Genomic DNA, 56439 nt, shown 5'->3' on the forward strand with positions numbered 1-56439 from the left:
GCAGCATCTCAGGCGGATACTCCTGCATCTGATAGATCGGTCCGAGGCTGACTACCCAGTTGGTATCCGGGATTTTCATGTACATCATCACCGCGTTGCCGTCCGGCCCCAGGCTCAGCACGGTATCGAACTCATCCAGACGCCGGCGTTGGTCGACATCCAGATCGGTTTCGTTAAGGCGGGTGAGATTAAGCGGAAAGCCGAAACCCTTGTCTCGCCGCAGTCGCTGCAGCCAGGTTGGCATGTCACTTTCAGGGTGCCGCACCAGCTCGTCGGCAATCAGAAACAGGGTAGCGCGACCCAGTTGCTCGGAGATCTTCTCGATATCGGCGGTCAGCACCTGCTGCTGGCTGAGGTCCACCAGACTGTATACCCGGACCTCGGATGGCGCGCTGCTGAGCACCAGCACACGCCCCTGAATCAGCCGCGACCAACTGCTCGACTCCAGCCCCAGGTCGTCCAGCTGGCGCAACTCCAGGGGCACACCGATCAGCCGCATCCACACGGCCAGCGCTTTCTGCCGCTCGGCTTCGTCCATCGGCTCCAGGTTATCTGCCATGAGGCGGAAAGTGCCTGTCGCCATGCGCTCGCGGTAATCCTCTGCGCGCACATCGTTGATCATGCGGATGCTGACCAGCGCCAGCAGGGAGACGGCGACCAGTACCAGCAACATGCCGCCGTAGATGCGCAGAAAAATCGAGTTCACGGCTGATCCGGGCCGGGGCTGACGAACAGATAGCCTTTGCTGCGGACGGTCTTGATCAGTCGCGGAAGGTCCGGATCATCGCCGATCTTGGGGCGGATACGCGAAATACGCACATCGATGGAGCGGTCCTGACCGTCATACTCGATACCACGCAGAGCGATAAAGATCTCCTCACGGCTGAGAATCCGGCCAGCGTTACTGGCCAGCAACCAGAGCAGATCAAACTCGGCACCGGTCAGCTCGATCAACTCGCCGCGCAGCCACGCCTCACGACGGTCGTTATCAATGATCAGCTCACCAAACTCCAGACGCGTCGGCGCCTCGCTGGTTTCCGGCTCGCTGGTTCTGCGCAACAGCGCACGGATGCGCGCCAGCAGCACCTGCGGGCGGACCGGTTTGCTTACATAATCGTCGGCACCCAGCTCCAGGCCACGAATCTGGGCCTCGTCCTCGCTGCGTGCCGTCAGCATCAGGATCGGCCGCAGAAAACCTGCCGCACGGACCCGCTCGCAAATCGAGTGCCCGTCCTCGCCCGGCAGCATCAGGTCAAGCACGACCAGCGCCGGCTGGGTGTCGAGAATTCGCTGCACGGCAGCGCTGCCATCCGCCTCAACCGCAACCTGAAGCCCCTGAGCCTGCAAAAACTCGGCAATCAGACCCGCCAGCTTCTGGTCGTCCTCAACAATCAGGATGTAACCGCTGTCTGCCTCCACCCATGCCTCCCGCTCGCTGAACTACTCAAATCAGCCGGCGATTGTAGCACTCGCTTGCCTTCAGGCCACAGCCCCTGACCCAGAGCACTGGAAACAGCTTCTTCCAACGCTGACATCAACTTGAAAACAAGAAAAAGGTAAACACTAGATATAGTATTTTTTTCTTCAAGCCTGCAAACCCGCACCAGTTCTGATCTGCGCCAAGGTCAAGGCAATTATGCGATAAAATCGACAAACAATCGCCTTGCCACATCATCAAACACACACTATCTTGTGTCAAACGAATAGCAGACACCTAGATATTGATCAAATAGTCACCAGCTGTCACACGCTGTTATTGACTGTCTGCCGCTTGAACAGCACGCCCCGGGCTGGCCGAGCCAGCTTACGCAAACATCTACATATTGTGTTCACGACCAAACAAAGGAGCATGTCATGCAGGTCACCCCTTCCGCCGCTGGCACCACATCATCCGCCCTGCCGGCAGACAGCCAGCAGAATCCGGACCTGCAGCTCAGCGCGCCCGGCCAGCTGCGGGTGATCAAACGCAACGGCACACTGGTTCCCTACACCGACGACAAGATCCGCATTGCCATGACCAAAGCGTTTCTGGCGGTAGAAGGCAGCCAAGCCGCGGCTTCCTCGCGCATTCGCGAGACCGTCGACGAGCTGACCGATGTGATCAGCGCGATCTTCAAGCGCCGCCTGCCTTCCGGTGGCACCCTGCATATCGAAGAAATCCAGGATCAGGTCGAACTGGCGCTGATGCGCTCCGGCGAACAGAAGATCGCCCGCGCCTACGTGCTCTACCGCGAAGAACACGCCCGCCAGCGCCAGGCGCGCCAGAGCACCGGCGAGGCGCATCCGAGCATTCGCATCACCCTCCCTGACGGTAGCCGCGAACCGCTGGACCTGGGCCGCCTGCGCACCGTCATCGCCGAGGCGTGCGAGGGCCTGCCGGAAGTCGACGCCAAGCACATTGAACAGGAAACCCTGAAGAACCTGTACGACGGCGTGACCCAAATCGACGTCAACACCGCGCTGGTGATGACCTCCCGCACCCTGGTCGAGCGCGAGCCGAGCTACAGTCAGGTCACCGCCCGACTGCTGCTCGACAACCTGCGCGCCGAAGCGCTGAGCCACCTCGAGATCGCGCCCAGTGCCACGCACGGCGAGATGGCTGAGCTGTACGCCAAAACCCTGCCTGCTTACGTCAAGGCTGGTATCGAGTACGAATTGCTCGACGCCAAGCTGGCCGACTACGATCTGGAGCAACTGGGCGCAGCGCTGGATCACAACCGCGACCAGCTGTTCGGCTACCTCGGCCTGCAGACCCTGTACGATCGCTACTTCCTGCACCGCGACGGCACCCGCATCGAACTGCCGCAGATCTTCTTCATGCGCGTCGCCATGGGCCTGGCCATCGAGGAGCCGCAGAAGAACGAGCGCGCCATCGAGTTCTACAACCTGCTGTCCAGCTTCGACTACATGGCCTCCACGCCGACCCTGTTCAACGCCGGCACCCTGCGCCCGCAGCTGTCGTCCTGCTATCTCACCACCGTGCCGGACGAGCTGTCCGGCATCTACAAGGCGATCCACGACAACGCCATGCTGTCCAAATTTGCCGGCGGCCTGGGCAACGACTGGACGCCAGTCCGCGCCATGGGCGCCTACATCAAGGGCACCAACGGCAAGAGCCAGGGCGTCGTGCCCTTCCTCAAAGTGGTAAACGACACCGCCGTTGCGGTGAACCAGGGCGGCAAGCGCAAGGGCGCGGTCTGCGGCTATCTGGAAACCTGGCACCTGGATATCGAGGAGTTCCTCGAGCTGCGCAAGAACACCGGTGACGACCGTCGCCGCACCCACGACATGAACACCGCCAACTGGATTCCGGACCTGTTCATGAAGCGCGTGTTCGAAGACGGCCAGTGGACCCTGTTCTCACCCTCCGACGTGCCGGACCTGCACGACCTGACCGGCAAGGCCTTCGAAGAGCGTTACGAGTACTACGAAGCGCTGACCGAGTACGGCAAGCTGAAACTGCACAAGAAAGTGCGTGCCGCCGACCTGTGGCGCAAGATGCTCAGCATGCTGTTCGAAACCGGCCACCCGTGGCTGACCTTCAAGGACGCCTGCAACCTGCGCAGCCCGCAGCAGCACGCCGGTGTAGTCCACAGCTCCAACCTGTGCACCGAGATCACCCTGAACACCAGCGTGGACGAAATCGCTGTCTGTAACCTGGGCTCGGTCAACCTGGTCAACCACATTGTTGACGGCAAGCTCGACACCGCCAAGCTGGAGCGCACCGTGCGCACTGCGGTACGCATGCTTGATAACGTCATCGACATCAACTACTACTCGGTACCGCAGGCCCGCAACTCCAACCTCAAGCACCGCCCGGTTGGTCTGGGTCTGATGGGCTTCCAGGATGCGCTCTACCTGCAGCACATCGCCTACGGCTCCAACGAGGCCGTCGCCTTTGCCGACCAGTCGATGGAAGCCATCAGCTACTTCGCCATCCAGGCCTCCTGTGATCTGGCCGACGAGCGCGGCAGCTACTCCAGCTTCGAAGGCTCGCTGTGGTCGCAAGGCATCCTGCCCTACGACTCGCTGGACATCCTCGCGGAGCAGCGCGGCGCCAAGTACATGGAAGTGGACCGCAGCGTCACCCTCGACTGGGAGCCGGTGCGCGAGCGGGTCAAGAAAGGCATTCGCAACTCCAACATCATGGCCATCGCGCCGACCGCGACCATCGCCAACATCACCGGCGTATCGCAGTCGATCGAGCCGACGTACCAGAACCTGTACGTGAAATCGAACCTGTCCGGCGAGTTCACCGTGATCAACCCCTATCTGGTGCGCGACCTCAAGGCACGCGGCATGTGGGACGCGGTCATGGTCAACGACCTCAAGTACTACGACGGATCGGTACAGCAGATCGACCGCATCCCGGACGACCTCAAGGCGCTGTACGCCACCGCGTTTGAAGTCGAAACCAAGTGGATCGTCGAAGCCGCCAGCCGCCGTCAGAAATGGATCGACCAGGCCCAGTCGCTGAACCTGTACATCTCTGGCGCCAGCGGCAAGAAGCTGGACGTGACCTACCGCATGGCCTGGTTCCGTGGTCTGAAAACCACCTACTACCTGCGTGCCCTGGCCGCCACCAGTACCGAGAAATCGACCGTCAACACCGGCAAGCTGAACGCCGTCGCCAGCGGCGCAGAGCCGGCGCTGAGTGCAGCACCCGCTGGCCCGGCGCCGGTGCCGAAGGCGTGTTCCATTGATGACCCGGACTGCGAGGCCTGCCAATAAGGCAGGCCCAGCGGCAAGCCTCAAGCTGCAAGCTACAAGCAGTCCGAGTAAGCGCCACCGTCATTGGCCAAAAACCGCTCCGAGCAAAAGAGCAGTCCCGCTCGGAGCGTTTAAAACACAGCGTGATTTCCATCCCTCGCGTCATTCCCGCGAAGGCGGGAATCCAGAAAAAAACCAAGCGCCGCGCCGAGTCCAAGGCTCACACCACTCGCCGCCGCCACACCAAACAACTTGCCGCTTGCAGCTTAAAGCTTGCGGCTGTCGACCAAAGGGAGACACACCATGCTCAGTTGGGACGATTTCGACAGCGAAGACACCACCATCGCACCCGCCACCAAGGCAGCCGCCAAACCGAGCGCACCGCTTACCGACAGCCCGGTAATGGAAAACATTGCCGAGGGTTCGGTAGAAGACGCGCGCCAGATCAGCGCGGACGACTCCGACGCCATCGCCCGCGCCAAGGCCGCGCTGGATGAGCTGGACATTCAGGAAGGTCTGGACGATCTGGAAGGCTCCGCCGCCCGCGTGCAGGTTGGCGACAAGCAGATGATCAACGCCCGCGCCGACCTCAACCAACTAGTGCCCTTCAAGTACGAATGGGCCTGGCAGAAGTACCTCGACGGTTGTGCCAACCACTGGATGCCGCAAGAGGTCAACATGACCGCCGACATCGCCCTGTGGAAGAGCGCAGACGGCCTGACCGAAGACGAGCGCCGCATCGTCAAGCGCAACCTCGGTTTCTTCTCCACCGCCGACAGTCTGGTCGCCAACAACCTGGTGCTGGCCGTGTACCGCCTGATTACCAACCCCGAGTGCCGCCAGTACATCCTGCGTCAGGCCTTCGAAGAGGCGATCCATACCCACGCCTACCAGTACTGCATCGAGTCACTGGGCATGGATGAAGGCGAGATCTTCAACATGTACCACGAGATCCCGAGCGTCGCGAAGAAGGCCTCATGGGGCCTCAAGTACACCCGCTCGATCTCCGACCCGACCTTCACCACCGGCACCGTCGAGACCGACAAGGAACTGCTGCGCAACCTGATCGCCTACTACTGCGTTCTGGAAGGCATCTTCTTCTACTGCGGCTTCACCCAGATCCTGTCCATGGGCCGCCGCAACAAGATGACCGGCACCGCCGAGCAGTTCCAGTACATCCTGCGCGACGAATCCATGCACCTGAACTTCGGCATCGACGTGATCAACCAGATCAAGATCGAAAACCCGCACCTGTGGGACGATGCCATGAAGGACGAAGCAACCCAGATGATTCTCCAGGGCGCGCAGCTGGAAATCGAATACGCCCGCGACACCATGCCCCGCGGCGTGCTCGGCATGAACGCCGCGATGATGGAGGACTACCTCAAGTTCATCGCCAACCGCCGCCTGACCCAGATCGGCCTGAAGGAACAGTACCCCGGCACCACCAACCCCTTCCCGTGGATGAGCGAGATCATGGATCTGAAGAAAGAGAAGAACTTCTTCGAAACCCGCGTGATCGAGTATCAGACTGGTGGGGCTTTGAGCTGGGATTGATTCTCAGACCAAAAGGCCCGGTATCGACCGGGCCAACACTAGAATCATGCCCCCACTTTTTGTTCCGCTAGCCAAACGGACCATGGCCCTCCCGCTTCTAGCTGTAACTCTAGTAGGTCGTAAGTCTTTAACATGTCCAGCAAACCGGAATGGCCGTACTTTTGGGGCGAAAATGATGGATCAGTGCGTTTAAGGTAGGCACCGAGAGGCCCCAAACCAACCTTCCCGTCAGAGGAATCACTCGCGAGCAGCCCAACAGCCTCCACAACAAAGCGGGGGCGGTGTTTAGTCGCAGGCCTGTTCAGATCTTTACTGGCCTCCCTAATTACAGCCTGCTTTGGCGGTTTGGACTTGCAAGCTGATTCTTTCGAGACGCTGCTCTTTTCTGCAGAGTCCAGAGACGTATCCTCGTCAGTCTCTCCTCGGGTCCACTCAAAAAACACATCGCTTGCATTACGAAGCGCCTCGGGAGTTTTCCCTTCACCAACAATGCAAACACGTGCTCCTCGCTCTCGAAGCTTTCTGCACAAGTACGCGAAATCGGAATCACTGGTTACCAAACAAAAAGTTTCGGCACGATGATCGAACATCGCCTCGAGCGCGTCCAAAGCTAAAGCGATGTCCGCGGTATTCTTTCCAGCCGCATACTGAAACTGAAGATGAGGAGTAAACGCCAGCCGCACTAGGGCTTCCTGCCAGCGATTCGCAAGAGTTGCGTGATTTCCATAGCCGCGGCGCAGAACGACGCGTCCAAACTGAGCAGCCATACGCAAGGCGTAAGACAAGATTTCCGGGGCAACATTATCGCAGTCGACTAGGGCCTGTTAACACAACCTCAGTCCGTCAACGATCAGGGCAAAATTAACGAAGCCGATGAACATGACATCGAGCTTTTCAAAGCGGGAGAAAATTCTGCGAAATCCTTTCAAGCGCCGAAACAGACGCTCTACCTCATTTCGGCGCTTATAGATTTCTCGGTCATATTCCCAGGGATTGATGCGAGTCCTCAGCGGAGGAACCACTGGGATAAAGCCCAGGTCCAGCGCAAGCTGACGGGTTTCGTTGCCCTCGTAAGCGCGATCCATCAGCAGATGCAGCGGTCTTCCTTGCTCGCCCAGCTTGCGAAGCAGGTCGCGACCTGCCGGTGCGTCGTGTGCCTGCCCGGGTGACAGGGAGAACGCTATGGCTGTTCGATCATTCGCGGCAACCAGATGAATCTTGGTGTTCCAACCGCCTCGGGATTTTCCAATAGCTTGAGGGCCGTTTTTTTTCGAGCGCCAGTGCCATCGGGATGCACCTTGATGCTGGTGCTATCCAGGGACACCGCCTCGATCTTGATCCGGACAATTTGGGATTGCTGCAACTGGGCGAACACCCGATCCAACACACCCGACCTCGACCAGCGGCTCATGCGGGTGTAGATGGTGTGCCAATTGCCAAAGCGCTTCGGCAAGCCGCGCCACTTGCAGCCATGCTCAGCGACATAGAGGATCGCGTTCAACACGTTCAGGTTGGACAGACTTACGTTGCCCCGCTGTCGCGGGAAGCAATGCTCAATGATCGAGAATTGTTCGGGGGTAATTTCCATGCGCGAAGTATCACACATGGAGAGACTTGAAGCTAATTAGCGTTAACAGGCCCTAGTACAGCGACCGATACATCAGCGCCACCGGAAGGCGCTTGAACTGTATTTAGATGATTACCGTTAGCCATAACATCCTTGTGAACACTAAAACTTCAACCGCCGTTTTCTAACCACGGTTCCAGTCCGAACGATGACATGGATCATTCGGAACCCATTGACCTCAGCGTTTTAAAGCTAACGTTACGTAGGTTAAAAGTCGACTCTCACGACTCAAAAGTCCCGGAGTGCCGCGCACATTTTTGATTTACGGACACACACCACCAGCGCATTCCCCGACTTCCCATCCCAAGCAGCAAGCCGCTGGTAGTCATGCTCCAGCACCTGCAGCTCGAAATACGGTTCCAACACCTCGATCAGCTCACTGAAGGTCACCGCCACCATCGGGTGCTCGTCTTTCCACAACTGGGTGCCACTGCCATCGGTCCGCTCGATGCGCAGACGCAAGCGCTGCTGCTCGCCCTCGCCTGCGTAATACCAGCCCGAGCTGAAACGAAACGCCGCCCCATCCTGATGGGCCGTGTGGGACACGAAGGAACTGTTATCGATTTGGCTTTTATCGACTACGTTGAAGCAGAACACCCCGCCATCGGCCAGCGCAGCATGAACGCTGGCGATGCACGCGCGCAGCCGCTCGATGCTGCCGCTGTAGTGGATGGAGTAGAGAAAGCAGGTAATCAGGTCGAGCGGCTGCGTGATGCTGAAACCGCACATATCCTGCTGCGAAAACGTCGCCTCAGGGCAGCGCTGCTGCGCGAGGTCGAGCATCGGCTGATTGATGTCCAACCCGCTGCTCTGAAAGCCCGCATCGAGAAAGTGGCGCACATGCGGGCCGGTGCCGCAGGCCAGATCCAGATGGCGTTTGCCGCCATTGCCAAACAACTGATGAATACGCTGAACACACTGGCCTTGCGCGTGGTAGTCAATGTCCGCACACATCAGGTCGTAGTAACCGGAAAGATCGGTGTAAATGGCGTTATGGGACATGGCGACCTGAAGCGTCAGTTGCGGTGGCGCATGATATATCGAAGCGGAAGAAAAACATCTGAAAATCGACCAACGTCACTGCCGGGTGGAGCGTCATCAGGCCGCACAGATGTCTTGATGCAGCGCACTGCGTCACTGGTTACACTACGCTCCTGCCTTAATACCCGCTCAAACTGCAAGGACACCCACACCATGACCCAAGACTCGCGCTTTGCTGCAATGCCTGATGCCAACGGCTATTTCGGCCCCTACGGCGGCCAGTTGGTTCCGCCGGAGTTGAAGCAGGCGATGGACGATATCAACAAGGCATACGAAGAGATCCGTCAGCGCGACGACTTTCAGCAGGAGCTGGCCAGCCTGTTTGCCGATTACGTCGGCCGCCCCAGCCCGATCTTTCACGCCAAACGCCTGTCGGACAAGCTTGGTGGCGCGCAGATTCATCTCAAGCGTGAAGACCTGAACCATACCGGCGCGCACAAGATCAATCACTGCCTGGGTGAAGCACTGCTGGCCAAGTTCATGGGCAAGAAGAAGGTGATCGCCGAGACCGGCGCCGGTCAGCACGGCGTGGCACTGGCCACCGCCTGTGCGCTGGTGGGTATTCCCTGCGAGATTCACATGGGTCAGGTGGATATCGAAAAGGAACACCCCAACGTCACCAAGATGCGCATTCTGGGATGCAAGCTGGTGCCGGTTACCCGCGGCGCAGCGACGCTGAAAGAAGCGGTGGACAGCGCCTTTGAGGAGTACCTGAAGAACCCGACGGACTATATCTACGCCATTGGTTCAGTGGTTGGCCCACACCCGTTCCCGAAAATGGTGCGCGACTTCCAGTCGATCATCGGTAACGAGTCACGCGAGCAATTCGTCGCCAAGTACAACCGTCTGCCTGATCACGTTGCTGCCTGCGTTGGGGGCGGCTCCAACGCCATGGGCATGTTTACCGCCTTCCTGAACGACGAGGCCGTGCACCTGGTCGGCGTAGAGCCGGCGGGTGAAGGTCTGGACAAGGTCGGCCGCCACGCCGCCACCATGTCGGTCGGCAAGCCTGGTGAACTGCACGGCATGGCCTGCTACGTGCTGGAAGACGAACAGGGCAATCCGTCTGCCGTGCACTCGATTGCTTCCGGTCTGGACTATCCGGGCGTTGGCCCGCAGCACAGCTACCTGAAGGACATCGGTCGCGTCGACTACCAATCCGCTACCGATCAGGAATGTCTGGATGCCTTTATGACCCTGTCACGTACCGAAGGCATCATTCCGGCGCTGGAAAGCGCTCACGCAGTGGCCTGGGCCATGCGCGAAGCACCAAACCTGCCGAAAGACAGCCACATCCTGGTCAACCTGTCCGGACGCGGTGACAAGGATGCCGACTACGTCGCGCAGAAGCTGGGGCTGTAAGCGCTGCTCGGTGGACACGCCTGCGGCTTTGTCCACCCTACCTGCGGCCCAATCGTAGGGCGGACTAAGCGAAGCGTGTCCGCCAGCAGGCTCGCGATTCCATCCGTGCCGCATCATGCACTTTCGGTGGACACGCCTGCGGCTTTGTCCACCCTACCTGCGGCCCAACCGCAGGGCGGACTCAGCGCAGCGTGTCCGCCATCGGTCCCGCAGCCAAACGCAGCCCGATTTCAAAGCGTGCAGACCCCGCCCGGCACCGCCATGACCCAATCCCTCACCGCCTGAATGACTGGGTCATGCTTGCGGCTTTCCGGGTAGACCAGATAAAACGCCTTGCCCTTGATCTCCGGCCCGAAGGGCTGCACCAGCCGACCAGCGGCCAGTTCGTCCTCGATCAATTCACGGCTCATCAAGGCCACACCCTGTGCGCCGACTGCAGCCGACACCGCGTGGGTCTCATCCGAAAACACCAGTCCGGCACTCACATCCAGGCCCGGCACCCTCGCCAGTTTCTGCCAGCCCGCCCAATCCACCGGCCCGGAGCCAGCCGAGGAACTGCGAAAGTGGATCAGCGGATGCCTTGGCAGCTCACTGACATCGCGCAATCCCAAAAGTGGGCTGCAAGCCGGGATGAAGGTGTTGTCGAGCAACTTCTCGGCCACCAGCCCCGGCCAGCGGCCATCGCCATAACGGATGGCGATATCGGCCGTAATACCATCCAGCGCCACAGCCTCATGGGATGCGTGGATACGCAGATCAATATCGGGATGGGTTTCACGCAGCATGCAAACCCAGGACAGCAGCCAGCGCGAAGCGATCACCGGCGTTGTGCTCAAGGTAATCGCCTGGCGCTGCGGGGTACTGCGCAGGCGCGCAACTGCTGCACCGATATTGTTGAACGCGTCTTCCAGCACATCCTTGAGCTCGCGCCCCTGTGCAGTCAGCTCAAGCTTGCGCGGCCTGCGTACAAATAGCGAAATACCAAGAGACTCCTCCAGCGAGCGAATCTGATGGCTGATCGCCGTTGCAGTTACCGACAACTCCTCTGCCGCCTGCTTGGCACTCTCGTGCCGGGCAGCCGCCTCGAACGCGCGAAGGGCAGCCAAGGGCGGTAATTTGCGCTGCGTCATAGATGAATCCTTTTCATCCATATATAAAAATATTCATCGTTTGTCGCACTGAAAAGGCGAACTTAGGATGAGTCTGCTGCCATTTTCAGATGAATTCAACTTCAGGAGACTTACCATGCCGCACATTCTTCAGCTCGACGTCAGCGCCCGCCCCGGCCTTGCCGGCAAGGACCTACACGGCTCGCACAGCCGCAATCTCAGCCAGCGCTTTGTCAGCCAGTGGCTGGCCCAGCGACCGGACGACACGGTCACCTACCGCGACATCGGCCAGAATCCGCCCGCCTTTATCAGCCACGACTGGATCGCGGCCAGCTTCACGCCTGAGGCACAACGTGAACCCTGGATGCATGACACCCTGGCTGAAAGTAACCAGCTTGCCGATGAACTGATCGCCGCCGACATCCTGGTCATCGGCGTTCCGCTTTACAACTTCGGCATGCCCGCAGCGCTGAAGGCCTGGATCGACCAGATTGTGCGTCCGGGCAAAACAGTCGATATCGATACCGGCAATCCGGAAACCCCCTATACAGCGCTACTGGCAGACCGCCCGCGCCATGCGGTGATCCTCACTGCCCGCGGCGGTATCGGCTTCGGCCCCGGGGGTGAACTGGAAACGCTAAATCACCTCGAGCCAGCCCTGATTACCGCCCTCAACTTTATCGGTATCAATCAGGTGCATCAGATTGCGATTGAGGGCCAGGAGATCGGCGGTGAGGTGCTGGCCAACTCGGTGGCGCTTGCGGAGCGCCAGATTGATGCGCTGGTGCACAAGCTGCACCGCACGCTCGCTGAGGCTCCGCTCGCTGAACCCGCATGAGCAACAACGGGGTGGCGCACGCCAAGCGCTGCGGCCACCCCGCGTTGGCTAGATGCCGACCTGCCGCCGCTGTCCTTCCTCTGCCCGCGCCACCTGCATCGCAGCAATGCCACTACGACGATTGGCTTCAGCGGCCAGCGCCCGCTCTTCATCTGTTGCATAGTCCCGGTCCCAGGCCAGCACCTTGGGTGTCATCAGGTGATGCCAAAGCGGCGGAATCATGGCGACCACGATGGTTGTGAGATACCCGCCGATCATCATTGGCGCATCCGGGAATGGGCGCAGGTCCTGATAAGGCACTTCACCCTGCGCATGGTGATGCGAGTGACGGGTTAGGTTAAACATCGCCCACGAACTGATACGACGATTGGTATTCCAGGAGTGACGTGGCTGCACCGGTGTCTGAGGATTACGCACCATGCCGTAGTGCTCCATGTAGTTGACGATTTCCAGCAGCGCCTTGCCCCATAGCGCACAGGCAACGAAGAACAGCGCCGCCTGCCAGCCCCCCATGCTGTAGGCCACCGCAACCAGCCAGAGACTCATCAGGTGCCCGCGGATGACCGCGTTGTGGATGCTGAACACACCCTCCCCCTTACGCACCAACCGACGCTTCTCGATCTTCCAGGCACTCAGGTTGCCCTTGATGGTCGATGCCAACACGTGGAAGTACACGTTACGCCCACGCGGCGCAGTCGCCGGATCCTCGGTTGTGGAAACGTAACGGTGGTGGCCGTAAACATGCTCGATGGAAAATACCGTGTCGAAACTGAACGCCAGCAGCCAGCGGCCGATCAGCATCGATACCGGGTCCCAGGTTCGATGGGTAAGCTCGTGCCCAGCGATAGTGCCGATGGTCCCGATCATCAAACCGGTCAGCAGCCAAGCCGAAACATGGTGCCCGACCGCGGTCTCGGCACGCGCCGCCAGCAGGTCATAGCCGGTCACCCCGCCTGACCATGCACCAAAGCCCAGGACATCGGTGGTACTGACACTCCAGACCGCTGCGAAAACAATAAACGCCAGCAATGGCAGCGCCATCCACAGTTGCACAGTGAGAATGAACGGGTAGCTGAACTGCGGCGTGCTGGTGTCATCCCCGCTGACGAGGTCGCCGAGGATATAAACCACGAGAACGGCCAGCAGCCCAAGGGTGATCCAGCCACCACCAGCGAGTATGGCCGTTGCCGCCAACAGGCCGATCGCGTGAAAGAGAAAGAACTTCAGATAATGCAGTGCGTTCATAGGGAGCCTCTGTTTGTTTTTATTCAAGTGGGTCACGCACTTACCTGCACCGGCGCAGGCAAGGTGGTAAAGCGATCAAAATGGATGTTTTCGCGGGGTACCGCAGCATTGCGCAGCACCGCCAAGGCGCTGTCGATCATCCCGGGCGGGCCGCACAAGTAGGCATGGGTACCGTTGCCTGCATGCTCGGCAATCAGCTCTGTGACCAAGCCGCGCACGCCCAGCCAGCCGGTGTTCTGAGCGGCGTCGGAGAGCACGGGAATGAAGTTAAAAGAAGCGCGCCACTGCTCCGCCAGGTTGCTGATCTGCTCCAATGCGTACAGATCACCTTCGGTACGCGCCCCAAACAGCAGCGTCACCGGCCGCATTGCGCCGTCTGCCAGAGCCTGTTCCAACAGTGCGAGAATCGGCGCCAAACCACTACCGCCAGCCACCAGCAACAACGGCGCCGCTGACTGCCGGAGGTAAAAGTCACCCGCAGGGCCAGCGAGCGTTACGCGTTCCCCCAACAGAGAACATTTGTCCACCGTGGATGTGAGCAGTCCACCTGACACCTTTCGAATGAAAAAAATAACCCTGGCATCTGCCTGCGGCCGAGTTGCGAAGGAGAAACTGCGGGCATGCTGCGGCAACACATCAAGCGTGAGATCGGCGTACTGACCTGCCTTGTAGGGCAGACTCTCGTCCAACTGGATGACCAACCGTGTGATGTCGTGCGTAAGCTTTTCCTGCTCGACTATTCGGCCCCGCACCTCATGCCTGCTGTGCGCAGGAGCGAGGTCCACTGCCACATCCACCTCTCCCTTGGGCACACTCTGACAGGCGAGGATGTAACCCGCATCCAGCTCCTCATCGCTGAGGATGTAACCGGTCTCGGTGAGTTCCTTCACCCGTCCTGCCAGCAACTGACACTTGCAGCTGGCGCAACCGCCAACGCGACAGCTGTGCGGAAAGTCGATACCGTGGCGCAAGGCGGCGTGCAGCAATGTCTCGCCGGGCTGCACTTCAACCGATTGGCCATTGATTCGCGCCAGCACTGAGGTCTTCTTGCGAAATAACGAAAACATGCGTTCTCCTTTGGATCATTCGAATCGGGAGCAACGTCATGCTATGGGCACAAGAACAGGGCCGGAGAGAGCAACAATTGACAATCAGGGGGTCATTAATTGACATTATTTCATTAAAAAAACCAGAACGCCGACGCACATACAGATGACTGATTTCCTGCTGCCCGTGCAGTACCTTCGCCAAATCGCCGAGCAACTGCGCGTCATGGGGCACAGACCCGAGCAGTGGCTAGCGCACTGCGGCGTCTCTGTCGACGAACTTGATGATCCCGGCTTCCAGCCCGACATCGCCCTGCTCTGCCAACTGGTCGAACACGCTCGCAGTCTGGCCGCTGAACCGGGATTCGGCCTGCTGCTGGGTGAGCGGCTGGTCGTGAGTACGCATGGTGTGCTCGGCTTTGCCGCATTGCAGGCAGCCACTTTGCGGCAGGTGATTGATCTACTGGAACGCTACCTGCCGGTGCGCACTACGTTGGTAAGTGTCAGCCTGGAATACGACCCAGAAGGTCAGAACGAGTCCCTGCACTTTGTCCCGGCATACCCACTGGGCACTGTCGAAAACACCGTGATTGAAGCCATCATGTTGGCGGTAAAAAACATCTTCGACGCCATCAGCCTCAATAACAGCGGCGTCAGCCAGGTCTGCCTGCCCTTTGCGCAGCCGAGCTACAGTCGACTCGCCCACACCCTGTTCCGCACCCCGGTAGAGTATGAGCGGAGCAAGGCCGCTTTCTGCTTTGCTCCCGCTGCGCTCGATGCACCGCTGCGCATGGCCGACCCTGACGCCTTTCGCGAAGCAGAGCTGATCTGCCAGCGCGAACTGGCCAAGCTGGGCGAGCACAGCAGCATTGGCACTCGCGTTCGCCGCCTGTTGCTGGAGCGACAGAGCAACTTCCCCAGCCTCGCTACCGCTGCACGTTTGCTTTACATCACACCCCGGACCTTACACCGTCACCTGAATGCCGAAGGCACGAGTTTCAAGCAGATCCTCAAAGAGGTACGCCACGCCCTCGCGCTGGAGTACTTGAAGAACAATCGATTGTCTGTGGAAGAGATCGCCTGGGCGCTGGGCTACAGCGACGTGGCCAACTTCCGCCGCGCGTTCCATCAATGGGAAGGCGTAGCGCCCTCAACCTACAGAACCCGTCATGGCAGCTCGGCCAGCTAATGCCCGCACTGTGACATTTGTCCACTCAGCCCCCTTTTCGCACCCGGGGTTGGTGCTGTTAGACTCCGGAAATCGACGATTGAATATCGAGCAACGGATGCAGTGGATTCCAGCCAGCCAACGTAAACCCAAGGTGCCTCAGCGCAGCCTGTGGCTCGGCCTGTTGCTGTTGCTCAGTTCACCCGCGATGGCTGACCTGCAGTGCGAGAAAACCCTGCGCTGGAATGACGATCCGCCGCTGAGCATGGAGCTGCCAGACGGCCGTGTCGGTGGTATTTACGTCGAGTTGAACGAGGCCGCACTGGAGCGGCTCGGCTGCAAAACAAGATTACGCAAGCTGCCCTGGGCGCGGGCCTTGAAGGAGCTGGAACTTGGCCGCCTCGATATTTTGCCCGGTGCCTTCCGCCGCCCCGAGCGCGAAGCGTATGCACACTTTTCCGGCACCGTGCTGCCGCCCTCACGCAACATCCTGTTCGCTCGCACCGACACCATCGAACGCTGGCCAATAACGCGACTGCCTGAGCTGGCCAAGCTGCCCTTTCGCCTAGGTGCGCAAATCGACGTCCAATACGGCCCGGATTATCAGGTATTGATGAGCGACCCGCAGTACGCCGATGGCGTGTTTATGGCCAACAACCGCTCCAGTTTGTGGAACATGATCGACAAGGGCCGTATCGACGGCGCGATCGCCGATGAGCACACCGGCGCCTGGGAGATTCAGCAGCTGGGCTTAGGCGACGCTATCACCGCGACGGATGTGGTTGTTTCCGATGACGCGGCGGAAGTCGCCTTCAGCAAACGCTCCAACGATCTGAACTTCGTCAGAGCCTACGCTAGGGCGCTGCAGGAGCTGGTGAGCGACGGCAGCTATCAGCGGATAGTCCGGCGTTATCTGCAGCACTGATACGCCTGCGCACGCTGCTCCCTATTCCGCATTACGACCCGATCACTTTCTCCGCCAACCCGCGCCGACGCGCGGACGCGTCGGCTGCAGCAGCGGATTACGCCCCTCGACAGCCTCGGTGGGCGCAGCATCGGCAGCCGCCTTGGCCCGCGCGGCGTGGAGCTTCTTGTAGCTGTCGATCAGGCGCAGGTGGCGGTCCAGCCCTTCCAGCTTCATGCTGGTCGGCGTCAAGCCGTAGAAGCGCACGCTGTCGTCGACCGAGCCGATCACCGCGTCCATCCGCTCGTTGCCGAACATGCGCCGGAAGTTGGGCTCAAAATCGGCCAGTTCAAGCTCCTCGTCCAGCAGCACTTCCAACACCACGTTGACCGCCTGATAGAACAGACCGCGCTCGACGGTGTTGTCGTTGAACTGCAGAAAGGCTTCGACCTGCTCCTTGGCGTCCTCGAAGCGTTCCAGCGCCAGATAGATCAGCAGTTTGAGTTCCAGGATGGTCAGCTGACCCCAGGTGGTGTTGTCATCGAACTCGATGCCGATCAGCGTCTTGATGTCGGTGTAGTCATCCAGCTCGCTTTCTTCCAGCCGCTCGACCAGACCCTGCAACTGCTCATCGTCGAGGCTGTGCAGGTTGAGAATGTCAGCGCGGAAATCCAGCGCCTTGTTGGTGTTGTCCCAGATCAGATCCTCAACCGGGTAGATCTCTGAGTAGTCCGGCACCAGAATCCGGCAGGCGTTGGCACCCAGATCGGTGTAGGTCGCCATATAGGCTTCCTTGCCGATGTCCTTGAGGATGCCGAACAGCGTATCGGCTTCCTGCTGGTTGGAATCCGCCCCTTGGCCGGAGAAGTCCCACTCGACAAAATCGTAGTCGGGTTTGGCGCTGAAGAAGCGCCAGGACACCACACCGCTGGAGTCGATAAAGTGCTCAACAAAGTTGTTCGGCTCGGTCACCGCCTGAGACTCGAAGGTCGGCTGCGGCAGGTCGTTCAACCCTTCAAAGCTGCGCCCCTGCAGCAGCTCGGTGAGGCTGCGCTCCAGTGCCACTTCGAGGCTCGGGTGCGCGCCAAAGGAGGCAAACACACCGCCAGTGCGCGGGTTCATCAGCGTCACGCACATGACCGGAAAGCGGCCGCCGAGCGAAGCGTCCTTCACCAGGACCGGGAAGCCCTGCTCTTCCAGCCCCTTGATGCCGGCAACAATGCCCGGATACTTCGCCAGCACAGAATCCGGCACATCCGGCAGCGCCAGCTCACCTTCCAGAATCTCGCGCTTGACCGCCCGCTCGAAGATCTCCGACAAACACTGCACCTGCGCCTCGGCCAGGGTATTGCCCGCGCTCATGCCGTTGCTGAGGAAAAGGTTTTCGATCAGATTGGAGGGAAAGTACACCTCCTTGCCGTCAGACTGCCGCACGAACGGCAGCGCGCAGATGCCACGCTCGGCGTTGCCGGAGTTGGTGTCGATCAGGTGCGAGCCGCGCAGTTCGCCTTCCGGGTTGTAGATCGCCAGACAATGGGAATCGAGCAGCCCCGTGGGCAGCGCATCATTGCGTCCGACCTTGAACCAGCGCTCGTTCGGATAGTGGACGAACTCGGCATTGGCGATGTCTTCGCCCCAGAACTGGTCGTTATAGAAGAAGTTGCAGTTCAGCCGCTCGATGAACTCGCCCAGAGCCGAGGCCAGCGCCGCCTCCTTGGTCGCGCCCTTGCCGTTGGTAAAGCACAGCGGCGACTGGGCGTCACGAATATGCAGCGACCAGACGTTGGGCACGATGTTGCGCCATGAGGCGATCTCGATCTTCATGCCCAGCCCGACGAGAATGCCGGACATGTTGGCGATGGTCTGTTCCAGCGGCAGGTCCTTGCCAAGAATCCGCGTGCCCTCGCCAACGGTCTGCACCGGCATCAGCAAAGACTGGGCGTCGGCGTCCAGGTTTTCGACCTCTTCGATGACAAAGTCCGGGCCGGTCTGCACTACCTTCTTGACCGTGCAGCGTTCAATTGAACGCAGAATGCCAAGGCGATCCTTCTCGGAAATATCGGCCGGCAGCTCGACCTGAATCTTGAAGATCTGCTTGTAGCGGTCTTCCGGATCAACGATGTTGTTCTGCGACAGGCGAATGTTGTCCGTCGGGATATTGCGGGTGTTGCAGTAGAGTTTGACGAAATACGCCGCGCACAGCGCCGACGACGCCAGAAAGTAATCAAACGGCCCCGGCGCGGAGCCATCGCCCTTGTAGCGGATCGGCTGGTCAGCCACCACCGTGAAGTCATCGAATTTGGCTTCAAGTCGGAGGTTGTCGAGAAAGTTGACCTTGATTTCCATGCGGGCACCGGCGTTTGAGGGGCGAATTGAACAGCCGGCCATTATCCGGCTTTTACCGCGAATGTCATGTCGCACTCGACGACGCAGCGGACCACTGGTCGCGCGGCCGGCTCCCAGACAAGCTCGCAGCCGGTCGCCAGAAGGCAGACCGAAAAAAACATCGGCGCACGGTAGCGAGCCGAGGCACTCTGCCACTATATTGAGCGGCATGAACCCAGCACCCCTGATTCCTCACGACAAGCTACTGGATTTGCTGCTGGATGTCGTTTGCGTCGTAGACAAGGAAGGACGCTTTTTATCCGTTAGCGCAGCCAGCGAACGGGTTTTCGGCTATTCGCCCGAAGAACTGATAGGCCGCACCACATTTGAGCTGATACATCCCGATGACCGGGAAGCCACCCGCCAGCTTGCCCGACAGATTACCGCAGGGAAGCCCTCGGCTGACCACGAAAACCGCTACATTCACAAGCAGGGCCATATCGTCCACATCATGTGGTCGACCCAGTGGTTCGAGGCCGAGCAGGTGCGTGTTGGCGTTGCCCGCGACATCACCAGGCGAAAACAGGCCGAGGCCAGACAGGCCGCCGTCTATGCGGTTTCGGCCGCGGTGCACTCGGCAGAAACATTGCCAATGCTCTACCAGCGCATGTACGACCTGATTAACCAGCACTTGCCGACCAGGGCGCTTACTGTTGCACTCTATGACGCCGAGGCAGATCAGCTGAGCTTCCCCTACCACGCCGGTGAAACCCTGCCGCCCCCCGCGCAGGGGCCGCTTGCAGCCCACCCGTCTCTGGCCCCAATGATACGCCCACAGCACTATGACACTCCGGCGAGCGCTCCAGATGCGCCCGAGAACCCGCTCTGCGTGCCGTTGCTGAACGACACGGCCCCTATCGGCGCCCTTATCGTCCACCACCAGTCTGCAAATAACGACTTCGACGAACGTGATACATCCTTTCTGCAATTCGTTGCCAGCCAGCTGGCGACCGCGATCAGCCGACACCAGGCCCACACCCGGCTTTCCTTTCTGGCGCAGCACGATCAACTGACCAGGCTACCCAACCGAGCCCTGCTGATGGACCGACTGCAAACTGGCCTGCAGCGAGCGGAGCGCAACAATGGACGACTGGCCGTGCTGTATCTGGATCTGGACAGTTTCAAACAGATCAATGACACCTACGGCCATACCGTTGGCGACCATCTGCTGCAACAGGTAGCCCACAGATTGCGCCAGAGCGTGCGCGAATCCGACAGCTGCGGCCGACTGGGCGGCGACGAGTTTGCAGTAGTACTCGACGGCATCAGACAGCAACTGGATGCTGCAACCGTCGCGGAGAAAATCCTCGGCAATCTGAGCGCACCCTTCCTGATTGAAGGCCATACCCTGACCTGCACACCGAGCGTCGGTATCGCCGTCTATCCCGAACACGGCGACAGCGAACGTCGACTGATGCACCGCGCCGACAACGCCATGTACGCAGCCAAACGCAGCGGTGGCGCGGGTTACGCCTTTTTCAGTGGAAACGAGCCATCCTGAAGCATCAGATCGGCTCGCACTGATCACGGGCTGTGCAGCGACGGCATCCCGTTAATGGCGATATCCGCGCCAACAATGACCACCAGCGGAATCGCAGCCAGCACAACGGCGCCATCTGCCAGCACCGCCAGCGGCGTAGCGGCAGTACGCATGGCCACCACACCCGGCGATAACGCCTCGGTGACAGTAATCGAATAGGAGTCATTCAGCGCCTGGGTGTGTATCGCCTCCGGCGCATCAAAGCCCTCAGCTGAATACCGCTTGCCGCTTACCTCCCCTTCATACGAGACCGTTCTGCCCTCAAGCTGATAGCCGGCTTCCAGCGCGGCAGCGCGCTGCACCTCGTTGGCCTCCGGTTTCAGCCACAAACGATAGCGCCCGGAAATGCGATTGAAATTATTCACCTTGAAGCCGCCAAACGTGGCGCGCACCTGAGGATAAAACCCGGACTCAAAGGTGCGCTGCAGCTCCTCCGGCATGGGGAACACGTAGTGATGCTCAACACCCAGTACAACAAACCATTCGCCATCGGCCGACACCATGACCTGGTTGATCGGCTCCACATAGCGTTTGCCATCGCTCTCGTATAACGCACTGGTCACACACCCGCTCAGCATCAACACACAACCGAGCATCAGCATTCTGCCCACCACCAAACGGCCTCCTTGCCTGATCCAGCTGCGCAGCAACAGCGCCACGCGGAGGCTGAGATATACCTCGTCAGGGGGCGATGCAGGCAGGTTTGAACGGCAGGTTGCGTGCGGGTTCACAGATGCTGGCTCACATACCAGGCGGGGAAACAGGGATAGTCGACAAGCAGGTGCAAACAAGCCTGAGCACGCCTTAAAGCGGTGTATTTCTCGCCACCATAAAGACTTCATCGGCCGAATACAGATCGCGGATCGTCGCCACTACCTCAGCGCCCAGGGCATCTCGATAAAGCTGCTGTGCATGGTTGTCGGCACGGGTGTTGACGATGATGTGCTTCAACCTCGAGCCCTGCTGCGCTAGCTCGGACTTGACCAGCGGCAATGACTGATCAATCAGCGCACGCCCAACCCCCTGCCCGTGCAGCGCAGGCAACACCGCAACCTGATCCAGCTCCAGCACCGCCTGATCGCGAAAGCCACTCTTCTGGGCCCAGAGAATGTAACCCACCACGACGCCCTGATCTTCGGCCAGATAACAGAAAAACGCGGATAGGCGTTCAGCGTTGCGCCGAGCCATTCGAGTGAACCTTTTTGGCGAACAAATGCCAGGCGATGGACTGCCGCAGCGCCAGGCAAATCGGCCGGCTGCATTGGGCGAATACGGTGTTTGGTGTGCATATCGAGTCACGTCCTGTGTGGTACCCATTGCCTTGATGATGCGTTGCCAGTTGCTTAGCTGGCAGTCCGGATCAGCTCGGCAACCGCCCTGTCTGCGTGAATCCGGGTAGTGTCATAAAGCGGCACCGCGGTATCAGCCTGCGTGACCAGCATGCTGATTTCGGTGCAGCCGAGAATCACCCCCTCTGCCCCGCTCGCAAACAACCCATCGATAATGCGCAGAAACTCGGCTTTTGACTCCGGAGTGATTGTGCCCAGGCACAGCTCCGCATAAATAACCGAATGCACGATGCGGCGGTCGTCCGCTGCGGGCACGATTACCTCGATGCCGAACTGCTCCTGCAACCGGCCCTTATAAAAGTCCTGCTCCATGGTGAACGCCGTGCCGAGCAGGCCGACCTTTTTCACCTGGTTGCTGACCAGCACCTCTGCGGTCGCATCGGCGATGTGCAGCAACGGGATGCCGATAGCACTCTGAATCTGCGGCGCTACCTTGTGCATGGTGTTGGTACAGATCAACAGATAATCAGCCCCGGCCCCTTCAATCTTCCGGGCTGCTTCAGACAGCACCCGCGCCGCACCCTCCCAGTCGCCCTCACGCTGCAACCGCTCGATTGGCTCGAAATCGACACTGAATAACACGATCCGGGCGGAATGCAGGCCACCCAGTTGCTGTTTGACACCCTCGTTGATCGCCTTGTAATAGCCGGACGTGCTTTCCCAGCTCATGCCACCCAGCAACCCGACAGTCTTCATATCACTCTCCCCTTCGCTGCCCGACAATCCGTCGATGATGACGCTGCGCCAGAATAACCAGCAGCAGCGGCGCCCCGACCACAACGCACCCCAGGTACAGGATCACACCCCATGCACCCGCTGCCGCCAGCAGCGAAAAATCCCATAACGCCACCGGCAAGCCGGCAGCATATTGCAACGCCCCGTTTATACCCGTCACCACCAACATACCCACCAGCAGCTGAAAGCCAGCGTAGATAAACGTGAAGTAACGCAGCCAGCCAAACCGCTCGGGCCACAGCAACAACCTGCACCAGCACGCAAACACGACAAGCGATGCCAGTAGCTTGATCAGCAGAAAGGCAAAGCCATATTGGTGCAGCACAACATCATGGACGGCAGAGACATGGGCCAGCAACGCAAAGGCTGCGGGCGCACGGTAAAAATCAATCACCTTGAACAACTCTGACAGCAGCGTAACAAGGAGAATCGCCAGAATGACTGACGGGATAACGCGTTTCAATTTGGTTGGTCCTGTTAGTAGCGGGTTAACGCGCAATTAAGGGGATGGAGGTACGCCAGTTCCCGCCATCCTTGCCTCCTGAACACGAGTGACCGCGATGTCGCTAGCATAACCAACCAGATCACTACATCCTCACAACTTCATTCATTTACGCGAGCAATGCCACCCAACTTCGTCAAGTAAATAATATTAGCTCCAGGTTACCAGCAGCTATGGCTGCCTGCCATTTATCTTCACTACCTCGTCACAAATCAGGTCTTGACAAAACGCGCATATACCACGCCCTCTTCCCCTTCAACAAAAGGATTCCCATCACGTAACGAGCGATATATATCATGATCATCTCGGACTGCGCATATACCCTGAGAAACCACACAAAATTCAGGTCCAAAAAAAGACGCGATCGTTCTAGGAAGATTTTGTGGCTCAGTCGCCGTTGCAGGATGCTCCACCTCCGTAACTAGCAAAAAGGTGCCGCCCTTGGCGGTAACTCTTTTTATCTCGGAAACAGCCGCACCAACATCGTCAACATGATCCAAATTATTGAACGATGTAACGATATCGAAATACCCATCAGCAAACGGAATATTCTCAACACCAGCATTCACATAATTCATCGTGTGCTCTTCGATACCCAGCCCTCTGTATTTTTCTACTAGTGGATCAACACCAGTGCAATCCGCTTCCTTTGATATCCACTCGAGACTCCCTCGCGGACCACAACCAATATCCAGCACCGATTTTCCCACATAATCCTTGCGGCTTAACCCAAAAAAATCCGTATAAAAAAACTCATAGTGCGAATTACTAAACTTTCCCTCTTGATGGAGTCGCTTTCTCCAATACCTAACTTCCATAAAATTTTTAAATTTCACAGGCGCCAATAAGCCTAAAACACCAGCAACATAACTTCCGAAAACACGGCGCAATTCAAGCATACATTCTCCTTAACGACCAAATAACCACGACAATCCATAGAACATAACAGGACACCTAAGCCGCTGCCCGGACAAAAACCCCGGACCACCTTTGTCTCACCTAATTAAGCAGTTATCGCAGCATCCGCCATTCATCAAAGCTCCCCCTGACAACAACTAAGCACAATCAGGCCCCAGGCGTACGCCCACATATTCTAGATCGCTGCATATGCAATAGGGATTCTATGCTGACAAAGAGCGGGGAAGGAACTGCACGACGGCTCCTCCGCGACAGTACCCTTAATATCTCCGGGATTAGCCAGAAAAGTTTGCGCAGCTGATAAGGAGGGAATAGGATGCAGAGTCATTCTAATGACCAATGTCATCAGCAAACTCACCCACCACTGCAGACGGGACAAAATAACAATGAAATCTTCGACAGCATATGTGCGTCTTTGCGCCATCCTTGGACTCCTGAAACCGGCTTAATGCCATATCAAGAACATAACCCCATCATCTGCGCTGGTAAAGTGAAAATCCTGCGGTAAGCCTCCTGTGTTTTACGTCCTGGCTAGTCCACCACGGCCTTTAGGGATGGTCTGAAGTAGTTGTGTATTTCTGGCTGACTTCAGCCCCTGCCGATTTTAAAAGCGGCAAATCGATCAAAAACGCTCAGATCACCCGCTTATTTCTGTGTTTTTAGCCGCCGCGAGCACCTCGCGGCAGCCATTTTCCACATTACAGGCGCACCTCTCCTGCATTCGCCAGTAAATGTCGGCGCGCCATCCACAGGTTCGACAGAGCGAACAGTGTCACCAGTTGCGCCGTGTTTTTGGCCAAGCCGCGAAAGCGCACCTTGGTGTAACCGAACTGGCGCTTGATTACCCGGAACGGATGCTCGACCTTGGCGCGCACCTGAGCCTTGGCCTTTTCAATCTTGCGCTTGGCTTTGTACAGCACGCTGCGCTTATCGAGTTTTTTGTAGGTGCTGCGGCGTGCCGCCACCTGCCAGATAACTTCACGTCCTTCATGCTCGGGCCGCTTTTCGACACCGGTGTAGCCTGCATCGGCGCAGACCACGTTTTCGTCGCCATGCAGCAATTTGTCCACCTGGGTGACATCCGCCACATTGGCCGCCGTGCCCACTACGCTGTGCACCAGACCCGATTCGTCATCGGCGCCGATGTGGGCCTTCATGCCAAAATAATACTGGTTTCCCTTCTTGGTCTGGTGCATTTCCGGGTCGCGCTTGCCGTCCTTGTTCTTGGTCGAACTGGGCGCATTGATCAGCGTTGCATCGACGATGGTGCCCTGGCGCAGCGACAGGCCGCGGTCGCCCAGATAGCCATTGATGACAGCGAGGATGCCGGCCGCCAGCTCGTGTTTCTCCAGCAAGCGGCGGAAGTTGAGAATGGTGGTTTCGTCGGGGATGCGCTCCAGGTTCAGCCCGGCAAACTGGCGCAGGATCGTGGTTTCGTACAGCGCTTCCTCCATCGCTGGATCGCTGTAGCCGAACCAGTTCTGCAGCAGATGCACACGCAGCATCGCCATCAACGGGTAGGCCGGACGGCCACCTTCACCCTTCGGATAATGTGGCTCGATCAAAGCAATCAAGCCCTTCCACGGCACCACCCGGTCCATCTCGATCAGGAACAACTCCTTGCGGGTTTGCTTGCGCTTGCCAGCGTACTCGGCGTCGGCGAAGGTCATCTGCTTCATCGGGAAACTCGGTGGGTGGGGTCGCGGTATTTTGCCAAATCAGAAAGTCTTTTTCAGAGTTTCCTTAGATAAAAATCCACTTCGCTCTATCGCGCGTTGCTGGATACCGCAAAACGCCCAAGCAGATGCACCACCACAACGCCAGTTCCGCCTGAACTGTACTGATACAGGGTGTCTTTATCGGTTTCGAGGATCAGGAGGTATTGCTGACAATCTAGATCGGCGAGGTTGCGTTAGGCCGGCCAGAACAGCTGGCTCAGGCTCAGGTAGCGTTTGAGTACGCTGTCTGGCAGCTCAACACTGGTCTGGTAAAAACCCGCCAGCACCTGAAGACTGGTCAGCGGAGCGCCCACCGAATCGGTAGCCACTTCAGGGATGACGACGCACCCCCCAATTAGCTCTGCGCCAGGTACCAACAGCCATTTGCCCACATTCACGCCTACCACTTGTTGGGTCCGGGTACTCTTAAGGAAGAGAGTGGGCCAGCTGCACTAGATCACTACACTCTGAACCCCTGCGCCAATGCCTGCAGCTCACCTGCCAGCTGCGCCTGGCTGTCGGTGACCTGAGAAATTTCCCGCGAGCCGTTGAGGGTTTGCAGTGAAGTTTCCCGCACGGAACTCATGCTGCGCGAGATATCCCGCGTGACCGCGACCTGCTGTTCAGCGGCAGAGGCGATTTGCGATGACATCCCGGAAATACGGTCGACGTCCTGCAGGATGCCGGCAAGGGTGTCTTCCAGGGTTTCGGCTTCATCGGCGCTGAGATTGGCCAGTTTATGGCTGTCGACTACCGCGCCGCGCACACTGTCGGTGATGTCGCGCAGGCTGCTGATCATGGTTTCGATTTCAACGGTGGAATCGTGGGTCTGGCGCGCCAGATTGCGCACTTCGTCGGCGACCACAGCAAAGCCACGACCGTGCTCCCCTGCCCTGGCCGCCTCAATTGCGGCGTTGAGCGCCAGCAGGTTGGTCTGGTCCGCTACTGTTCTGATCACGTCGATGACCCGAGTGATGGATTCGCTGCTGGCCTGCAGGCGCTCCATTTGGCCGTTGACCTGCTCGATGGCACCGGCCAGATGGCGAATGCGACCAACGCTTTCCTGCACCACCCGCCGCCCTGCCTCGTTGCGCTTTGAGGCATGCTGGGCGGCTTCGGCAACCTGCTGGGTATTGCGCGAGATTTCTTCCGAGGTGCTGGACATTTCCTCTGCCGCTGCTGCGACCTGATCCACCAAAGCCTGCTGCTGCCCTACCTGATCGGAGTTCTGGCTGGCGGTGGCACGGGTCTGCTCGGAGGCCGATGCCAGCCGCACGCTGGTTTCATCGATCTGACTCAGCGCACCGGAGAAGGTCTCGATCAGGCTGTTCAGGGCCGTGCCGATCAGCCCCATCTCGTCCTTCGAGCAGACCCGGGTGCGCACCGACAGATCCTTGCGTTCCATGACCTGACGGAAATCACCCAGCAGCTGGTTTACCTGGCTGGACACCCCAATGATGATCAGCAGCGCCAGCAACAGCACCATGCCGATCACCAGCGCACCGATGATAGCAGCCCGACGCAGATCGGCACGCGCGCCGGCCAGCACGCGCTCGGTGCCCGCAGCCATGTCGTCAGCGACCTGCTGCTTGAGCTGGTAAACACCGTCGACGGCGTGACTGGCGCTGTCAAACCACTCGATATTGGCCATCCCGAGAAAGCCGTATTCGGAACCGATCAGACGATCACGCAATGCGCTGAAAGCGAGGTTCTCCGGGCGTTCGGCCAACGCCAGCAACTGCCCCTGCAGGGAGGCACCAACCAGATTGGCGGCTGCATCCAGCAGTGCCTGACTGCGCGCGTCTGCTGCACTGACCTCCCTCGCCAGCGCCAGCGAAATGCCGCCCTCGCTGAGCACCGCAGCGCCCGCGGCCATCTCCCGTGCTCCCGACTCGGTTGCCTCGGTGAGCGCCAGGAAGGCTCCCATCAGACGCGTCAGGCGCGGCTCGTTAGCCTGCTGCAGAATCTCGGGAATCAGGGCAATCATCCGTTCAACCGCGGCGCTATAGGTCCGATAGGCCAACTCGGCGTCGACATCTTCATTGAGGACCCTGGCCCGCAGCGGCGCCAGCGCATCCAGCGCCTCATTGATCAGGCCCAGCTGGGCCGCGATGGCAACCCGCTCGCGACCCTGCATGGCGGCCATGGCGTTGCGCAGGGCATCGAGGCTGGCATCGGTAGCTGCCCGCTGGCCTTCAAGGCGCTCGACGACCCGGCCATCGGCGCCACCGGTGGCAATGAATAAGGCGGTGAGACCCCGCTCCTTTTGCAGATTCTCCAGCGCCGGATCGGCGCTCAGCACCAGGTCGAACAGTGCCCGCGATGATTCGGTCTGCTGCAGATGGGTGTAACGGTCAATTACCGTGGCGCCGGAGAAATACAGTGTGCCGGCCAACGCCGGCAGCAGGAGCAGCAACAATTTGCCGCGCATGGAGAGGTTTCGAAGCATGGACAGCATGGTGGAGCACCCTGAGAAAAACCTGACTGACTGGACAGACCTCTCAGCAAGAACGGTGCCATCACTCTGCCACGACCCGCCGGGGCTTGCGGACACCCCGTGCGAACACCGCGCACCAGTTCAGGGCCGATGCAGCGCAACGCGATCCAAAAAAGGGACTAGCGCCCGGCTGTGACTCGCGCCGGTCAGACGAGCGGCTTGTTCATGGCCGCCGCCAGCTCGGCATGGCCGCTGTGTGCCAGGGCATCAACGGCGCCCGCAACGTCCTGCGGGGTCTTGTTCTGGCTCAATTTGAACTTGCCGACCAGGCGTTCGATCTCGATTTCGATGCCGACAATCGCCGCCAGCATTCGGGCGATGTAATCCGGGCTTGAGTCAGTCATGCGCCACGGGCGCGGCTCTTGCGCGCGCGTCTCATGTTCACGGGTCAGGCGCGCCACGATGCCGCGCACAAAGCGCTCGTCGTCACGCAGGTAAATGCGCCCGTGGGCATGCACAACCTGATAATTCCAGGTCGGCACCTGCTGGTGGGTTTCGTGCTTGCTGGGGTACCAGTTTGGCGAGATATAAGCTTGCGGGCCCTGAAAGACGACCATCACGCTCATGCCGTCCACAATCTGCTCGACCAGCGGGTTGGCCCGCGCCAGGTGCGCCTGCAGCACGCCGTGCTCACCCTGCCCGGTCAGCAGCTCGAACGGAATGTGGTTGGCGTCCAGCCCGTCCGGGCCGAGGGTTACCAGCGTGCCCAGCGGGTTTTCGCCAATCAGGGCATGCAGTTCAGTGGTGCGGGTTTCGGCAAAATGTGCAGGCAAATACATGACGTATTCCGTGGCAGGTCAGACGGCAAGATACTGATCCAGGGAATACAGCGCAAACGCCAACAGCAACCAGAACAGCACGCCAGCCGATGTCTCAAGCCAGGCACTGTAGGTATGCCGGCGCAGCCAGTGCGGTGGCCACAGGCAACGCAGCAACCCGCGGCCGGGAATGCGCAGGCTGAGGTCCAGAACGGCGCCCGCTTCGAGGATCAGACGGCCAAGCAGCAACAGCCCGCGCGCCAATGCTTCGAGCAATTCAAGCATCCGGGTTACTCCGTGCCGGGCGCGCGCTCGGCAAAGCACGGTAGCCCATCAGTGATATCAAACCAGTTGGCCTTGTGGGCAGTAAAGAGATGAGCCTGCAAATCGGTCACGCTCAGGGTAGTAACACAGAGCCGTGGAATCATGGTGCCTGCCTCATCCGATAGTCTTTACCCGATAAAAATATAGCCTCTTAAAGCTAATATTGAAAAATTAGCGTATTACGGCTAACGTCAAAGCAGATTGCACAGGGACACGCTTATGACCATTGCAGCCGTACTGACCGGCGACCTGATCGATTCTCAAGGTGTTGAGGATACGCAGGATTACATCAACCAGCTACGTGATGCGTTGCAGCAGTTGCAAGCCGTCTGCCCATTCCAATACGAACTGTATCGCGGCGATGGCTTTCAACTGACCCCGGACGTTGCCGCAGATGCGGTGCGTTGCGCGGTGCTGCTGCGTGCCGCCCTGATTGCCGCCAGCCCGGAGCACGAGCGGTACGATGCCCGGATTGCTGTCGGGATTGGCCAGGCAGCCGCGGTCAACCGCTACGGCGAGGCTTTCGTGCTGTCCGGGCAGGGGCTCGACACTATGAAGAAGGACAGCCTTGGACTGTTCACCCATGATGCCAGCCTGCTGGATCGCCTTGAGCTGCCGACCGCGTTCGCGGCGCGGGTGATCGAGCAGTGGACGCGAGTTGAGGCGCAGACCTGGTGGTTGCATACCACCCTTGCGGTCAGCCAGAAGGCTCTGGCCGAACACATGGACAAGGCTCAGGTAACGGTTCACAAGGCGTTGCAACGGGCCGAGGCCGCGCTTATGGATCGCTATCTGGCTCGCAGCCGCGAGTGGATTCAGGAGCTCACTGATGACTGACTCTGTCTTGCTGCTGCTGATGCTGCTCTTGCACATGCTCAGCAGCTTATGGGCCAACGCAAGGCCGCTGCCGCCAGAGGCCAGCCGCATGCAGCAACGAGCCTGGCTGATCCTCAAGGCGTTGCCGCTGGCGCTCGCCATTGGCGCGTTGCTGCTGTCCCAGAGTCTGAGCACCGCCCTGCTGGGCTTTATTCTGGTGCTGTGCAGCCAACTGCTAGTGGAACACCAGCGGCTGATCAGACCGCAGTCGTTCTTCAGCACTGCGCTGTTCAGCCAACTGCTGCCAGTGCTTATCCTCGTCGGTTTGTGGAGCGCCGCCACCGGCAACTGGCCGCAGCTCGCGGATGCGCTGGCGCGCCTGTTGCAGCCAGACGCATTGATCCTGGCACTGGCAACGCTGTTTTTGCTGCACCCGACCTCAACTCTGATTGCGCAGATCCTGACGCCCTGGCTCAATCACAGCGACCTGCAGGACGAGCAATCGCTGAAACAGGCCGGACGGCTGATCGGCTTTCTTGAGCGCCTGCTGATCTTCGCCTTTGTGGTGATGGGCCAGTGGCCGGCCATCGGCTTTCTGCTGGCTGCCAAAAGCATCATGCGCTTCAACGATACCCGCTCGGCCAAGCGGCCGGTGTCCGAGTACGTACTGTTGGGCACCCTGCTGAGTTTCGGCTTCAGCATCGCTGCCGGATTGGTCGCCAGAGCTCTGCTCGGCGCTTAGCCGGCCTGCGCTAATCTGGAAAAATTAGCCCTTCAAGGGTAAAGTCCCAGATCCCTTCGTCGGCGCTCTGGCCGTCGCGCCCCTTCCCGTTTCATCAGGAGTACCCATGCGTCTGTGTGTTTTCTGCGGTTCCAGCCCCGACAACAAACCCGAATACCTCGCCGCTGCGCAGCAGCTCGGCACGGCACTGGCCAAGGCCGGCATCGGTCTGGTCTACGGCGGTGCGCAGGTTGGTCTGATGGGCGCGGTGGCCGACGCGGCGCTGGCCGCCGGCGGCGACGTGATTGGCGTGATTCCGCGTCATCTGGTTGAACGCGAATTGGCCCATACCGGCCTGACCACCCTGCATGAAGTCGGCTCGATGCACGAACGCAAGGCAATGATGGCGGATCTGTCCGACGGGTTTATCGCCCTGCCCGGTGGCGTCGGCACCTTTGAGGAACTGTTCGAAGTCTGGACCTGGGGCCAACTGGGGCACCATCAGAAGCCGTGTGCGCTGTTCAACGCCGCCGGCTACTACGATCAACTGATTGCCTTCCTGGACCACGCCCTGACCGAGGGCTTTATGCGCCAGCCCTACCGCGACATGCTGATTGTCGATAACCAGGTCGACAGCCTGCTCGACAGGGTTCGCCGCTACTCACCACCCGCCGTATCCAAGTGGGTTAAAGCACAGGAGCGCTAGCCCCTCGGCTGCCGTGATCAGGATGCGCCGCGGGTAATCTGCTGCATGCGCGCGTAACCCGTGCGCGTCAGCAGTACCAGATTGACTGTGGTGGCGTAGATCTGACCTGACGCCTTGAGATCGTTGATCAGCGCCTTGTGTTCATCCGCCGGCAGGTAGAAAAAATCCCGCCCTTCCTCAAGCTGCTGCTCGCAGCGGCGAAAAAGACGGAAGGAGGTGCCCTTCGGCAGGGCATTGAGCTCATCGAGCTGGCGCAGGCTCAGGGTTTCGGTGTTGGCATGGACAATCGGTTGCATGACGGCTGGTAGCGGCTGGCGAATGGGTCGGGCGGCCGTCTGACCGCCAAGCCGTAGCCTACCGTGTTGAGCAATAAACGTCTTCTCCCGTTGCCGTCAGTCCTGCCCGATATCGCGGTCAGCGGCCGGGACTGAGGCTGTGCTGTGGGGCGCCATGTAATCAGGCATGCCACGATGAACCTGAAGAAACCCGATAAAAGCGCGTATGACGGCAGCAACAAGCCCGTTATACTCGCCGCCTTTCAGGTTCACCCGCCGAGCGCACCATGACCGATCACCAAGACCCAACCTCGACCGATGCGACAACCGACGTCTCTCCTGCCAGCAAGACAGGCGGTCTTGGCGCCCTGTTCGCTGCGGCCAGCAAGCAGGCAGACAAGGCCAACGCTCCCAAGCAGGGCAAGGCCGGCTTCGATCCGCACACCAAGCGCGTACACATGCCGCCGCGTGGCACCCGCCGTTCGATGGGCAAGCGCTAGGCGGGCCTAAAGCGGCAGCGTGAAGTAGAACTGCGCGCCCGCACCCGGGCGCGACTGCACGCCGATGTTGCCGCCATGCAATTGCACCACCTCCTTGCACAGCGCCAGACCCAGCCCGGCGCCACCCTTCTTGCTGCCGACCTGCACAAAGGGTTCGAATACCCGCACCTGCTGGCTGTAGGCAATGCCTTCGCCATTGTCCTCAACGCTGAACCATACCCGCTCACCCTGCCGGCGCAAGCGCACGGCAACCTGACCGCCCTGCTGAGAGTGACGCAGGGCATTGCCGATCAGGTTGTCCAGCACCCGCTCAATCTGCAGCCGGTCCAGCCGCGCCCGCGGCGCATCCTCGCTGACGTCCAACTGCAGGGAAATACCCCGCTCATCTGCCTGCGCCTGAAAACGGGCCATCGCTGCAGAAGCCAGCTCGACCGGATCACAGGGCGCCAGTTCCAGCTTCTGCAGTCCATTCTGGTAGCGTGAGAAATTGAGCAGGTCGTTAATCAGATCGACCAGCCTGCGCATTTCCTCGTCTACCGTTACCAGCAGATCCCGCTCACGACTGCCCTCGGCGAACTGCAGACGTTCCTGCAGGAGGGAGAATGCCATGTGCATGCCGGTCACCGGCGTGCGCAGCTCATGGGACGCCCTCAGCACAAACTCACGCCGCACCCGCTCGAATGCCCGCTGCTCGGTCACGTCGCGCAGCACCATGACCGCCCCCTGGACCCAGCTGTCGGTTCGCACTACCGGTGTCAGGCTGTAATCCAGCAGCCGGGTTTCCCCTGCGACCTCGACCGCCAGATCCTCCTGCTCGCTACCAAAGGTATTGCCGGCCAGCACCTCCCGGACCTGCTCGTCCAGCTCGGGGTGCCCCATGGCCTGGCCCAGCGTCTGACCCAGCTCGCGCGAATCCCAGTCGAGCTGACGCCGCGCCACCGGGTTGAAGTGATCAACATCGCCCTGCTGATCAAGGATCAGCAGGCCATCGTCGATACTGTCGAGCACCGCCTGCAGGCGCCGTTGCTCGGACTGCAATGCCTCCAGATCGCTGTTCTTGAACTCGCGCAGGGCTTCGGCCATAACGCCAAATCGACGACTCAGGGCGCTGATCTCATTGACCGGGGACAGCGGCAGAGTGACGTTGAAGTCACCCTGGCCAATCTTGTCCGCCGCTTTGGCCAGCGCCTCGATCGGCCGACCAAAACGCTGGGCGATGCTGTGTGCGGTCAACAGCCCCAGCAGCAGCACGGCCAGGCCGATCAGCCCCAGTAGCCCGGCAATCAGCCAGGCGCGCTGATGCGCTGTGCTTTCGGCCGCCTCAACATAAGCCAGATAGCGGTACTGCACCTCGTTAATGCGATCACGCATGGCGGCCACGCTGAGGCTGAAGGTGTCATCCGAGAGCAGATCCCGGCGCAGGGTGCGCGGCCGGTAGAGCACATCGTCGTAGACCGCATAGGCCCGACCGATTTCAGCCACAGCCTGACGGTCCTCATCGGTTCGGGCCTGCTCACCGGCCTTGGCCAGCCACTCCTTGAAGCGCTCGTCCGATGTACTCAGCGCCTCGCGATCCAGTTGTTCTGACAGCAGCAGGGTCACCTGTCGACCGATCTCCTGACGCATGCCGAGAGAAGCCTTGAGAATGCCGATGTTGCTGCCGACGCTGTAGGTCTGCGACTGGGTCAGACTGAGTACTCCGAACAGGCCTACCAGCAAGCCCACCAGCGCCACGGTCAGCAATGCACTGCTGCTCAGAAACAGTTGAGTTCGCAGCTTCATAGGCCAAGCTGCTTGCGTTTGCGATACAGGGTGGAGGCATCGATGCCGAGCGTGCGGGCCGCCTGATCCAGCGTGGCGCTGGAGGCCAGAACGGCGGCAATGCGCGCGCGTTCCAGCTCGCTCAGGCTGAGATTGGAGCCGACGCGCGGCGCGGTGTTGCCGTGATCCGGTTCGCCCAACCCGAGATGACTGGCAGCAACCTGCTCCTCGGCACAGATGATACTGACGCGCTCGATCACATTACGCAGTTCGCGGATATTGCCGGGCCAGTGGTAATTCAGCAGCGCCTGCCTGGCATCCTCGCTGAAGCCCCTGGCCGGACGGGCGTATTCCTTGACGAAGCGCGCCAGAAAGCGCTCGGCCAGATCAAGAACGTCATCAGGGCGCTCCCGCAGCGGCGGCAGCGTCAGGGTAATCACGTTCAGCCGGTAGAGCAGGTCTTCGCGAAACAGCCCCTGCTTGACCATCTCGGCCAGATCCAGATTGGTCGCCGCCAGAATCCGCACATCCGCCTGCCGGGTCACCGGGTCACCAACCCGCTCGTAGACCTTGTCCTGAATGAAGCGCAGCAGCTTGGGCTGCAGGGTCAACGGGAAATCGCCTATCTCGTCGAGAAATAAAGTGCCGCCGTCGGCCTGACTGACCCGGCCCAGAGTACTCTCGCTCGCGCCGGTAAAGGCGCCCTTGCTGTGACCAAACAGTTCACTTTCCATCAGCTCGGCAGTCAGCGACGGGCAGTTGATGGTCACGCAGTCACGCTGGCTGCGCCCGCTCCAGCCATGAATCAATCGGGCCAACTCACCCTTGCCGGTACCCGACTCGCCCAGGATCAGAATATTGGCGTCAGTGCCGGCGACCTGCCGGGCCGTCTCCAGCACCGCCATCATCGCGGGGCTGCGCGACTCGGGCGCGACCCGCGTCTGTTCTACGGCCTGCTCCAGACTCTCCAGACGCGCTTCCATCTGACGCACTTCAAGCTGCTTGGCCGCAGCCATGCGCAATTGATCAGGGCTGCAGGGCTTGACCAGATAATCCGCCGCGCCTGCCTGCATGGCATCAACCGCGGTATCGACCGCCGAGTGCGCGGTCACGATCACGACCCGCATCCACGGCGCCTGCGCCCGCATACGCGCCATTACATCCAGACCACTTTCCTCGCCAAGCCTCAGATCAAGAAAGCACAGATCAAACACCTGCCCCTGCAAAACCGCTTCGGCCTGTGCCCCGCTACTGGCCGTCGCTACCTGATAGCCCTCATCCTCGAGACAGTAACGAAAGGTCCGCAGGATCGCCGGTTCGTCGTCGACCAGCAGAATACGTCCGTTGCCTTGATTCGCTTCCATTGATTCACGACTCCTGTCATGCCGTCGCGCTACTGTCACCGTGCAATCTGCACGACCCTTCGGGAAAGATCATGCAATTCGCACTGAACACGACACCACCTTTAATTTATAACTTACTGATTTACATAGCATTAAATAAAAACCCGGGAGCGGCACAGTGCTTGCTCTATCACCTTTGCGTGTTCGGCTTCTCGCCACAAGCGAAGCTCGACAACACCCATAACCGGAGATAGATGACATGCACAGCGCCCTACCCACCGCCTTGCTTGCCCTGTCCACCGGCCTGCTTTCAAGCATGGCCTGCGGCGCATCAACGCCAAGCAGCAGCTACTTCATGGAGCAAAATCCCGCCGTGATAGTTCAATCAGTCGACGACGCCAGCATCGCAAAGGCTTTGCGCGCGCGACTGGCATGGCAGGGTAACACGCAAGGCATCCGCATTGCCGTCAGCTGCCGCAATGGCGTTGTGAGCCTGCGCGGAACCGTACTGACCACCAGCGACTATCGCGTTGCGGTCGCCACGGCGCGGCATACGCCGGGCGTTCAGCAGGTCGATACCCGCAGCCTGCAGATCGGCACTACCCGCCCGGTCAGCAATACAGAACCCGCCCCGGGCGGATTTTCCACAGCCGGCAAGCTGAGCCTCTAATCTCAGCTGCCGACCGAAAAGGGACTTCACCGTGAGCACAGATCCCAAAGCGACAATTCGTTTTCATATAATGGAAACGACTCAGGCAGGCGCGCTGGACGCCAGACCGTTTAACACTCTCTGTACCGCAGTACCAAGGAGATCCCCCATGTTCAACTGGGCCATCGCCTTCAGCATCATCGCGCTATCATCAGCCGTGTTCGCCTTTGGTGGCTTTGACGATCAATACGCCAGCGCCGCAAGGCTGCTGACACCCGTGTTTCTTGCCCTGGCCGGGGGGTGCGCCCTGCTGGGCCGCAGTCGAGGACGCAACGAGTAGACATGCCTGACCCATCTGCCGCATCCGCGCCATCAGCAGCTACCGCATTCATGCGCCTGAGCGACGAACAGCGGCCGCTGGCCAACAAGTTCTACCGCCAATACCACAGCGGCATGAAAGCCCGCGGTCACCATCAAGTCTGGGTGGCACGCACTCACGAGCTTCAAGCCTGTCTCTGCCTGCAGACGGTCGATCAGTGCTGGTGGCTGACCGGATTGCTGGTTGCCCCTGCACAGCGCAGTCAGGGCTTGGCGAGCAGCCTGTTAGAACATGTACGCCAGCAGCATCGCGGTGACATCTGGCTGTTCTGCGCTCCCAACCTGGTGCCGTTCTACCGCGCCAATGGCTATGAGCCCGGCGACGACGCTCCCATCTCACTGCGCGACAAACTGCTGCGCTATCAACGCAATAAAGCCCTGCTGGCCATGGTCAACCGCACGCAGGCGACGCTCCCACGCTAGCGCTTGCACCTGCTGCCACACAATGCAACACGACGACCATTTTCCCGCACCAATTACGGGCACGGGCTCTGTGACGTTCGGGTTACGGCTGTGCAATTTTCCTTCAAAACATACGTATATATCTGATTTAAATATAAAAAAAATTGTTGGCAAGCAAAATGCTATAGGACCTGTGCCAACGCACTTAAATCAAAACCTACGGGGTAATACGTGATGATGAAGAAACTTGCAGTTGCCGTTGCTACCGCCAGCACACTGTCTTTTGCCAACATGGCTCACGCTGAAGAGTTCGATACGTTTGTTGGAAAAATTGATACCAGCATGACCGCCACACTGGCCAGCGACTACATCTGGCGCGGTCAATCCCAAACTGCAGGCGAAGCCGCTATCCAAGGCAGTCTGGATGTTGCGCATGAAAGCGGTCTCTATGCAGGTATTTGGGCGTCCAACGTTGACGGCGACACTGCTTTTCCGGGCAACACCTCTGGCGCGAGCATCGAAGTCGACTACTACGTAGGTTACGGGTATGGCTTTTCCGATGACGTCTCGGTTGATCTGCAACTGGCCAAGTACACCTACCCGAAAGCAAGCGTATGGAACGGCTATGAAGTGATCCCCAGCATCACCGCTTACGGCTTCACCCTAGGATATAAGTATGGCGTGGAGACCGGCGTACACCCGACCTACACATTCGTAGGGTACGAGTACTCCCTGCCTTATGACATCGGGCTGTTCGCGAGCTACGGTCTGACCGACTCAAAAGCCGGTGGTAATGATTACGAAGACTGGAGCGTAGGCGTAGGCAAGACCATGCTCGGCCTGGATTTCTCCCTGACCTACACTGACACCGACATTGCAGCACAAGACTGCATTGATACGTACGGCAAAGACGACTACTGCGACGGCAACCTCACCGTTGCAGTCTCCAAGAGCTTCTAACGGCTCCTGAAAACGGGCGCCCTGCTCCGAGGGTTCCCGTCAGCTAAAGCGGCATCTTGCGCCGGTCTCGCAACCTGTACCACGGCAGGCTTGCAGACCGGCTTCTTTTTGCCTGTCAGCTTACGACTGAAACTCGGGCATAAAAAAACCGGCACGCAGCCGGTTTTTCATTACTCAGGCATCACGCCCGCGGCAGGGTCACGCCGCGCTGGCCCTGATACTTGCCGCCGCGGTCGCGGTAGGACACTTCGCAGGGCTCGTCCGATTCAAAGAACAGCATCTGCGCCACGCCTTCGTTAGCGTAAATCTTCGCCGGCAGGTTGGTGGTGTTGGAGAACTCGAGGGTCACGTGGCCTTCCCATTCCGGTTCAAGCGGGGTCACGTTGACGATAATGCCGCAGCGCGCATAAGTACTCTTGCCCAGACAGATGGTCAGTACATTGCGCGGAATACGGAAGTACTCAACGGTACGCGCCAGCGCGAAGGAGTTTGGCGGAATAATGCACACGTCGCTCTGGATATCGACGAAGCTCTTCTCGTCAAAGTTCTTCGGATCAACTACCGCCGAGTGGATGTTGGTGAACACCTTGAACTCGTCAGCGCAGCGCACGTCGTAGCCGTAACTCGACACACCATAGGAAATCACCCGATCCCCTTCCGCACCGCGAATCTGGCGTTCGACAAAGGGCTCGATCATCCCGTGTTCCTGGGACTGGGTACGGATCCAACGGTCGGATTTGATGCTCATGGCGTGTCCTGAAATAGGCGGTGCGAAAAAAAGACTCTGCATGTTACCGGGTTATACCCGTCGACAAAAGTCCGGAGATCAGTCGTCGCTGATACTGATTTCCGGCATTTGTGCGGCATTCGCCAATTCAACGATACGCGCTGCCGCATGGCGCGCCATGTCCTGATAAACCATGCTGATCTGGCATTCCGGCTCGGCAATTACGGTCGGCTTGCCGCCGTCGGCCTGCTCGCGAATCATCATCGACAGTGGCATCGAGCCCAATAGTTCGACGCCATAGTCCGCCGCCAGACGTTCACCACCGCCCTCACCAAACAGATGCTCGGCGTGACCGCAGTTGGAGCAGATGTGAATGGCCATGTTCTCGACCACCCCCAGCACCGGGATATTGACCTTCTCGAACATGCCAATGCCCTTGCGCGCATCCAGCAGCGCCAGGTCCTGCGGCGTGGTGACGATCACCGCACCGGTCACCGGCACCTTCTGCGCCAGAGTCAGCTGAATGTCACCAGTGCCCGGCGGCATGTCGACCACCAGATAGTCCAGCTCATCCCAGGCCGTCTGGGTCAGCAGCTGCATCAGCGCGCCCGAGACCATCGGCCCGCGCCAGACCACCGGCGTATTGTCATCAACCAGAAACGCCATCGACATGACCTGCAGGCCATGCGCGCGTGGCGGGACAAACCACTTGCCATCACTGACCTGCGGACGCGTGCCTTCCGGCAGACCCAGCATCAGCCCCATGCTCGGGCCATAGATGTCGGCATCCAGCACACCGACTTTGGCCCCTTCACGGGCCAGCGCCAGCGCCAGGTTGGCTGCGGTCGTGGATTTGCCAACCCCGCCCTTGCCCGAGGCAACGGCAATAATGTTCTTCACCTTCTCCAGTGCCGGCACCTGCCCCTGCACGTTACCGGCCTGAATCTCGCAACGCACGCTGACCTTTGCCGCAGTCACGCCGTCAACATTCTCGACCGCCATCTGCATCATCTGGGCGATACCACCGACCAAACTACCTGCGGCATAGCCCAGCACCAGTTCGGCCTCGACGCGCCCGCCGTCGATATCCAGCCTGCGCAAACAGCCGGCACTGAGCAGGTCGGTACGAAGGTAAGGATCCTGATATTGAGCAAGGGCCTGCTCAACGGCGGCACGATCAAGCGTAGTCATGGCGATATCCCGTAAGGACTGGCGGAAACAGGCCGCTATGCTACTGGCTCATCTGCGATGATGAAAGAGCGCAGGACAAACGCAAGACGGCCCGCCCGGCTTGCGCCGGACGGGCCGTCAGCGTTACAGGGCGAATCAGGCAGCGTCTTTCAACGGCTCCTGCGCCGTTTCGGACTCGGTCTGGGCAGACTCGTCTGCCGGCTCGGCCGAAGAGGCCGCCTCAACCTGCTCGATCAGGGTGTTCATCAGACGGGTGCCGCGCTCACCCACCATCTCGGCAAACACATCACGCACAGGCAGGCTGCGCTCACGGAACACCTCGCGCTCCTCCGGCGTCAGGTACACCAGCTCGATGTCGCTGTTTTCAGTGATGATATCCAGGCGCTCGGTATTGAGGCGAGTCTGCACGTCGTGGATCCACGGCACCAGCTCGACTACGGCATCATCAATGATTGCCTTGCGCTCGTCGGTGAGGCCGTCATACCAGTCGCTGTTGGCCATAAAGGTAGCGATGAACTGCGCCTGATTGGCGAAGATCAGATAGTCCTGAACCTTGTAGAAGTCCATCTCCTGATGGGCGAATACGGGCTGGATATTGCCGTCCAGCTGGCCCAGCTGCATGCCGCTGAACAGCTCGCCGTATTCCATGGTGGTGGGATCGGCGCCGTAGGCGCTGTAGGTTTCGCGCAGCAGACGATTGTCCATGGTGCGAATCGCCATGCCGTCGAAGTCAGCCGGTGAGCGGATCGCCTTGTTGGCACTCCAGACCTGCCAGCCCTCGGGCACGATAGCCAGCGGCTGCAGACCACGGTCGCGGTAGGAGGCAACCAGATCGTCGTTCTTGCGAAACTCGGGGGCGTTGAGAATTTCCGTATTGGTCTTTTCGTCGTCGGTCAGCACGAAGTTCAGGCTGAACAGCTGCGACTCGGGAACCGTGCCGCCGAGAAAGCCGGAACCGAAGGCAAACTGGATCGCGCCGGACTGCACCTGATCATAGATATCCGTGAGACCACCCAGCTGGCCATAGGGGTAGAGTTTGACCTCCACAGCGCCGTCGGTCTTTTCCTTGATCAGCTCGGCAAACCTGGCACCGTATTCGTACTGCACGCTGCCTTCAATCTCTTCAAGGGCGAAACCCCAGGTTTCGGTTTCCACGGCATCGGCCTCGGCCACAGCGCTCTGCTCAGGCGTCTCTGAGCCATTACCACTGGCAACAGGTTCTTCTTCGGATCCGCAGGCAGCCAGCATTACCGCAGCCGCAAGAAGGCAACCATTACGCAAATTCATGGAACACTCCTTTTCAATTGTTCTGGTTTCCTGCCAAACCCTAACACAGCATTCGCGCATGTTCACGTCGTGCAAAGACGATTGATATGGGTTAAGGTCAAAAAAGGAGTACAAATTCACCATCTGAGCTGAATGTGACTACTACGTCCATCTGCAGACAGAAGTCGGCGCCTAACTCCCCGAGTTAGCCTTTTCGGTCACGATACGACCGTTAGCGCCGCGAAAAGGAACAAACCGATGTCCCGACCTGCCGACAGCTCGGCAAACCGTCGCCCCGCTTCACCGGTGCTGCGCCTGCTTGAAGGCGTGGACCGCCTCACCGAATGGCTGGAAAAGAGCGTCCTCGGTGCCAGCGTGCTGTTCCTGGCTGCCCTGCTGATCATTCACGTATTGGGCCGACAGCTGTTCGGCAACGGCGTCACCGGCCAGGTCGAACTGACCCAGATGAGCCTCGTCATCATGACCTTTGCCGGCCTCGGTTACGCTGTCCGCCGGGCCCGTCATATCAGCATGTCAGCCTTTTTTGATCAGCTCAGCGGCCGGCCGCGCAAGGTCCTGCTGATCATCATCAGCCTGGGAACCGGCGCGCTGATGTTCTATCTGGCCTGGTATGCCGGCGAGTACGTTGCCACCATGGCCGAGCGCGGACGCACGTCTTCGGCGTTGCAAATCCCGCTATGGATACCCTACCTGGCGGCACCGATCGGCCTGTTTCTGGCCGGTATTCAGTTCTGGCTGACCGCCGTGCGCAACCTCACCTCACGCGACACCTACCGGTCCTTCAGCGAGAAGGACGAGTATCTCGCTGCCCCCGACGAAAGCACTCCCTGATTGCCCTGACACGGACCACCGATGCTGACTCTGACCCTCATAACCATGATCGTACTGCTGGCCCTGGGCTTCCCGATGATGGTGCCACTGCTGGTAGCGGCGCTGATGCTGCTGTTTCTGGTCATCGGGCTGGGCAACGTCGAACTGCTGATGGGGCAGATGATCAGCGGTGTGCAGTCCTGGGCCCTCGCTGCCGTTCCGCTGTTCATCTTTGCAGCGGACCTGATGACACGCGGACATACCGCCAACCGCTTGCTGGATCTGGTGCAAAGCTTTGTCGGCCACCTTCGCGGCGGCCTGCCGATCACCACGGCAGCCAGTTGCACGCTGTTTGGCGCGGTCTCCGGTTCGACCCAGGCTACCGTTGTCGCCATGGGCGGGCCGATGCGGCCCAAGCTGCTTGAGAAAGGCTACCCGGACTCCTTTGCGCTGGCGCTGATCATCAACGCCAGCGACATTGCCCTGCTGATCCCGCCGAGTATCGGCATGATCATCTACGGCGTTATTTCCGGCTCTTCGATCGGCGATCTGTTTATCGCCGGCATCATTCCGGGCCTGCTGATTCTGCTGCTGTTTTCCATCTACTGCTGGATCGCCTCGATTCGCATGGGTATCACGCCGGAGCCACGCAGCAACTGGGCCACCCGACTGACCGCATTGAAAAAGGCGTTACTGCCGCTGGGCTTTCCGCTGGTGGTGGTCGGCGGCATCTACGGCGGCATCTTCAGTCCGACAGAGGCCGCGGCCATTGCGGTGCTGTATGCCCTGGTGCTGGAGGTCGTGGTGTTGCGTGCGGTCAAGCTCAGCGAGCTCTGGGACGTCGCGCTTTCAACCGGGCTGATTACTGCAGTGGTGTTCATTCTCGTCGCAGCCGGCAACGCCTTTACCTACGCCATTTCCTTCGCCGGCATTCCCCAGGCGATTCTGGAACCCGTTATCAGCAGCATCGGTCACAGCCCTACCCTGGTGCTGGGTCTGATCGCTGTTTCCTTCTTTATAGGATGCATGTTCGTCGACCCGATCGTCGTCATCCTGATTCTGACCCCGCTGTTCAAACCCGCCGTGGAGGCCGCCGGTCTTGACCCCGTTCATGTGGGCGTGATCGTGACACTCCAGGCCGCCATCGGCTCGGCCACACCGCCCTTCGGCTGCGATATCTTCACCGCGATGGCGATCTTCCGGCGCCCCTACTTCGATGTCATACGTGGCACCCCGCCGTTCATCCTGATCCTGCTGCTGGCAACCGTACTGCTTGTGCTGTTTCCGCAACTCTCGCTCTGGCTACCCTCACTGGCTACCTAGACGGCAACGCAAATATGCCTCCAACTATGGCGTTTTTGCCCTATCGAAAATGAGAAGTAATGCCGATATGCTGGCGTGAGGAACCCCGAAGCATGCCGCAAACGCCCGATCCAGAGGCGCAACGCGATGCTATAACGATAATAAGAAAGCCAGGCAGCCCCGGAGGCCGCATGATTTCCCAACAACAAAGCAACGCCCTTGCCGACAATCCAGCCAGCCCATCCAGTAAGGAACGCCTGACGCTCAGCGGCCTGCTGGCCTGCGAAGCCTTCCTGTTCGCAGCGGTCATTTCAAGCGCCTCCGGCGCGCTGTTCTGGGCGGCGCTGGCCATGATCCCGCCGACGCTAGCCTTCACCTGGATGAGCCGCACCGGAGCACGCCAGGGACGCGGGCTGGGCGCCCTGTTCAAACGCATCAACAGCAAGCAGATTGACCTGCGCGTCAACGCAGCCGATCTTGAGCAGGACGAGGCAAGTCAGGCGTTCGTCAGCCTCAACGAGCGTCTGCGCGGCATCATCATGGAGCTGCAGCTCAACAGCCTGGGCACAGCGCTGGCATCGGCCAACAGCCGCCTGCTGTCAGAGCAGGCGGCGCGGGACGCCAAGGTGCAACAGCAGCTGTCCGAACTGATCTTTCAGGCCAGCGAACAGACCACCAGTGCCCTGCACGACATTTCCAGCCGCGCCACCGGCGTTACCGAAGTCAATTCCCGCAATCTCGACATTGCCCGCCAGTCGCGACTGCAGATGAACGACGCGCGTAGCCAGATGCAACAGATCAGCAGCGCCATGACCGGCTTCAAGGACAACGTCAACGCACTGAACAACAGCTCGACCCGCATTCGCGAGATTCTCACCACGGTTCAGGACTTCTCTGCTCAAACCAACATGCTGGCCCTCAACGCGGCCATCGAGGCAGCGCGCGCCGGCGAGCAGGGGCGCGGGTTTGCCGTGGTCGCCGATGAGGTGCGCAACCTGTCTGCCAAGGTCGGTAACGCTGCCGACCAAATCAGTCAGCTGATGGAGCAGATGACCTCCGCGATGGCTGGCGCCGATCACCAGACCCAGAACATGCTCGAGCAAACCGAGTCAACCGGCATGGCAGTCAGCACCGCAGCAGATCAGTTCGACGCGATGGTTGACGACTTCCAGCGCGCCAATGACGACCTGCTCATGGTCAGCAGCGCGCTGGAACAGCTGACTGCCAGCAATGCCGAGACCCTCAAGCATGGCAGCGAAATTCGTGATCTGAGCCTGACTATCAGTCAGCACATGGAGTCCAGCTTCCGTCAGGCTGACTCGCTGCGCGACAACACCAACCTGGCGCTGCGCGCCCTTGCCGGGTTCCGCCTTGGTGAAGGCCATATGGAGGCAGTGACCGAACTGCTGATGGCCCGTCGTCGCGAAATCGAATCCCGGCTGGACGAAATCGCGGATCGGGGCGTGGACCTGTTCGAGCAAAATTACACAGCCATTCCCAACACCAACCCGCCGAAGCATGATGTGCGCTGGGCAGACGCCTTTATCGAGCGCATTCGTCCCCTGCTGGATGAGTGGGATCAGGGCGGCAAGGATGGCATCGTGTACATGGCGGCGGTGAACGAAAAGGGCTACCTGCCGACCAGTCGCAGCGCGTCCTCACAGCCGCCAACCGGGGACCCGCGCATCGATGCAGCCCGCAGCAATTACAAACGCTTTGCGGTCGCCAGCGAGAGCGACCTGCGCGTGATGAGCAGCTGCACCTACCTGAACATGGGCACCTTCGTACTACCCGGCACCAGCACAGTGATCTTCGTACTGTATGTACCACTGTTCGTCAAAGGCCGCCGCTGGGGCACCATGTCTGCCGCGGTGATGCCGGCAGCACTCGGCGTCTGAACCGGGTCGGGCGCAGGGCGCGGGTCAGGCCAGCCCGCAACCTGCCGCCCGGCTCGCCTCACTGACCCGTCATGAACGCGGCCGCCGCATCGGCCGCCTGCTCGATCAGATCCTGCTGCGCCAGACCGCTCGCCTTGAGCGGTCTGAAGTCATGCTCGCCACCGTCCAGCCAATGCAGACCCAGCGCTGGGTCCAGGTCATACCCCGCAACCTCGTCGGGCTTGCCAAACGGATCGCGGGTCCCCTGTATGACAAGCCCGGGGCAGCAAAGTGCAGCGAGATGCTCCGTGCGCATACGCTCCGGCTTGCCCGATGGATGGAACGGATAACCGAAGCAGACAAACCCCGCCGCCCCGACCTCAGCCGCGAACATGCTGGCGACTCGCCCCCCCATCGACTTGCCACCCACGAAGAATGGCCCTTGCAGCTGCGCAGCCTGAAGCCGAAACGCCTGCTCCAGCACACTCATCGGGTTGGGCGGGCGCTTGCCGCCGGTACGCCGGCGCTCCGCCATGTAGGGGAACTCGAACCGCAGCACCCGAACCCCGCGGGCCGCCAGCGCAGCGGCCAGCAGATTCATGAACGGGCTGTCCATGGGCGCGCCTGCGCCATGAGCGAGCATCAACTGCGCGATCGGTGATGTTGATGGGTCATTAACCAGAAAACCTGAAGCCGTCATCTCTTCCTTCATTTATTTACCTGTCTGAACGGTTGCACCGAAAGCGTGCGACACCATGTCACACACCTGCGAGCGCTGCCGGCTTCACATCTGAAACCAGCATGACTAGTCTCAAGTAGACGGCGCTGCGCCGGACGCACGACAGGACGACGCAGCACGTTGGACAGCTGTTCCGACCCCATCCGAGGCCGGTCGAAAATACTCGGCACGGTACACGGACGTCGATCGGGAGGCCAGTCCAGAGGCCCTGCAAGGCGCCGTAGCACTGACCTATGTCATTGCAATGAGCGCGGGCTTTCCTCATACTTGCCAGCGCTTTAATACCCATAAACCAACTGCTATCCGTGGAATCTCGCATGAGCACAGCTACCACTCCGACAGCCTATAACTATAAGGTGGTACGCCAGTTCGCCGTCATGACGGTGGTCTGGGGTATCGTGGGCATGGCCATGGGCGTCTTCATTGCGTCCCAACTGGTCTGGCCCGAACTGAATTTTGGCTTGCCGTGGACTACCTTCGGACGCCTGCGTCCGTTGCACACTAACGCGGTCATCTTCGCCTTTGGCGGATGTGCCCTGTTTGCCACCTCCTACTACGTGGTACAACGTACCTCGCAGGCCCGCCTGGTCTCTGACGGCCTGGCAGCCTTCACGTTCTGGGGCTGGCAGGCAGTCATCGTGCTCGCCGCCATCACCCTGCCGATGGGCCTGACCTCCACCAAGGAATACGCTGAGCTGGAGTGGCCGATCGACATCCTGATTGCTGTCGTCTGGGTCAGCTATGCTCTGGTGTTCTTCGGCACCATCATGAAGCGCAAGATGAAGCATATCTATGTGGGCAACTGGTTCTTCGGTGGTTTCATCCTCACCGTTGCCGTCCTGCACATCGTCAACAGTATGGCGGTTCCGGTCAGCCTGACCAAATCGTACTCCATGTACTCCGGTGCAACGGACGCGATGATCCAGTGGTGGTACGGCCACAACGCGGTTGGTTTCTTCCTGACTGCCGGCTTCCTGGGCATGATGTACTACTTCGTTCCGAAGCAGGCCGAGCGTCCGATCTACTCGTACCGCCTGTCCATCGTGCACTTCTGGGCGCTGATCTCCATCTACATCTGGGCCGGTCCGCACCACCTGCACTACACCGCGCTGCCTGACTGGGCTCAGTCGCTGGGTATGGTCATGTCCCTGATTCTGCTGGCTCCCTCCTGGGGCGGCATGATCAACGGCATGATGACCCTGTCCGGTGCATGGCACAAACTGCGCACCGACCCGATCCTGCGCTTCCTGGTTGTGGCTCTGGCGTTCTACGGCATGTCCACCTTCGAAGGCCCGATGATGGCGATCAAGACCGTCAACGCGCTGTCCCACTACACCGACTGGACCATTGGTCACGTACACGCCGGTGCTCTGGGCTGGGTTGCCATGATCTCCATCGGTTCGCTGTATCACCTGATTCCGAAGGTATTCGGCCGTGAAGCCATGTACAGCACCGCGCTGATCAACACGCACTTCTGGCTGGCGACCATCGGCACCGTGCTGTACATCGTCTCCATGTGGGTCAACGGCATCACCCAGGGCCTGATGTGGCGCGCAGTGAACGTCGACGGCACACCGACCTACTCCTTCGTTGAAGCACTGGAAGCAAGCCACTACGGCTTCATCGTCCGCATGATCGGCGGTGCCTTCTTCCTGATCGGCATGCTGCTGATGGCTTACAACGTATGGCGTACCGTGCGCCACAGCAAAGCGGCCAACCTCGAAGCCGCCGCACAGACTGCCTGAGGGACGCGTTAAATGAAACTGCATGAAACAGTAGAAAAAAACCTTGGCCTGATGGTCGTCCTGATTGTCATCGCCATCAGCTTCGGCGGTCTGGTTCAGATCGTCCCGCTGTTCTTCCAGCCGGAAACCACCGAGCCGGTAGAGGGCCTGCGTCCGTACACCGCGGTTGAGCTGGAAGGCCGTGACATCTACATCCGCGAAGGCTGCGTAGGCTGTCACTCGCAGATGATCCGTCCTTTCCGTGCCGAAACCGAACGTTACGGCCATTACTCGGTCGCCGGTGAAAGCGTCTGGGAGCATCCCTTCCTGTGGGGCTCCAAGCGCACCGGTCCGGACCTGGCCCGTGTCGGCGGTCGTTACTCCGATGACTGGCACCGCGCTCACCTGATCAGACCTCAGGACGTAGTGCCGGAATCCAAGATGCCGCCCTTCCCGTGGCTTCAGGACGCTGTACTTGATGGCAAGTACACCGCCAAGAAGATGGAAGTGCTGCGTGGCTTGGGTGTTCCCTATACCGACGAAGACATCGCCGGTGCCAAGGAAGCCGTTCAGGGCGTATCCGAAATGGATGCTCTGATCGCCTACCTGCAGCACCTCGGCACCGTCCTGTCGGTTCGGTAAGCCACCATGGATAACAGCACTCTCCAGGGTCTCGGTACCGTCTTCGCCATGGCGGCCTTCATCGGCGTCGTGATCTGGGCCTACAGCTCACACAAGAAGAAGGACTTCGACGAAGCCGCTCAGCTGCCGTTTGCCGACGAAGACGAGCACGAGACCTCGGACGAGCAGCACAAAGATGCTAGGAGTAACAAGCAATGACTAATTTCTGGAGCGGGTACATTGTCATTCTGACCCTGACCTGCCTTGGCCTGATCCTCTGGCTCTTGCTGGCCGCCCGCAAAACCCAGCGCCCTGGTCCGACCAACGAGACCATGGGTCACAGCTTTGATGGTATTGAGGAATACGACAACCCCCTGCCCCGCTGGTGGTTTGTCCTGTTCATTCTGACCATGGTGTTTTCTGCCGTTTACCTGTTCCTGTTCCCGGGCCTGGGCAAGTGGCAGGGCTACCTGAACTGGACCCAGGTCGGCCAGTACGAGGCGGAAGTGGCGCGCGCTGAAGAGCGTTTCGCCCCCATCTTCGCCAAGTACACTGCCATGCCTGTTGAGGAAGTTGCCAAGGTGCCGGAAGCGGTTGCCATCGGCCAGCGTCTGTTTGCCACCAACTGCTCGGTTTGCCACGGCTCTGACGCCCGCGGCGCATTCGGCTTCCCGAACCTGACCGACAACGACTGGCTGTACGGCGGTGACCCGGAAACCATCAAGACCACCCTGCGTGCGGGCCGCCAGGCTGCAATGCCGGCGTGGCTGGCCGTTATTGGTGAAGACGGTGTTCGCAACGTCTCCGGTTATGTTCGCAGCCTGTCTGGCCTGGAAACCGAAGGCGTCGATCTGGCCGCAGGCAAGACCACCTACACCAACACCTGTGCGGTCTGTCACGGGGGCGACGGCAAGGGCAACCTGCAACTGGGTGCGCCGAACCTGACCGACGACATATGGCTCTACGGCTCCAGCTTCCTGCAGGTGCAGCAGACCATTCGTTACGGTCGTAACGGCCACATGCCCAGCCAGGCCCACCTGGGCGAGGACAAGATCCATATGCTTGCCTCCTACGTTTACAGCCTGTCCCACAAAGACGCGCAGTAGTCGCAGCCTGAGCTGACCAGAAACGGGGAGACAATGTCTCCCCGTTTTGCTTTATGACCCAGATCAACATACCCTGCGCGCGACTACCGGTCGCATTGTTCTGATAGCTCAAGCAGTCTATGTTCTGTACTGAAGGCAAAGTCTGTCCCTACGCGAGGCCAGTCTGCCGAACCATCCTACCTGCCTGATAGGGTTAGCCTGACCATGAGCAAGATCCCTCTCGAAGATGTAACTCCCAAGGTCGAAACCATTGACCTATACGCCAAGCGCGAAAAAATCCAGACCCGCTCCTACAAGGGGCTGTTCAAGAACATTCGTCTGATTGGTGTGGGTTTCCTGTTCCTCATGTACTTTGGCACGGTCTGGCTGCCATGGGGTGATCGTCAGGCCGTGCTTTGGGATCTGCCTGCTCGCCAGTTCCACATTTTTGGCGCCACGTTCCAGCCGGAAGATTTCTTCCTGCTCTCGTTTTTGCTGATTATCTGCGCCTTCGGCCTGTTCTTCATTACCGTGTTCGCCGGCCGCGTCTGGTGCGGGTACACCTGCCCGCAAACCGTCTGGACCTGGATTTTCATGTGGGCAGAGCGTGTTACCGAAGGTGAGCGTAATGCCCGCATCAAGCTCGACAAAGAGCCGATGAGCGCCAACAAGCTGATGCGCAAGGCCGCAAAACACGGTATCTGGCTGGCGGTATCACTGATCACCGCGATTACCTTTGTTGGCTATTTCACCCCTATCCGCGGCCTGTTTGCCGATATCTTCACCTTGCAGATTGCCGGCTGGGCGCTGTTCTGGGTGTTTTTCTTTACCGCCGCGACCTACCTCAACGCCGGCTGGATGCGCGAGCAGGTGTGTATCTACATGTGCCCCTATGCACGCTTTCAGAGCGTGATGTTCGATGCCGACACCCTGATCGTGTCCTACGATGCCAAGCGCGGCGAACCGCGTGGCTCGCGCAAGAAAGGCGTTGACCCGGCCGAAGTCGGCAAGGGTGACTGTATCGACTGCAACGTCTGCGTACAGGTCTGCCCGACCGGTATCGACATCCGCAACGGTCTGCAGTACGAGTGCATCGGCTGCGCGGCCTGCGTCGACGCCTGTGACGAGATCATGGACAAGATGGAATACCCGCGCGGACTGATTCGCTATACCACCGAGCACGCGCTGGAAGGCAAGAGCACCCATTGGCTGCGCCCTCGCCTGATCGGCTACGGTGCCGCCCTGGTGGCCATGATCTGCCTGTTCATCATCACCGTGGGCAACCTCAGCCAGGTATCGCTGGACATTGAGCGCGACCGCAATGTTCTGTATCGAGAAACCAGTGCCGGTGCTATCGAGAACGTGTACATTGTCAAAATTTTCAACAAGGCACAGACCGAGCGGAGCTATCGAGTGGAGGTTCAGGGGCATCCGGGCCTGCAGCTTGAGCTCCCGGACAACCGTCTGACCGTGGCACCCAGCCGCAAACTGGAACTGCCATTGAACGTGCAGATGGATCCGGTCGAGCTTGCCGGCGCGACCAACATCCCGATCACCTTCACCGTGACGGCAACCGATGATGACGATGTGCAGGCCGAAGCCGAAAGCCGGTTTATGGCCCCACAGGTTCGCTGACAGATACAGGATCAAGCATGACGCAGCACGACACCTCAGCCTCACCCTGGTACAAGCAGTTCTGGGCGTGGTTCATCATTGCCATTCTCGGCTTTGCCGTAGTGATCGGGATCGGGCTGCTGATGATTGCCGGGCTTAACCCCGACAGTCTGGTCCGCGACAACTATTACAGCGAAGGCAAGGCCATCAACCTGTACCTGGACCAGGACCGCAACGCCAGTGCCATTGGCGTTGCGGCCGAGTTCGGTATTGATGACGTGACCGGCGACATCAGTCTGCAGCTCAGCGGTGAGCTGCAGGCGCTGCCCGCGGGCCTCAAGCTTGACCTGATTTCACCGACACACGCCTCCCGTGACCGCACGGTGATGCTGCGCCAGATTCAGGGCAATACCTACACCGGCCAGCTCGAGAACCGTATCGAGGGGCGCCGCTATGTCGAACTCAGTGATCCGGCCAATGCAGGCGATGACGGCTGGCGCCTGACCGGCGAAGTGCACCTGGCCAGGGGCAAGCAATACCAGCTGACTGCAAAGTAAGGCATGTCCCACCCTACCCCCTGTTACCACTGCGGCGAGCCGGTTCCCTCCGGCGCGCCCTGGCATGTCACCATTCTTGGTGAGCAGCGCCCCATGTGCTGCCCCGGCTGTCAGGCTGTTGCGCAGGCTATCTGCAGCGCCGGCCTGGAGTCCTACTACCGCCACCGCACCGAAACCTCCACCAACCCCGAGGCCATGCCGCGCGCGCTCCAGGATGAGCTGGAACTGTATGACCGCGAGGACGTGCAGCAGCGCTTCGCCCAGCGTGATGGAGAAGAGCAGCAGGCCGTGCTGCTGGTGGAAGGCATCAGCTGCGCTGCCTGTGGCTGGCTGATTGAGCGCCACCTGCGCGCTCAGCCCGGCGTCACCGACGTCGCGCTGAACATGGGCAACCAGCGCCTTAGCCTGCGCTGGAAGGATAACCAAACCCGCCTCTCCGGCCTGCTCAAGAGCCTGCGCAAAATCGGCTACGCCGCTCACCCCTACGAGCCGGACAAGGCTTCAGAACAGATTGCCGCGGAAAACCGCCGTTACCTGCGTCGCCTTGGCCTGGCCGGGCTGCTGTTCATGCAGGTAATGATGGCGACTATGGCGCTGTCCGAGGAGTTCAATCAGGACGTCACCGAACGCATGGCCGACCTGCTGCGCTGGGCCAGCCTGCTGATGACGACGCCGGTAGTGTTCTACAGCTGCGCGCCCTTCTTTCAGGGCGCCTGGCGCGACCTGCGCAACCGCCGCCTGAGCATGGACGTTTCGGTCTCGCTGGCCATTGGCGGCGCCTACCTGGCCGGCATCTACGCCACCCTGATCGGCAGCGGCGAGGTGTATTTTGACTCGGCCACCATGTTTGCCCTGTTTCTGCTGGCCGGCCGCTATCTGGAGCGGCGCGCGCGCCAGCGCACGGTCGAAAGTACCGCAAAGCTGGTCAATCTGCTGCCGCCCAGCGCCTTGCGCGTCGAGGCCGATGGCAGCACACAACGGATCATGCTTGAAGAGCTGCGTTGCGGTGACGTGGTTGAGGTCAAGCCCGGCGAGAGCATCCCGGCTGACGGCACCATCATCAGCGGCCAGAGCAGTGTCGACGAATCGGCCCTGTCCGGTGAATACCTGCCGATTGCCAAGGCTGCCGGTGATCCGGTGACCGCCGGCACGCTGAATGTCGAAGGACCGCTGCGCCTGCGCATCGATGCACTGGGAGAGCAGACCCGATTGTCCGCCATCGTTCGCCTGCTCGAACGTGCCCAGTCCGACAAGCCGAGGCTCGGCCGTCTTGCCGACGACGTGGCCCAGTACTTCCTGCTCACCGTGCTGCTGGCCGCGGTTGTAGTCGGTGGCGCATGGTGGTGGGCTGCCGACCTGCACACCGCATTCTGGATCGTGCTGGCGATGCTGGTGGCGACATGTCCGTGCGCCCTGTCGCTGGCTACGCCTACTGCGCTGACTACCGCCACAGGCAGTCTGCACAAGCTCGGCCTGCTGATCACCCGCGGGCACGTGCTTGAAGGCCTGCCGCAGATTCAGACAGTCATCCTGGATAAGACCGGCACCCTGACCGAGGGGCGCATGACCCTTGAACAGATACTGCCCTTCCCCGGCGTCGACGCTGACCAGGCGTTGCGCTGGGCACAAATGCTGGAAAGCCATTCTGAACACCCGATTGCCCGCGCCTTTGGCCGCAGCAGCGAGCAGGCCGAGCACTGCAGCAATGAACCCGGCCACGGACTCGACGGGCGCTGCGAAGGCCGGCCGCTGCGCATCGGCAAACCGGCATTTGCGATGGCGCTGTCCGGTCAGCCGGAGCCCGAGCGTCCTGCCGGCGACGGCCAATGGCTGCTGCTTGCCGGAGCCGATGGCCCACTGTGCTGGTTCGCGCTCAATGATCGTCTGCGCAGCGACGCGCACGAGCTGATCGACGGGCTCAAGACCCGTGGATTGCAGATCGTGCTGCTGTCGGGTGACCACCAGCGGGTGGTCGACCGGGTCGCCCGGGAGCTGGGTATTGATGAGGCCATCGGCAACGCTGCCCCGGATGACAAGCTGGCCTTCGTGCAGGCCCGGCAGGCGGCCAGTGAAAAGGTGCTGATGCTTGGTGACGGCGTCAACGATGTGCCGGTGCTGGCCAGCGCCGACATTTCCATTGCCATGGGTAACGCCTCCGATCTGGCCAAGACCAACGCCGATGCGGTATTGCTCGGCAGCCATCTCAGCGCGCTGCTGCAGGCTATGACCATCGCGCGCAAGACCCGCGCGATCATGATCGAGAACCTGGGCTGGGCTACGCTGTATAATCTCGCGGTGCTGCCGCTGGCTGCGTTCGGTTTTGTAACGCCGGCCCTCGCCGCCCTTGGCATGTCCCTCAGCTCGCTGCTGGTGGTGCTCAATGCCCTGCGACTCACGCGCATCCGCCCGCCCGTCGCAGCGCAGCACCACAGTGCCCAACCGGAGCCCAGTGCATGACCGTTCTCTACATCCTCGTGCCGATCGCAATCGCCCTGGTGATTACCGCGATCTGGATCTTCAATTGGGCGGTCAATAACGGCCAGTACGATGACCTGGACAGCCCTGCCCACAGCATCCTGTTTGATGACGACGATCCAGCCCACCTCGCCGCCCAGAAGCGCGAAGGCGACGCCGAGCGCGACGACAGCGATCAAGACAAATGAGTGAGCTGCTTGTCGCCCAGCTACTGACTGCACTGGCTCTGGGGCTGCTCGGCGGTGGCCACTGCATCGGCATGTGTGGCGGTCTGATGGGGGCGCTCACCATGGCCATCCCGCCGGCGCAACGACGCGGCTGGCCGCTCTGGCGCCTGTTGCTGGCCTACAACGCCGGGCGCATCGCCAGCTATACCCTGGCCGGTGCCATCATTGGCAGCCTCGGCTGGGCCTTGCATGGTCTGGGCCTGGACCTGATCCTGCGGGGTGTCGCCGGCCTGCTGATGATCGCCATGGGGCTGTATCTGGCCAACTGGTGGTCGGGCCTGACCCGCATCGAAACCATCGGCCGCGGCCTGTGGCGGCAAATCGAACCCCACGCCAGACGTCTGCTGCCTGTGCAGCGCCCCGGCCAGGCCCTGCTGCTCGGCGGCCTGTGGGGCTGGCTTCCCTGCGGCCTGGTCTACAGCACCCTGATCTGGAGCAGCAGCCACGGTGATGCAGCCACCTCGGCACTGCTGATGCTTGCCTTTGGCCTTGGTACCCTGCCGACGTTACTCGCAACCGGCGCTGCTGCTGAACGCCTGACTGCCCTGCTCAGACGTCGCAGCCTGCGGATTGGCGCCGCCCTGATGGTGATCCTGTTCGGCGTCTGGACCCTGCCCGGGCCGCATCAGAAATGGCTGATAGAGCAGCTCAGCCTGCCCACTGCGGCGCAGCACGCCCACGGCTGAACACCTGTTGCAACAAACCCGGGCGTGGCAGCCTTGCCGCGCATGTTGTACGCTTTGTCCATCGACAAACAGAGCCACGACCGTCATGACCGATGCAATCAAACTAAAAGCGCTACCCGAAGCGCACTGCAAGGACTGCAGCCTCGCCGCCATGTGCCTGCCACTGGCGCTGCAGGATCAGGAACTGGACAGCCTGGACAGCATCGTCAAGCGTGGCCGACCGCTGCGCAAGGGTGAGGTGCTTTTCCGTCAGGGTGATTCATTTGATTCCCTGTATGCACTGCGCTCCGGCACCGTCAAGACCTTCACCGTTGATGATGCAGGTGTTGAACAGATTACCGGCTTCCATCTGGCTAGCGAGCTGATTGGGCTTTCCGGTATGGACGGTGAGCGCCAGCCGGTTACCGCCGTCGCCCTGGAAACCACGTCCGTGTGTGAAATCCCGTTCGAACGTCTGGATGATCTGACCGCCAGCATGCCAACCCTGCGCCGCCAGGTAATGCGCCTGATGAGTCGCGAAATCCGTGATGATCAGCAGATGATGATGCTGCTGTCGAAGAAGACTGCGGACGAACGCATTGCTACGCTGCTGATCAACCTGTCGGCGCGTTTCCGTGCCAGGGGATACTCGGCCCGCTCCTTCCGGCTGGCCATGTCGCGTAACGATATCGGCAACTATCTGGGTCTGGCGGTGGAAACCGTATCCCGCGTATTTACCCGCTTCCAGCAACAGGGACTGATCGCCGCCGAGGGCAAGGAAGTAGAGATTCTCAACCACGGCGAGCTGTGTGCGCTGGCTGGCGGCCAGCTCGACTGATTTTCAGGACCTATCGATGATCTTTGACGAATACGCGATCAAATCGCTGATCCGGCCGGTGCCCGGCTTTCCCAAGGAAGGCGTGACCTTCCGCGACATCACGCCCCTGTTTCAGTCGCCGAAGGGTCTGCGCATGGTGGCCGACAGCCTGATCCAGCGCTATATCGACAGCCCGGTAACCCACATCGGCGCCATCGACGCGCGCGGCTTTCTGATCGGCTCGATCCTGGCCTATGAACTCAATCGTCCTCTGGTGCTGCTGCGCAAGGCCGGCAAGCTGCCAGCCGATACTATCGGCGCCAGCTATGCCACCGAATACGGTGAAGCCACCATGCAGATGCACCGCGACGCCCTCGCCGGCGGTGAACAGGTACTGCTGCTGGATGATCTGATTGCCACCGGCGGCACCTTCCTGGCTGCGGCCAGCCTGGTTCGCCAATGCGGTGCCAGCGTCTACGAAGCCGCCGCCATTATTGATCTGCCGGATCTGGGTGGCTCGCAGATCATGCAGGACGCAGGTATCCCGACTTACACACTCTGCGCCTTTGCAGAAAACGAGCACTGACATCAAGGGCCCGCCCTGCGGGCCATTATCTCCTCTCCCGAAGACCACCATGAACACAACCCTGGAACTCAACGCGCCCTGGCGCGAGCGTCTGGCCGCCTGGCTGGATCGCCCTCGCTTTCAATACCTCATCACCACCCTGATTCTGATCAACGCAGTGATTCTCGGACTGGAAACCGCACCGGCCCTGATGCAACGCTGGGGGCATGTGCTACGCCTGCTCGATCAACTGATCCTAGGCTGCTTCGTGATCGAGATCGGTCTGCGCTTTATCGCCCACGGCTGGCGACT

General features: G+C 60.0%; 56 protein-coding genes (2 of these 56 running past the window's edge). 30 read left to right on the top strand and 26 right to left on the bottom strand.

Annotation, left to right across the window (positions count from 1 at the left end):
• Positions 1 to 706, bottom strand: the beginning of a protein-coding gene (locus tag ACZ5WQ_RS06915) for an ATP-binding protein (RefSeq protein WP_464383433.1). The gene continues 893 nt to the left of window position 1, outside the view; only the first 706 of its 1599 coding nucleotides appear in the window; the start codon lies at positions 704 to 706; its stop codon lies off the left edge, out of view.
• On the bottom strand, positions 703 to 1419 hold the full coding sequence (locus tag ACZ5WQ_RS06920; protein ID WP_269687146.1) for a response regulator: 717 nt from the start codon (positions 1417 to 1419) through the stop codon (positions 703 to 705). Before ACZ5WQ_RS06920 ends, ACZ5WQ_RS06915 begins: the two co-directional genes overlap by 4 nt.
• Positions 1420 to 1854: 435 nt before the next feature.
• Between ACZ5WQ_RS06920 and ACZ5WQ_RS06925 the strand changes: the two genes are divergently transcribed.
• Both ACZ5WQ_RS06925 and ACZ5WQ_RS06930 read left to right on the top strand, forming a co-directional pair.
• Positions 1855 to 4731 carry a ribonucleoside-diphosphate reductase subunit alpha gene (locus ACZ5WQ_RS06925; RefSeq protein WP_464383434.1) on the top strand — a complete coding sequence of 959 codons (2877 nt, stop codon included), beginning with the start codon at positions 1855 to 1857 and terminating at the stop codon, positions 4729 to 4731.
• Between the two features lie 282 nt (positions 4732 to 5013).
• On the top strand, positions 5014 to 6267 hold the full coding sequence (locus ACZ5WQ_RS06930; RefSeq protein WP_464383435.1) for a ribonucleotide-diphosphate reductase subunit beta: 1254 nt from the start codon (positions 5014 to 5016) through the stop codon (positions 6265 to 6267).
• A 44-nt stretch (positions 6268 to 6311) separates the two neighbouring features.
• Here the strand turns inward: ACZ5WQ_RS06930 and ACZ5WQ_RS06935 are convergent, their stop codons facing one another.
• The 3 genes from ACZ5WQ_RS06935 to ACZ5WQ_RS06945 all read right to left on the bottom strand — a co-directional run bounded on the left by ACZ5WQ_RS06935 (position 6312) and on the right by ACZ5WQ_RS06945 (position 8896).
• Entirely contained in the window at positions 6312 to 7034 is a 723-nt protein-coding gene (locus tag ACZ5WQ_RS06935) for an NYN domain-containing protein (RefSeq protein ID WP_464383632.1), read from the bottom strand.
• 57 nt (positions 7035 to 7091) lie between these two features.
• Positions 7092 to 7855, bottom strand: a protein-coding gene (locus tag ACZ5WQ_RS06940) for an IS5 family transposase (RefSeq protein ID WP_106735623.1) whose coding sequence is annotated in 2 segments (ribosomal slippage) — positions 7092 to 7540 and positions 7540 to 7855 — 765 coding nt in all. Because the reading frame shifts where the segments join, the coding sequence is not laid out codon by codon here.
• A 267-nt stretch (positions 7856 to 8122) separates the two neighbouring features.
• Positions 8123 to 8896, bottom strand: coding sequence for a class I SAM-dependent DNA methyltransferase (locus tag ACZ5WQ_RS06945; protein WP_464383436.1), 774 nt, complete (start codon positions 8894 to 8896; stop codon positions 8123 to 8125).
• A 192-nt stretch (positions 8897 to 9088) separates the two neighbouring features.
• Here ACZ5WQ_RS06945 and trpB point away from each other — a divergent pair, with 192 nt between their 5' ends.
• Positions 9089 to 10297: a tryptophan synthase subunit beta gene (trpB, locus tag ACZ5WQ_RS06950; protein WP_285676190.1), complete on the top strand. Its 1209-nt coding sequence runs from the start codon at positions 9089 to 9091 to the stop codon at positions 10295 to 10297.
• 230 nt (positions 10298 to 10527) lie between these two features.
• On the opposite strand, the gene ACZ5WQ_RS06955 is transcribed toward trpB, so the two are convergent.
• A complete protein-coding gene (locus ACZ5WQ_RS06955; protein WP_285676191.1) occupies positions 10528 to 11427 on the bottom strand; it encodes a LysR substrate-binding domain-containing protein in 900 nt (299 codons plus the stop codon).
• A 115-nt stretch (positions 11428 to 11542) separates the two neighbouring features.
• Here ACZ5WQ_RS06955 and ACZ5WQ_RS06960 point away from each other — a divergent pair, with 115 nt between their 5' ends.
• Entirely contained in the window at positions 11543 to 12244 is a 702-nt protein-coding gene (locus ACZ5WQ_RS06960) for an FMN-dependent NADH-azoreductase (RefSeq protein ID WP_464383437.1), read from the top strand.
• A gap of 48 nt (positions 12245 to 12292) precedes the next feature.
• Here the strand turns inward: ACZ5WQ_RS06960 and ACZ5WQ_RS06965 are convergent, their stop codons facing one another.
• Both ACZ5WQ_RS06965 and ACZ5WQ_RS06970 read right to left on the bottom strand, forming a co-directional pair.
• On the bottom strand, positions 12293 to 13489 hold the full coding sequence (locus ACZ5WQ_RS06965; RefSeq protein WP_464383438.1) for an alkane 1-monooxygenase: 1197 nt from the start codon (positions 13487 to 13489) through the stop codon (positions 12293 to 12295).
• Between the two features lie 32 nt (positions 13490 to 13521).
• The gene (locus ACZ5WQ_RS06970) at positions 13522 to 14556 is read right to left on the bottom strand and encodes a 2Fe-2S iron-sulfur cluster-binding protein (protein ID WP_464383439.1); all 1035 of its coding nucleotides are present in this window, start codon (positions 14554 to 14556) and stop codon (positions 13522 to 13524) included.
• A gap of 145 nt (positions 14557 to 14701) precedes the next feature.
• Here ACZ5WQ_RS06970 and ACZ5WQ_RS06975 point away from each other — a divergent pair, with 145 nt between their 5' ends.
• Positions 14702 to 15724 carry an AraC family transcriptional regulator gene (locus ACZ5WQ_RS06975; protein WP_464383440.1) on the top strand — a complete coding sequence of 341 codons (1023 nt, stop codon included), beginning with the start codon at positions 14702 to 14704 and terminating at the stop codon, positions 15722 to 15724.
• Positions 15725 to 15803: 79 nt separating this feature from the next.
• On the top strand, positions 15804 to 16628 hold the full coding sequence (locus ACZ5WQ_RS06980; protein WP_464383441.1) for a substrate-binding periplasmic protein: 825 nt from the start codon (positions 15804 to 15806) through the stop codon (positions 16626 to 16628).
• 42 nt (positions 16629 to 16670) lie between these two features.
• Here ACZ5WQ_RS06980 and ACZ5WQ_RS06985 read toward each other — a convergent pair whose 3' ends face one another.
• Positions 16671 to 18953 (bottom strand): OsmC domain/YcaO domain-containing protein, encoded by a 2283-nt coding sequence (locus ACZ5WQ_RS06985; protein ID WP_464383633.1) that lies wholly within the window; start codon positions 18951 to 18953, stop codon positions 16671 to 16673.
• Between the two features lie 208 nt (positions 18954 to 19161).
• Between ACZ5WQ_RS06985 and ACZ5WQ_RS06990 the strand changes: the two genes are divergently transcribed.
• Entirely contained in the window at positions 19162 to 20493 is a 1332-nt protein-coding gene (locus tag ACZ5WQ_RS06990) for a sensor domain-containing protein (RefSeq protein ID WP_464383442.1), read from the top strand.
• Positions 20494 to 20516: 23 nt separating this feature from the next.
• Here ACZ5WQ_RS06990 and ACZ5WQ_RS06995 read toward each other — a convergent pair whose 3' ends face one another.
• The 10 genes from ACZ5WQ_RS06995 to ACZ5WQ_RS07040 all read right to left on the bottom strand — a co-directional run bounded on the left by ACZ5WQ_RS06995 (position 20517) and on the right by ACZ5WQ_RS07040 (position 29294).
• Positions 20517 to 21146, bottom strand: coding sequence for a hypothetical protein (locus ACZ5WQ_RS06995; protein ID WP_464383443.1), 630 nt, complete (start codon positions 21144 to 21146; stop codon positions 20517 to 20519).
• A gap of 190 nt (positions 21147 to 21336) precedes the next feature.
• Complete coding sequence (locus ACZ5WQ_RS07000) at positions 21337 to 21720, bottom strand: GNAT family N-acetyltransferase (protein WP_464383444.1); 384 nt, start codon at positions 21718 to 21720, stop codon at positions 21337 to 21339.
• A 155-nt stretch (positions 21721 to 21875) separates the two neighbouring features.
• Complete coding sequence (locus ACZ5WQ_RS07005; protein WP_464383445.1) at positions 21876 to 22577, bottom strand: aspartate/glutamate racemase family protein; 702 nt, start codon at positions 22575 to 22577, stop codon at positions 21876 to 21878.
• Between the two features lies 1 nt (position 22578).
• Positions 22579 to 23019, bottom strand: a complete 441-nt coding sequence (locus ACZ5WQ_RS07010) for a hypothetical protein (RefSeq protein WP_464383446.1) — start codon at positions 23017 to 23019, stop codon at positions 22579 to 22581.
• 311 nt (positions 23020 to 23330) lie between these two features.
• Positions 23331 to 24017: a class I SAM-dependent methyltransferase gene (locus ACZ5WQ_RS07015; protein WP_464383447.1), complete on the bottom strand. Its 687-nt coding sequence runs from the start codon at positions 24015 to 24017 to the stop codon at positions 23331 to 23333.
• A 717-nt stretch (positions 24018 to 24734) separates the two neighbouring features.
• Positions 24735 to 25715: an IS5-like element IS1384 family transposase gene (locus tag ACZ5WQ_RS07020; RefSeq protein ID WP_012637023.1), complete on the bottom strand. Its 981-nt coding sequence runs from the start codon at positions 25713 to 25715 to the stop codon at positions 24735 to 24737.
• A gap of 233 nt (positions 25716 to 25948) precedes the next feature.
• Positions 25949 to 26152, bottom strand: coding sequence for a hypothetical protein (locus ACZ5WQ_RS07025; protein WP_464383448.1), 204 nt, complete (start codon positions 26150 to 26152; stop codon positions 25949 to 25951).
• A gap of 62 nt (positions 26153 to 26214) precedes the next feature.
• On the bottom strand, positions 26215 to 28212 hold the full coding sequence (locus tag ACZ5WQ_RS07030; RefSeq protein ID WP_464383449.1) for a methyl-accepting chemotaxis protein: 1998 nt from the start codon (positions 28210 to 28212) through the stop codon (positions 26215 to 26217).
• A gap of 185 nt (positions 28213 to 28397) precedes the next feature.
• The gene (locus ACZ5WQ_RS07035; RefSeq protein WP_285676216.1) at positions 28398 to 29030 is read right to left on the bottom strand and encodes an FMN-binding negative transcriptional regulator; all 633 of its coding nucleotides are present in this window, start codon (positions 29028 to 29030) and stop codon (positions 28398 to 28400) included.
• 18 nt (positions 29031 to 29048) lie between these two features.
• Positions 29049 to 29294, bottom strand: a complete 246-nt coding sequence (locus tag ACZ5WQ_RS07040; RefSeq protein ID WP_088273838.1) for a hypothetical protein — start codon at positions 29292 to 29294, stop codon at positions 29049 to 29051.
• A gap of 258 nt (positions 29295 to 29552) precedes the next feature.
• On the opposite strand from ACZ5WQ_RS07040, the gene ACZ5WQ_RS07045 reads away from it, so the two are divergent.
• The 3 genes from ACZ5WQ_RS07045 to ACZ5WQ_RS07055 all read left to right on the top strand — a co-directional run bounded on the left by ACZ5WQ_RS07045 (position 29553) and on the right by ACZ5WQ_RS07055 (position 31576).
• Positions 29553 to 30170: a hypothetical protein gene (locus ACZ5WQ_RS07045; protein ID WP_464383450.1), complete on the top strand. Its 618-nt coding sequence runs from the start codon at positions 29553 to 29555 to the stop codon at positions 30168 to 30170.
• Positions 30163 to 30891 (top strand): hypothetical protein, encoded by a 729-nt coding sequence (locus tag ACZ5WQ_RS07050; protein WP_228247399.1) that lies wholly within the window; start codon positions 30163 to 30165, stop codon positions 30889 to 30891. The genes ACZ5WQ_RS07045 and ACZ5WQ_RS07050 overlap by 8 nt, the downstream gene beginning before the upstream one ends.
• A gap of 106 nt (positions 30892 to 30997) precedes the next feature.
• Positions 30998 to 31576 carry an LOG family protein gene (locus tag ACZ5WQ_RS07055; RefSeq protein ID WP_464383451.1) on the top strand — a complete coding sequence of 193 codons (579 nt, stop codon included), beginning with the start codon at positions 30998 to 31000 and terminating at the stop codon, positions 31574 to 31576.
• A 17-nt stretch (positions 31577 to 31593) separates the two neighbouring features.
• Here ACZ5WQ_RS07055 and ACZ5WQ_RS07060 read toward each other — a convergent pair whose 3' ends face one another.
• A complete protein-coding gene (locus ACZ5WQ_RS07060) occupies positions 31594 to 31872 on the bottom strand; it encodes an ORF6N domain-containing protein (protein WP_228247397.1) in 279 nt (92 codons plus the stop codon).
• A 266-nt stretch (positions 31873 to 32138) separates the two neighbouring features.
• Here ACZ5WQ_RS07060 and ACZ5WQ_RS07065 point away from each other — a divergent pair, with 266 nt between their 5' ends.
• Positions 32139 to 32351 carry a hypothetical protein gene (locus tag ACZ5WQ_RS07065; RefSeq protein ID WP_228247396.1) on the top strand — a complete coding sequence of 71 codons (213 nt, stop codon included), beginning with the start codon at positions 32139 to 32141 and terminating at the stop codon, positions 32349 to 32351.
• Between the two features lie 6 nt (positions 32352 to 32357).
• On the opposite strand, the gene ACZ5WQ_RS07070 is transcribed toward ACZ5WQ_RS07065, so the two are convergent.
• Complete coding sequence (locus tag ACZ5WQ_RS07070) at positions 32358 to 34133, bottom strand: ATP-binding protein (RefSeq protein ID WP_464383452.1); 1776 nt, start codon at positions 34131 to 34133, stop codon at positions 32358 to 32360.
• Positions 34130 to 35476 carry a sigma-54-dependent response regulator transcription factor AlgB gene (gene algB, locus ACZ5WQ_RS07075; RefSeq protein WP_464383453.1) on the bottom strand — a complete coding sequence of 449 codons (1347 nt, stop codon included), beginning with the start codon at positions 35474 to 35476 and terminating at the stop codon, positions 34130 to 34132. The genes ACZ5WQ_RS07070 and algB overlap by 4 nt, the downstream gene beginning before the upstream one ends.
• Positions 35477 to 35714: 238 nt before the next feature.
• On the opposite strand from algB, the gene ACZ5WQ_RS07080 reads away from it, so the two are divergent.
• From ACZ5WQ_RS07080 to ACZ5WQ_RS07095, 4 genes are all read left to right on the top strand, one after another.
• Positions 35715 to 36125, top strand: coding sequence for a BON domain-containing protein (locus ACZ5WQ_RS07080; RefSeq protein WP_228247394.1), 411 nt, complete (start codon positions 35715 to 35717; stop codon positions 36123 to 36125).
• Between the two features lie 148 nt (positions 36126 to 36273).
• The gene (locus ACZ5WQ_RS07085) at positions 36274 to 36444 is read left to right on the top strand and encodes a DUF1328 domain-containing protein (protein WP_088273828.1); all 171 of its coding nucleotides are present in this window, start codon (positions 36274 to 36276) and stop codon (positions 36442 to 36444) included.
• Between the two features lie 2 nt (positions 36445 to 36446).
• Positions 36447 to 36905, top strand: a complete 459-nt coding sequence (locus tag ACZ5WQ_RS07090) for a GNAT family N-acetyltransferase (protein WP_464383454.1) — start codon at positions 36447 to 36449, stop codon at positions 36903 to 36905.
• Between the two features lie 213 nt (positions 36906 to 37118).
• Positions 37119 to 37844, top strand: coding sequence for a TorF family putative porin (locus ACZ5WQ_RS07095; RefSeq protein ID WP_464383455.1), 726 nt, complete (start codon positions 37119 to 37121; stop codon positions 37842 to 37844).
• Positions 37845 to 38025: 181 nt separating this feature from the next.
• Here ACZ5WQ_RS07095 and dcd read toward each other — a convergent pair whose 3' ends face one another.
• From dcd to ACZ5WQ_RS07110, 3 genes are all read right to left on the bottom strand, one after another.
• Positions 38026 to 38592, bottom strand: coding sequence for a dCTP deaminase (dcd, locus tag ACZ5WQ_RS07100; protein ID WP_088273825.1), 567 nt, complete (start codon positions 38590 to 38592; stop codon positions 38026 to 38028).
• A 78-nt stretch (positions 38593 to 38670) separates the two neighbouring features.
• Positions 38671 to 39762: an iron-sulfur cluster carrier protein ApbC gene (apbC, locus tag ACZ5WQ_RS07105; RefSeq protein ID WP_228247391.1), complete on the bottom strand. Its 1092-nt coding sequence runs from the start codon at positions 39760 to 39762 to the stop codon at positions 38671 to 38673.
• A 135-nt stretch (positions 39763 to 39897) separates the two neighbouring features.
• Complete coding sequence (locus tag ACZ5WQ_RS07110; protein ID WP_285676224.1) at positions 39898 to 41049, bottom strand: TRAP transporter substrate-binding protein; 1152 nt, start codon at positions 41047 to 41049, stop codon at positions 39898 to 39900.
• Between the two features lie 237 nt (positions 41050 to 41286).
• Here ACZ5WQ_RS07110 and ACZ5WQ_RS07115 point away from each other — a divergent pair, with 237 nt between their 5' ends.
• The 3 genes from ACZ5WQ_RS07115 to ACZ5WQ_RS07125 all read left to right on the top strand — a co-directional run bounded on the left by ACZ5WQ_RS07115 (position 41287) and on the right by ACZ5WQ_RS07125 (position 45059).
• Complete coding sequence (locus ACZ5WQ_RS07115) at positions 41287 to 41880, top strand: TRAP transporter small permease (RefSeq protein ID WP_464383456.1); 594 nt, start codon at positions 41287 to 41289, stop codon at positions 41878 to 41880.
• A gap of 21 nt (positions 41881 to 41901) precedes the next feature.
• Entirely contained in the window at positions 41902 to 43182 is a 1281-nt protein-coding gene (locus tag ACZ5WQ_RS07120; protein WP_228247388.1) for a TRAP transporter large permease, read from the top strand.
• A 170-nt stretch (positions 43183 to 43352) separates the two neighbouring features.
• On the top strand, positions 43353 to 45059 hold the full coding sequence (locus tag ACZ5WQ_RS07125; protein ID WP_269687112.1) for a methyl-accepting chemotaxis protein: 1707 nt from the start codon (positions 43353 to 43355) through the stop codon (positions 45057 to 45059).
• A 58-nt stretch (positions 45060 to 45117) separates the two neighbouring features.
• Here the strand turns inward: ACZ5WQ_RS07125 and ACZ5WQ_RS07130 are convergent, their stop codons facing one another.
• On the bottom strand, positions 45118 to 45750 hold the full coding sequence (locus ACZ5WQ_RS07130) for an alpha/beta family hydrolase (RefSeq protein WP_464383457.1): 633 nt from the start codon (positions 45748 to 45750) through the stop codon (positions 45118 to 45120).
• Between the two features lie 344 nt (positions 45751 to 46094).
• Here ACZ5WQ_RS07130 and ccoN point away from each other — a divergent pair, with 344 nt between their 5' ends.
• From ccoN to ACZ5WQ_RS07190, 12 genes are all read left to right on the top strand, one after another.
• Positions 46095 to 47522: a cytochrome-c oxidase, cbb3-type subunit I gene (gene ccoN / locus ACZ5WQ_RS07135; protein ID WP_285676228.1), complete on the top strand. Its 1428-nt coding sequence runs from the start codon at positions 46095 to 46097 to the stop codon at positions 47520 to 47522.
• Between the two features lie 12 nt (positions 47523 to 47534).
• Entirely contained in the window at positions 47535 to 48143 is a 609-nt protein-coding gene (ccoO, locus tag ACZ5WQ_RS07140; RefSeq protein ID WP_464383458.1) for a cytochrome-c oxidase, cbb3-type subunit II, read from the top strand.
• A 6-nt stretch (positions 48144 to 48149) separates the two neighbouring features.
• Positions 48150 to 48341, top strand: a complete 192-nt coding sequence (locus ACZ5WQ_RS07145; RefSeq protein ID WP_088273817.1) for a cbb3-type cytochrome oxidase subunit 3 — start codon at positions 48150 to 48152, stop codon at positions 48339 to 48341.
• The gene (gene ccoP, locus ACZ5WQ_RS07150) at positions 48338 to 49228 is read left to right on the top strand and encodes a cytochrome-c oxidase, cbb3-type subunit III (RefSeq protein ID WP_285676231.1); all 891 of its coding nucleotides are present in this window, start codon (positions 48338 to 48340) and stop codon (positions 49226 to 49228) included. Before ACZ5WQ_RS07145 ends, ccoP begins: the two co-directional genes overlap by 4 nt.
• Before the next feature lie 204 nt (positions 49229 to 49432).
• Complete coding sequence (ccoG, locus tag ACZ5WQ_RS07155; RefSeq protein WP_464383459.1) at positions 49433 to 50842, top strand: cytochrome c oxidase accessory protein CcoG; 1410 nt, start codon at positions 49433 to 49435, stop codon at positions 50840 to 50842.
• 17 nt (positions 50843 to 50859) lie between these two features.
• The gene (locus tag ACZ5WQ_RS07160; protein ID WP_464383460.1) at positions 50860 to 51378 is read left to right on the top strand and encodes a FixH family protein; all 519 of its coding nucleotides are present in this window, start codon (positions 50860 to 50862) and stop codon (positions 51376 to 51378) included.
• 3 nt (positions 51379 to 51381) lie between these two features.
• Positions 51382 to 53835, top strand: a complete 2454-nt coding sequence (locus ACZ5WQ_RS07165; RefSeq protein ID WP_464383461.1) for a heavy metal translocating P-type ATPase — start codon at positions 51382 to 51384, stop codon at positions 53833 to 53835.
• Positions 53832 to 54041, top strand: a complete 210-nt coding sequence (gene ccoS / locus ACZ5WQ_RS07170) for a cbb3-type cytochrome oxidase assembly protein CcoS (RefSeq protein ID WP_228247378.1) — start codon at positions 53832 to 53834, stop codon at positions 54039 to 54041. Before ACZ5WQ_RS07165 ends, ccoS begins: the two co-directional genes overlap by 4 nt.
• Complete coding sequence (locus ACZ5WQ_RS07175; RefSeq protein ID WP_228247377.1) at positions 54038 to 54766, top strand: sulfite exporter TauE/SafE family protein; 729 nt, start codon at positions 54038 to 54040, stop codon at positions 54764 to 54766. The genes ccoS and ACZ5WQ_RS07175 overlap by 4 nt, the downstream gene beginning before the upstream one ends.
• A gap of 85 nt (positions 54767 to 54851) precedes the next feature.
• A complete protein-coding gene (fnr, locus tag ACZ5WQ_RS07180) occupies positions 54852 to 55583 on the top strand; it encodes a fumarate/nitrate reduction transcriptional regulator Fnr (RefSeq protein WP_285676234.1) in 732 nt (243 codons plus the stop codon).
• Positions 55584 to 55599: 16 nt separating this feature from the next.
• Positions 55600 to 56148, top strand: a complete 549-nt coding sequence (locus ACZ5WQ_RS07185) for an adenine phosphoribosyltransferase (protein WP_228247376.1) — start codon at positions 55600 to 55602, stop codon at positions 56146 to 56148.
• A 49-nt stretch (positions 56149 to 56197) separates the two neighbouring features.
• Positions 56198 to 56439, top strand: partial view of an ion transporter gene (locus ACZ5WQ_RS07190; RefSeq protein WP_464383462.1) — the 5' portion only. The gene runs 586 nt beyond the window's last position; only the first 242 of its 828 coding nucleotides appear in the window; it begins with the start codon at positions 56198 to 56200; the stop codon falls past the right edge of the window.

It is taken from the genome of Halopseudomonas sp. T1L2 (assembly GCF_055397385.1).

Bases quoted from the DNA above. Each gene is read 5' to 3' on its own strand.
- ACZ5WQ_RS06975 (WP_464383440.1), top strand. From the start codon at position 14,702: ATGACTGATTTCCTGCTGCCCGTGCAGTACCTTCGCCAAATCGCCGAG.
- ACZ5WQ_RS06990 (WP_464383442.1), top strand. From the start codon at position 19,162: ATGAACCCAGCACCCCTGATTCCTCACGACAAGCTACTGGATTTGCTG.
- trpB (WP_285676190.1), top strand. From the start codon at position 9,089: ATGACCCAAGACTCGCGCTTTGCTGCAATGCCTGATGCCAACGGCTAT.
- ACZ5WQ_RS07050 (WP_228247399.1), top strand. From the start codon at position 30,163: ATGACTGACTCTGTCTTGCTGCTGCTGATGCTGCTCTTGCACATGCTC.
- ACZ5WQ_RS07030 (WP_464383449.1), bottom strand. From the start codon at position 28,212: ATGCTGTCCATGCTTCGAAACCTCTCCATGCGCGGCAAATTGTTGCTG.
- ACZ5WQ_RS06985 (WP_464383633.1), bottom strand. From the start codon at position 18,953: ATGGAAATCAAGGTCAACTTTCTCGACAACCTCCGACTTGAAGCCAAA.
- ACZ5WQ_RS07065 (WP_228247396.1), top strand. From the start codon at position 32,139: ATGACCGATCACCAAGACCCAACCTCGACCGATGCGACAACCGACGTC.
- dcd (WP_088273825.1), bottom strand. From the start codon at position 38,592: ATGAGCATCAAATCCGACCGTTGGATCCGTACCCAGTCCCAGGAACAC.
- ACZ5WQ_RS07060 (WP_228247397.1), bottom strand. From the start codon at position 31,872: ATGCAACCGATTGTCCATGCCAACACCGAAACCCTGAGCCTGCGCCAG.
- algB (WP_464383453.1), bottom strand. From the start codon at position 35,476: ATGGAAGCGAATCAAGGCAACGGACGTATTCTGCTGGTCGACGACGAA.
- ACZ5WQ_RS07005 (WP_464383445.1), bottom strand. From the start codon at position 22,577: ATGAAGACTGTCGGGTTGCTGGGTGGCATGAGCTGGGAAAGCACGTCC.
- ACZ5WQ_RS07045 (WP_464383450.1), top strand. From the start codon at position 29,553: ATGACCATTGCAGCCGTACTGACCGGCGACCTGATCGATTCTCAAGGT.
- ACZ5WQ_RS07125 (WP_269687112.1), top strand. From the start codon at position 43,353: ATGATTTCCCAACAACAAAGCAACGCCCTTGCCGACAATCCAGCCAGC.
- ACZ5WQ_RS07130 (WP_464383457.1), bottom strand. From the start codon at position 45,750: ATGAAGGAAGAGATGACGGCTTCAGGTTTTCTGGTTAATGACCCATCA.
- ccoP (WP_285676231.1), top strand. From the start codon at position 48,338: ATGACTAATTTCTGGAGCGGGTACATTGTCATTCTGACCCTGACCTGC.
- apbC (WP_228247391.1), bottom strand. From the start codon at position 39,762: ATGACTACGCTTGATCGTGCCGCCGTTGAGCAGGCCCTTGCTCAATAT.
- ACZ5WQ_RS06945 (WP_464383436.1), bottom strand. From the start codon at position 8,896: ATGTCCCATAACGCCATTTACACCGATCTTTCCGGTTACTACGACCTG.
- ACZ5WQ_RS06965 (WP_464383438.1), bottom strand. From the start codon at position 13,489: ATGAACGCACTGCATTATCTGAAGTTCTTTCTCTTTCACGCGATCGGC.
- ACZ5WQ_RS07120 (WP_228247388.1), top strand. From the start codon at position 41,902: ATGCTGACTCTGACCCTCATAACCATGATCGTACTGCTGGCCCTGGGC.
- ACZ5WQ_RS07090 (WP_464383454.1), top strand. From the start codon at position 36,447: ATGCCTGACCCATCTGCCGCATCCGCGCCATCAGCAGCTACCGCATTC.
- ACZ5WQ_RS07115 (WP_464383456.1), top strand. From the start codon at position 41,287: ATGTCCCGACCTGCCGACAGCTCGGCAAACCGTCGCCCCGCTTCACCG.
- ccoG (WP_464383459.1), top strand. From the start codon at position 49,433: ATGAGCAAGATCCCTCTCGAAGATGTAACTCCCAAGGTCGAAACCATT.
- ccoO (WP_464383458.1), top strand. From the start codon at position 47,535: ATGAAACTGCATGAAACAGTAGAAAAAAACCTTGGCCTGATGGTCGTC.
- ACZ5WQ_RS06960 (WP_464383437.1), top strand. From the start codon at position 11,543: ATGCCGCACATTCTTCAGCTCGACGTCAGCGCCCGCCCCGGCCTTGCC.
- ACZ5WQ_RS07035 (WP_285676216.1), bottom strand. From the start codon at position 29,030: ATGTATTTGCCTGCACATTTTGCCGAAACCCGCACCACTGAACTGCAT.
- ACZ5WQ_RS07015 (WP_464383447.1), bottom strand. From the start codon at position 24,017: ATGCTTGAATTGCGCCGTGTTTTCGGAAGTTATGTTGCTGGTGTTTTA.
- ACZ5WQ_RS07000 (WP_464383444.1), bottom strand. From the start codon at position 21,720: ATGGCTCGGCGCAACGCTGAACGCCTATCCGCGTTTTTCTGTTATCTG.
- ACZ5WQ_RS07110 (WP_285676224.1), bottom strand. From the start codon at position 41,049: ATGAATTTGCGTAATGGTTGCCTTCTTGCGGCTGCGGTAATGCTGGCT.
- ACZ5WQ_RS07095 (WP_464383455.1), top strand. From the start codon at position 37,119: ATGATGAAGAAACTTGCAGTTGCCGTTGCTACCGCCAGCACACTGTCT.
- ACZ5WQ_RS06955 (WP_285676191.1), bottom strand. From the start codon at position 11,427: ATGACGCAGCGCAAATTACCGCCCTTGGCTGCCCTTCGCGCGTTCGAG.
- ACZ5WQ_RS07085 (WP_088273828.1), top strand. From the start codon at position 36,274: ATGTTCAACTGGGCCATCGCCTTCAGCATCATCGCGCTATCATCAGCC.
- ACZ5WQ_RS07145 (WP_088273817.1), top strand. From the start codon at position 48,150: ATGGATAACAGCACTCTCCAGGGTCTCGGTACCGTCTTCGCCATGGCG.
- fnr (WP_285676234.1), top strand. From the start codon at position 54,852: ATGACCGATGCAATCAAACTAAAAGCGCTACCCGAAGCGCACTGCAAG.
- ACZ5WQ_RS07185 (WP_228247376.1), top strand. From the start codon at position 55,600: ATGATCTTTGACGAATACGCGATCAAATCGCTGATCCGGCCGGTGCCC.
- ACZ5WQ_RS06970 (WP_464383439.1), bottom strand. From the start codon at position 14,556: ATGTTTTCGTTATTTCGCAAGAAGACCTCAGTGCTGGCGCGAATCAAT.
- ACZ5WQ_RS06935 (WP_464383632.1), bottom strand. From the start codon at position 7,034: ATGGCTGCTCAGTTTGGACGCGTCGTTCTGCGCCGCGGCTATGGAAAT.
- ACZ5WQ_RS07040 (WP_088273838.1), bottom strand. From the start codon at position 29,294: ATGCTTGAATTGCTCGAAGCATTGGCGCGCGGGCTGTTGCTGCTTGGC.
- ACZ5WQ_RS07070 (WP_464383452.1), bottom strand. From the start codon at position 34,133: ATGAAGCTGCGAACTCAACTGTTTCTGAGCAGCAGTGCATTGCTGACC.
- ACZ5WQ_RS07020 (WP_012637023.1), bottom strand. From the start codon at position 25,715: ATGAAGCAGATGACCTTCGCCGACGCCGAGTACGCTGGCAAGCGCAAG.
- ACZ5WQ_RS07160 (WP_464383460.1), top strand. From the start codon at position 50,860: ATGACGCAGCACGACACCTCAGCCTCACCCTGGTACAAGCAGTTCTGG.
- ACZ5WQ_RS07080 (WP_228247394.1), top strand. From the start codon at position 35,715: ATGCACAGCGCCCTACCCACCGCCTTGCTTGCCCTGTCCACCGGCCTG.
- ccoS (WP_228247378.1), top strand. From the start codon at position 53,832: ATGACCGTTCTCTACATCCTCGTGCCGATCGCAATCGCCCTGGTGATT.
- ACZ5WQ_RS07165 (WP_464383461.1), top strand. From the start codon at position 51,382: ATGTCCCACCCTACCCCCTGTTACCACTGCGGCGAGCCGGTTCCCTCC.
- ACZ5WQ_RS06925 (WP_464383434.1), top strand. From the start codon at position 1,855: ATGCAGGTCACCCCTTCCGCCGCTGGCACCACATCATCCGCCCTGCCG.
- ACZ5WQ_RS07055 (WP_464383451.1), top strand. From the start codon at position 30,998: ATGCGTCTGTGTGTTTTCTGCGGTTCCAGCCCCGACAACAAACCCGAA.
- ACZ5WQ_RS06930 (WP_464383435.1), top strand. From the start codon at position 5,014: ATGCTCAGTTGGGACGATTTCGACAGCGAAGACACCACCATCGCACCC.
- ccoN (WP_285676228.1), top strand. From the start codon at position 46,095: ATGAGCACAGCTACCACTCCGACAGCCTATAACTATAAGGTGGTACGC.
- ACZ5WQ_RS07175 (WP_228247377.1), top strand. From the start codon at position 54,038: ATGAGTGAGCTGCTTGTCGCCCAGCTACTGACTGCACTGGCTCTGGGG.